The 57,671-nt window shown below is 66.7% G+C and carries 44 protein-coding genes (1 of these 44 running past the window's edge); 30 read left to right on the forward strand and 14 right to left on the reverse strand.

The window, feature by feature from the left end; translation table 11 throughout:
- Positions 1–511: 511 nt before the first annotated feature.
- Both ACVOME_RS08955 and ACVOME_RS08960 read right to left on the reverse strand, forming a co-directional pair.
- Complete coding sequence (locus tag ACVOME_RS08955; RefSeq protein WP_053519498.1) at positions 512–1,939, reverse strand: amino acid permease; 1,428 nt, start codon at positions 1,937–1,939, stop codon at positions 512–514.
- A gap of 91 nt (positions 1,940–2,030) precedes the next feature.
- On the reverse strand, positions 2,031–3,506 hold the full coding sequence (locus tag ACVOME_RS08960) for an amino acid permease (protein WP_053519499.1): 1,476 nt from the start codon (positions 3,504–3,506) through the stop codon (positions 2,031–2,033).
- 131 nt (positions 3,507–3,637) lie between these two features.
- On the opposite strand from ACVOME_RS08960, the gene ACVOME_RS08965 reads away from it, so the two are divergent.
- Positions 3,638–4,252: an NUDIX hydrolase gene (locus ACVOME_RS08965; protein ID WP_081279755.1), complete on the forward strand. Its 615-nt coding sequence runs from the start codon at positions 3,638–3,640 to the stop codon at positions 4,250–4,252.
- Positions 4,253–4,346: 94 nt separating this feature from the next.
- Here the strand turns inward: ACVOME_RS08965 and serA are convergent, their stop codons facing one another.
- Entirely contained in the window at positions 4,347–5,588 is a 1,242-nt protein-coding gene (gene serA / locus ACVOME_RS08970; RefSeq protein ID WP_111186471.1) for a phosphoglycerate dehydrogenase, read from the reverse strand.
- A 171-nt stretch (positions 5,589–5,759) separates the two neighbouring features.
- Here serA and ACVOME_RS08975 point away from each other — a divergent pair, with 171 nt between their 5' ends.
- The 3 genes from ACVOME_RS08975 (at position 5,760) to ACVOME_RS08985 (ending at position 9,410) form a co-directional block, all read left to right on the forward strand.
- Positions 5,760–7,148: an FAD-binding oxidoreductase gene (locus ACVOME_RS08975; RefSeq protein ID WP_193396330.1), complete on the forward strand. Its 1,389-nt coding sequence runs from the start codon at positions 5,760–5,762 to the stop codon at positions 7,146–7,148.
- 62 nt (positions 7,149–7,210) lie between these two features.
- A complete protein-coding gene (locus ACVOME_RS08980) occupies positions 7,211–7,510 on the forward strand; it encodes a DUF2388 domain-containing protein (RefSeq protein ID WP_481504996.1) in 300 nt (99 codons plus the stop codon).
- A gap of 10 nt (positions 7,511–7,520) precedes the next feature.
- A complete protein-coding gene (locus ACVOME_RS08985; protein ID WP_481504997.1) occupies positions 7,521–9,410 on the forward strand; it encodes a DUF7844 domain-containing protein in 1,890 nt (629 codons plus the stop codon).
- On the opposite strand, the gene ACVOME_RS08990 is transcribed toward ACVOME_RS08985, so the two are convergent.
- Positions 9,388–10,455 carry an ATP-binding protein gene (locus tag ACVOME_RS08990; RefSeq protein ID WP_053519504.1) on the reverse strand — a complete coding sequence of 356 codons (1,068 nt, stop codon included), beginning with the start codon at positions 10,453–10,455 and terminating at the stop codon, positions 9,388–9,390. The genes ACVOME_RS08985 and ACVOME_RS08990 overlap by 23 nt on opposite strands.
- Positions 10,455–11,171: a response regulator gene (locus ACVOME_RS08995; RefSeq protein ID WP_180876004.1), complete on the reverse strand. Its 717-nt coding sequence runs from the start codon at positions 11,169–11,171 to the stop codon at positions 10,455–10,457. Before ACVOME_RS08995 ends, ACVOME_RS08990 begins: the two co-directional genes overlap by 1 nt.
- Positions 11,172–11,300: 129 nt before the next feature.
- Here ACVOME_RS08995 and ACVOME_RS09000 point away from each other — a divergent pair, with 129 nt between their 5' ends.
- From ACVOME_RS09000 to ACVOME_RS09015, 4 genes are all read left to right on the forward strand, one after another.
- Complete coding sequence (locus ACVOME_RS09000; protein WP_111186469.1) at positions 11,301–12,449, forward strand: efflux RND transporter periplasmic adaptor subunit; 1,149 nt, start codon at positions 11,301–11,303, stop codon at positions 12,447–12,449.
- Positions 12,450–12,485: 36 nt separating this feature from the next.
- Positions 12,486–15,629, forward strand: a complete 3,144-nt coding sequence (locus ACVOME_RS09005) for a multidrug efflux RND transporter permease subunit (protein ID WP_481504998.1) — start codon at positions 12,486–12,488, stop codon at positions 15,627–15,629.
- The gene (locus ACVOME_RS09010; protein WP_414488048.1) at positions 15,616–16,008 is read left to right on the forward strand and encodes a nuclear transport factor 2 family protein; all 393 of its coding nucleotides are present in this window, start codon (positions 15,616–15,618) and stop codon (positions 16,006–16,008) included. Before ACVOME_RS09005 ends, ACVOME_RS09010 begins: the two co-directional genes overlap by 14 nt.
- Positions 16,009–16,091: 83 nt before the next feature.
- Complete coding sequence (locus tag ACVOME_RS09015) at positions 16,092–16,790, forward strand: MliC family protein (protein ID WP_193396335.1); 699 nt, start codon at positions 16,092–16,094, stop codon at positions 16,788–16,790.
- 53 nt (positions 16,791–16,843) lie between these two features.
- Here the strand turns inward: ACVOME_RS09015 and yeiP are convergent, their stop codons facing one another.
- The 5 genes from yeiP to ACVOME_RS09040 form a co-directional block, all read right to left on the reverse strand.
- Entirely contained in the window at positions 16,844–17,410 is a 567-nt protein-coding gene (gene yeiP, locus ACVOME_RS09020; RefSeq protein WP_005409468.1) for an elongation factor P-like protein YeiP, read from the reverse strand.
- Between the two features lie 48 nt (positions 17,411–17,458).
- On the reverse strand, positions 17,459–18,229 hold the full coding sequence (locus ACVOME_RS09025) for an SDR family oxidoreductase (protein WP_128988706.1): 771 nt from the start codon (positions 18,227–18,229) through the stop codon (positions 17,459–17,461).
- A 103-nt stretch (positions 18,230–18,332) separates the two neighbouring features.
- Positions 18,333–19,226, reverse strand: coding sequence for a hydroxymethylglutaryl-CoA lyase (locus ACVOME_RS09030; RefSeq protein WP_065175602.1), 894 nt, complete (start codon positions 19,224–19,226; stop codon positions 18,333–18,335).
- A complete protein-coding gene (locus tag ACVOME_RS09035; RefSeq protein WP_065175603.1) occupies positions 19,223–19,624 on the reverse strand; it encodes a VOC family protein in 402 nt (133 codons plus the stop codon). Before ACVOME_RS09035 ends, ACVOME_RS09030 begins: the two co-directional genes overlap by 4 nt.
- A gap of 2 nt (positions 19,625–19,626) precedes the next feature.
- Entirely contained in the window at positions 19,627–20,415 is a 789-nt protein-coding gene (locus ACVOME_RS09040; protein WP_053519513.1) for an enoyl-CoA hydratase/isomerase family protein, read from the reverse strand.
- 119 nt (positions 20,416–20,534) lie between these two features.
- Between ACVOME_RS09040 and ACVOME_RS09045 the strand changes: the two genes are divergently transcribed.
- From ACVOME_RS09045 to ACVOME_RS09055, 3 genes are read left to right on the forward strand one after another with little or no spacing between them, the layout of a single operon-like run.
- The gene (locus ACVOME_RS09045) at positions 20,535–20,789 is read left to right on the forward strand and encodes a FeoA family protein (protein ID WP_053519514.1); all 255 of its coding nucleotides are present in this window, start codon (positions 20,535–20,537) and stop codon (positions 20,787–20,789) included.
- On the forward strand, positions 20,786–22,648 hold the full coding sequence (gene feoB / locus ACVOME_RS09050) for a ferrous iron transport protein B (protein ID WP_053519515.1): 1,863 nt from the start codon (positions 20,786–20,788) through the stop codon (positions 22,646–22,648). The genes ACVOME_RS09045 and feoB overlap by 4 nt, the downstream gene beginning before the upstream one ends.
- Positions 22,648–22,902 carry a DUF6587 family protein gene (locus tag ACVOME_RS09055; protein WP_262218467.1) on the forward strand — a complete coding sequence of 85 codons (255 nt, stop codon included), beginning with the start codon at positions 22,648–22,650 and terminating at the stop codon, positions 22,900–22,902. Before feoB ends, ACVOME_RS09055 begins: the two co-directional genes overlap by 1 nt.
- Before the next feature lie 43 nt (positions 22,903–22,945).
- On the opposite strand, the gene ACVOME_RS09060 is transcribed toward ACVOME_RS09055, so the two are convergent.
- Entirely contained in the window at positions 22,946–23,728 is a 783-nt protein-coding gene (locus ACVOME_RS09060) for a 3-oxoacyl-ACP reductase (RefSeq protein WP_481504999.1), read from the reverse strand.
- 68 nt (positions 23,729–23,796) lie between these two features.
- Between ACVOME_RS09060 and dapB the strand changes: the two genes are divergently transcribed.
- The 11 genes from dapB to ACVOME_RS09115 all read left to right on the forward strand — a co-directional run bounded on the left by dapB (position 23,797) and on the right by ACVOME_RS09115 (position 42,074).
- Positions 23,797–24,525 (forward strand): 4-hydroxy-tetrahydrodipicolinate reductase, encoded by a 729-nt coding sequence (dapB, locus tag ACVOME_RS09065; RefSeq protein ID WP_080375328.1) that lies wholly within the window; start codon positions 23,797–23,799, stop codon positions 24,523–24,525.
- 418 nt (positions 24,526–24,943) lie between these two features.
- On the forward strand, positions 24,944–26,071 hold the full coding sequence (gene carA / locus ACVOME_RS09070; protein ID WP_053519346.1) for a glutamine-hydrolyzing carbamoyl-phosphate synthase small subunit: 1,128 nt from the start codon (positions 24,944–24,946) through the stop codon (positions 26,069–26,071).
- A gap of 150 nt (positions 26,072–26,221) precedes the next feature.
- Positions 26,222–29,464 (forward strand): carbamoyl-phosphate synthase large subunit, encoded by a 3,243-nt coding sequence (gene carB / locus ACVOME_RS09075; RefSeq protein ID WP_065182678.1) that lies wholly within the window; start codon positions 26,222–26,224, stop codon positions 29,462–29,464.
- Between the two features lie 8 nt (positions 29,465–29,472).
- The gene (gene greA / locus ACVOME_RS09080; RefSeq protein ID WP_026347191.1) at positions 29,473–29,937 is read left to right on the forward strand and encodes a transcription elongation factor GreA; all 465 of its coding nucleotides are present in this window, start codon (positions 29,473–29,475) and stop codon (positions 29,935–29,937) included.
- Positions 29,938–29,941: 4 nt separating this feature from the next.
- Positions 29,942–30,859 (forward strand): phosphoglycerate mutase, encoded by a 918-nt coding sequence (locus tag ACVOME_RS09085; RefSeq protein ID WP_053519342.1) that lies wholly within the window; start codon positions 29,942–29,944, stop codon positions 30,857–30,859.
- Positions 30,860–31,034: 175 nt separating this feature from the next.
- Entirely contained in the window at positions 31,035–32,792 is a 1,758-nt protein-coding gene (gene recJ / locus ACVOME_RS09090; protein ID WP_164152632.1) for a single-stranded-DNA-specific exonuclease RecJ, read from the forward strand.
- Positions 32,793–32,992: 200 nt separating this feature from the next.
- Positions 32,993–35,236 (forward strand): type VI secretion system Vgr family protein, encoded by a 2,244-nt coding sequence (locus tag ACVOME_RS09095; protein ID WP_065175609.1) that lies wholly within the window; start codon positions 32,993–32,995, stop codon positions 35,234–35,236.
- A 19-nt stretch (positions 35,237–35,255) separates the two neighbouring features.
- Positions 35,256–36,872 (forward strand): hypothetical protein, encoded by a 1,617-nt coding sequence (locus ACVOME_RS09100; RefSeq protein WP_460256524.1) that lies wholly within the window; start codon positions 35,256–35,258, stop codon positions 36,870–36,872.
- A complete protein-coding gene (locus ACVOME_RS09105; RefSeq protein WP_006441023.1) occupies positions 36,869–36,997 on the forward strand; it encodes a hypothetical protein in 129 nt (42 codons plus the stop codon). The genes ACVOME_RS09100 and ACVOME_RS09105 overlap by 4 nt, the downstream gene beginning before the upstream one ends.
- 19 nt (positions 36,998–37,016) lie before the next feature.
- Positions 37,017–41,474 (forward strand): RHS repeat-associated core domain-containing protein, encoded by a 4,458-nt coding sequence (locus ACVOME_RS09110; protein WP_481505000.1) that lies wholly within the window; start codon positions 37,017–37,019, stop codon positions 41,472–41,474.
- A 12-nt stretch (positions 41,475–41,486) separates the two neighbouring features.
- Positions 41,487–42,074 (forward strand): SUKH-4 family immunity protein, encoded by a 588-nt coding sequence (locus ACVOME_RS09115; protein WP_481505001.1) that lies wholly within the window; start codon positions 41,487–41,489, stop codon positions 42,072–42,074.
- A 98-nt stretch (positions 42,075–42,172) separates the two neighbouring features.
- Here the strand turns inward: ACVOME_RS09115 and ACVOME_RS09120 are convergent, their stop codons facing one another.
- Entirely contained in the window at positions 42,173–43,015 is an 843-nt protein-coding gene (locus ACVOME_RS09120) for a hypothetical protein (RefSeq protein ID WP_481505002.1), read from the reverse strand.
- A 254-nt stretch (positions 43,016–43,269) separates the two neighbouring features.
- Between ACVOME_RS09120 and ACVOME_RS09125 the strand changes: the two genes are divergently transcribed.
- Positions 43,270–46,176, forward strand: coding sequence for a VIT domain-containing protein (locus ACVOME_RS09125; RefSeq protein ID WP_481505003.1), 2,907 nt, complete (start codon positions 43,270–43,272; stop codon positions 46,174–46,176).
- A 64-nt stretch (positions 46,177–46,240) separates the two neighbouring features.
- Here ACVOME_RS09125 and ACVOME_RS09130 read toward each other — a convergent pair whose 3' ends face one another.
- Positions 46,241–47,449, reverse strand: coding sequence for an acyltransferase family protein (locus ACVOME_RS09130; RefSeq protein ID WP_481505004.1), 1,209 nt, complete (start codon positions 47,447–47,449; stop codon positions 46,241–46,243).
- Positions 47,450–47,624: 175 nt separating this feature from the next.
- Here ACVOME_RS09130 and ACVOME_RS09135 point away from each other — a divergent pair, with 175 nt between their 5' ends.
- Positions 47,625–48,485, forward strand: coding sequence for a LytTR family DNA-binding domain-containing protein (locus ACVOME_RS09135; protein ID WP_481505005.1), 861 nt, complete (start codon positions 47,625–47,627; stop codon positions 48,483–48,485).
- A gap of 38 nt (positions 48,486–48,523) precedes the next feature.
- Here ACVOME_RS09135 and ACVOME_RS09140 read toward each other — a convergent pair whose 3' ends face one another.
- A complete protein-coding gene (locus ACVOME_RS09140; protein WP_053519322.1) occupies positions 48,524–49,264 on the reverse strand; it encodes a M48 family metallopeptidase in 741 nt (246 codons plus the stop codon).
- Between the two features lie 183 nt (positions 49,265–49,447).
- Between ACVOME_RS09140 and prfB the strand changes: the two genes are divergently transcribed.
- The 6 genes from prfB to rpfG all read left to right on the forward strand — a co-directional run.
- A protein-coding gene (prfB, locus tag ACVOME_RS09145) for a peptide chain release factor 2 (RefSeq protein ID WP_111186457.1) occupies positions 49,448–50,573 on the forward strand; the annotation gives its coding sequence in 2 pieces (ribosomal slippage) (positions 49,448–49,522 and positions 49,524–50,573; 1,125 coding nt in all).
- A 45-nt stretch (positions 50,574–50,618) separates the two neighbouring features.
- Complete coding sequence (locus tag ACVOME_RS09150; RefSeq protein ID WP_053519318.1) at positions 50,619–51,401, forward strand: helix-turn-helix transcriptional regulator; 783 nt, start codon at positions 50,619–50,621, stop codon at positions 51,399–51,401.
- Between the two features lie 320 nt (positions 51,402–51,721).
- Complete coding sequence (locus ACVOME_RS09155) at positions 51,722–53,107, forward strand: NAD-dependent succinate-semialdehyde dehydrogenase (RefSeq protein WP_053520219.1); 1,386 nt, start codon at positions 51,722–51,724, stop codon at positions 53,105–53,107.
- Positions 53,108–53,171: 64 nt separating this feature from the next.
- Positions 53,172–54,812 carry an acetolactate synthase large subunit gene (locus ACVOME_RS09160; RefSeq protein WP_478053771.1) on the forward strand — a complete coding sequence of 547 codons (1,641 nt, stop codon included), beginning with the start codon at positions 53,172–53,174 and terminating at the stop codon, positions 54,810–54,812.
- 169 nt (positions 54,813–54,981) lie between these two features.
- Complete coding sequence (lysS, locus tag ACVOME_RS09165) at positions 54,982–56,493, forward strand: lysine--tRNA ligase (RefSeq protein ID WP_053520221.1); 1,512 nt, start codon at positions 54,982–54,984, stop codon at positions 56,491–56,493.
- 206 nt (positions 56,494–56,699) lie between these two features.
- Positions 56,700–57,671: the 5' portion of a cyclic di-GMP phosphodiesterase response regulator RpfG gene (gene rpfG / locus ACVOME_RS09170; protein ID WP_053520222.1), read on the forward strand. 168 nt of this gene lie beyond the right edge of the window; only the first 972 of its 1,140 coding nucleotides appear in the window; its start codon is at positions 56,700–56,702; its stop codon lies off the right edge, out of view.

Here is a 57,671-nt window from a genome sequence, read left to right on the forward strand (position 1 = left end):
GCTGGGTTTTGTTTATAACACACTGGGGCTGGGGCCCCCTAAAACCCATCGTTGGGGGCTGGGCCGCGCCACCCCGGCCGCGGACACCCCTGCACAACCCACCCGCCCGGCCACGGACAGGTTCCGTGCGCGTCAGCCACGGAGTGAAGAAGGAAAAGCGAAAAGCGGGTCGCTTCGCTGCGCTTGCTCGGAGCGGAGCATGGCTCCGCTCTACAGAGGATTCATCGACCTACGAAAATTCATCTCCTGGACGAATTCATCCACGCAAGACGTGGACCAACCAGACGCGCCAGGAGACTGTCGGAGGTGGGGCGGGGGGGGGGGGGGGGGGGGGGGGGGGGGGGGGGGGGGGGGGGGCCCCCCCCCCCCCCCGGGGTATGTGCGCGCCCCCCCCCCCCCCCCCCCCCCCCCCCCCCCGCCAAACCCTCGGCCCCGCTGTTGCTGTTGCCGTTGCCGTTGCTCCGGCTTCAACGGCGGGTGCAGGGCCGCAGGCCCTGCAATGCAGAACCCCTTACTTCACCCGCAGGCGGCTGTGCCGGAAGCCGTAGCAGAAATAGATCACGAACCCGAAGAACGTCCACACGCCCATCAGCATCCAGTTGTGCATGGTCATCGCCGACAGCAGCGCCAGGCAGCTGAGCACGCCCAGGCTGCAGATCAGCCACGCCATCGGCATGCGGAACGGGCGCGGCAGGTCCGGTTGGGTGCGGCGCAGGATCAGCACGCCCGCACACACCGCCGCGAAGGCGATCAGCGTGCCCATCGAGGTCAGTTCGCCGAGCACGTCCAGCGGGAACAGCGCAGCCAGCAGGGCGATGCCGATCCCGGTGATGACCGTATTGATATGCGGAGTGCGGTACTTCGGATGGATCCGGGTGAACACGGGCGGCAGCAGGCCATCGCGACCCATGATCATGAAGATGCGCGGCTGCGCGATCACCATCACCAGTACGACCGAAGAAAGGCCGACCAGTGCCCCGATTTCCACCACCACCCGCAGCCAGCCCAGCTGGGGATGCGCCGCGACGGCGGTGACCACCGGCTCATCGGTGCCGAGCAGGGTGTACGGCACCAGGCCGGTCATGACGGCCGCCATGGCGATGTACAGCACCGTGCAGACCACCAGCGAGAGCATCATGCCGATCGGCATGTCGCGCTGCGGACGGTGTGACTCCTGTGCCGCCACCGAGACCGCCTCGAAACCGATATAGGCGAAGAACACCATGGCAGCGCCACGCAGCACGCCCTCCATGCCGTACTTGCCGGGCCCCTGGTTCTCCGGAATGAACGGGGTCCAGTTGGCCGGATCGACGTACTTCCAGCCAACCACGATCACCAGCACGATCAGGCCGGTCTTGAGCACCACCATGGCCATGTTCATGGCCGAGGACTTGCTGATGCCCACGTAGCACAGCCAGGTCAGCAGCAGCACCAGGATGGCCGCGGGCAGGTTGGCGATCGCGCCGGTCGGGCGCAGCTGCCCGTCCAGCGGTGCGCTCACCAGCGCGGCCGGCAGGTGGATGTCGAAGTGACTGAGCAGGCTGAGGAAGTAGCCGGTCCAGCTGACCGCCACTGCCGAGGCGGACACGCCGTACTCCAGCACCAGCATCCAGCCGATGAACCAGGCCGAGAGCTCGCCGAAGGTGGCATAGGTGTAGGTATAGGCGCTGCCCGAGACCGGCACCATCGAGGCGAACTCGGCGTAGGCCATGGCGCAGAACGCGCAGCAGATGGCGGCCAGCACGAAGGACAGCATGATGGCCGGGCCGGCATGGTTGGCTGCGGCCTGCCCGGTGATGACGAAGATGCCGCCGCCGATCACTGCGCCGATGCCCAGGGCGGTCAACCCCCAGGGTCCGAGGTGGCGGCGCAGGCTCAGGCCATTGGCGTCTTCATGGGCGGCATGCGGGTGCTTGGTGGCCCAGAGTTGCTTGAACATGTGTGGGGATCTTGTCGATGCGCGCCGGGTGGGCGCGCGGGCGGAAACACTGGCAGGAGCAGACGGGCCGGCGCAGGGCCGGCCCGCAGGTTCAGGCGGACTTGGCCAGCTTGCTGTTGCGCATGCCGTAGCCGAAGTAGATCAGCAGGCCCAGCACCGTCCAGCCGACGAACAGATGCCAGTGCACCACGAAGGCCTGCCAGAACAGGAACAGGCAGGCCGCCGCGCCCAGCGGGCAGATGATCCACACCACCGGGACGCGGAACGGACGATGCAGCTCCGGACGGGTATAGCGCAGAACCAGCACGCCGATGCATACGGTCGCGAACGCCAGCAGGGTACCCATCGAGACCAGTTCGCCCAGCACGTTCAGCGGCATCAGGCCGGCCAGTGCCGCAGCGATCACACCGACCACGATCGTGGCCCAGTACGGGGTGCGGAAGCGGGCATGGACCTTGCCGAAGAACTTCGGCAGCAGGCCGTCGCGGGAGATCGTGTAGGCGATGCGGGTCTGGCCCATCATCATCACCAGCACCACCGAGGACAGGCCGGCGATGGCGCCGATCTCGACTGCGGTCTTCAGCCAGGACAGGCTGGCATAGGGCTCCAGCGCGGTGGCCACGGGCTTGTCGGTGCCCAGCAGGTGATACGGCATCATGCCGGTCAGCACGGCGCAGACGATGATGTAGACGAGGGTGCACACGGCCAGCGACCCGAGCAGGCCGATCGGCATGTTGCGCTGCGGGTCCTTGGTTTCGCCGGCTGCGGTGGAAACCGCGTCGAAGCCGATATAGGCGAAGAACACGATGGTGGCGGCACGGAACACGCCGCTCCAGCCGAACTCGCCGGATACGCCGGTGTTTTCCGGAATGAAGGGCTGCCAGTTGGCCGGATCGATGTGGGCGGCGCCGAAGCCGATGAACAGGCAGATCACGGTGACCTTGATGGCCACGATGATGGCGTTGACGAAGGCCGACTGGGTCACGCCGACGTACAGCAGGCCCGAGACCGCAGCGACGATCAGGACCGCCGGCAGGTTGAACAGCTTGCCGGAAGAGATGAACTCGCTGCCGGTCCATGCGATCGGTGCCGCACTGAGTGCGTCAGGGAACGGCATGTGCAGCGTGGTGGTGATGAAACTGATCAGGTAGGCCGACCAGCCCACCGCGACCGAGGCCGAGGCGAACAGGTACTCCAGTACCAGACACCAGCCGATGAACCAGGCCATGCCCTCGCCGAGCGTGGCGTAGGAGTAGGAGTAGGCGCTGCCCGATACCGGCATCATCGCGGCGAACTCGGCGTAGCACAGGCCGGCGAGTGCACATGCGATGCCGGCGAAGACGAACGAGAGCATCACTGCCGGGCCGGCGTGGTTGGCCGCGGCCTGACCGGTCAGTACGAAGATGCCTGCACCGATCACCGCCCCTACGCCAAGCAGGATCAGGTGTTTCGCCGTGAGGGTCCGTTTCAGCGTGGCTTCGCCGTCCAGGCTGCCTTCGATGGGTTCGCCGGCATCGACGTGCCCGGCCGGTTGCACCGGCTTGACCCTCAACAGAGCTTTCAGCATGCAGTACTTCCCTAATGATCGGTTTGGGGGCCGTCGATACGTTGCCGGCAGCCCTGAATGGTGAAGGCCGCGCGAACGGCCCGCTGTACCTTAGCCAAAGCTGAAGCCAACGCACAAGCGCAATCGCAACAATGAGCGGCGATAATGAACAGTATTTTTCCGAACCACCCCCATTCATGAGCCACACCGCCGAAACCCTTGCCGCGCTTGATGATCGCCTGCGCAGTCTGCTGCGGGACCATGCGCGCCTCGAGCCCGCCCACGACGCCCTGGCTGCCGAATTCGGCACATTGCTGGACGATCCGGAAGATCCGTTCCGGCGCGAGCGGTTGGCCGGCCACTTCACCGCCAGCTGCTGGCTGGTCAGCGCCGATGGCCAGCGCCTGCTGCTGACCCACCACCGCAAGCTGCAGCGCTGGCTGCAGCTGGGCGGCCACGCCGACGGCGACCGCGACCTGGCCCGGGTGGCGCTGAAGGAGGCAGAGGAGGAGTCGGGGCTGTCCGGGCTGGTGCTGGACGATCCGGCGATCTTCGACCTGGACAAGCACTGGATCCCCGAACGCGGGGACGTGCCGGGGCATTGGCACTACGACGTGCGCTTCGTGATCCGGGCGCTGGGTGGCGAGGACTTCGTGCTCAGCGAGGAATCGCTGGACCTGGCCTGGCGGCCGGTGACCGAAGTCGCGGCCGACCCGGAATCGGACGAATCGATGCAGCGCATGGCGCGCCGGTGGTTGGCGCGCTGACGGGGACGTCCACCTCATGCGCGGGCCGCCGGGCATGGCCCGGCGCTACCGTGATCGTGTGGACAGTGCCGGGCCGTGCCTGGCGAACCTTCAATCAATACAGGATGCGGGTGCGCAACGTGCCCGGAATGGCTGCCAGTTCTTCGCGCACCGCGGTGGCCTGCTCCTCGCTGGCGGTGATGTCGATCACCACGTAACCCACCTTCGGGTCCGTGCGCAGGAACTGGCCGTCGATGTTGACGTTGTGGCGCGAGAAGATCTCGTTGACCTTGGACAGCACGCCCGGCACGTTCTGGTGGATGTGCAGCAGGCGCAGGCTGTCTTCGTGTTCGGGCAGGGTCACTTCCGGGAAGTTGACCGCCGACAGGGTGCTGCCGTTGTCGCTGTAGCGCACTAGCTTGGCGGCGACTTCCACGCCGATGTTGTCCTGCGCTTCCAGCGTGCTGCCGCCGACATGCGGGGTCAGGATCACGTTGTCGTGGCGGGTCAGCGGTGATTCGAAGATGTCGCCGTTGCCCTTCGGCTCCACCGGGAACACATCCAGTGCAGCCCCACCGACATGGCCGCTGGCCAGCGCTGCGTCCAGCGCATCGATGTCGACCACGGTGCCGCGCGCCGCATTGATCAGGTGCGCGCCCTTGCGCATCTTCGCCAGCTCGGTGCTGCCGATCATCCACTGCGTGGCCGGGGTCTCCGGCACGTGCAGGGTAACGATGTCGGCACGTGCCAGCAGGTCGTCCAGGCTGGCCGCGGCACGCGCATTGCCCAGCGCCAGCTTGGTTTCCACGTCGTGGAAGATCACCTGCATGCCCAGCGATTCGGCCAGCACGCCGACCTGGGTGCCGATGTGGCCGTAGCCGATGATGCCCAGCGTCTTGCCCCGTACCTCATGGCTGCCGCTGGCGGACTTCGACCAGCCGCCGCGGTGGCATTCAGCGTTCTTCTGCGGGATGCCACGGGTCAGCATGATCGCCTCGGCGATCACCAGTTCGGCCACGCTGCGGGTGTTGGAATAGGGCGCGTTGAACACCGGGATGCCGGCCAGCTCGGCCGCGTCCAGATCGACCTGGTTGGTGCCGATGCAGAAGCAGCCCACCGCGATCAGGCGCTTGGCCTCGGCCAGCACCTCGGCGCTGAGCTGGGTGCGCGAACGGATGCCGACGATATGCGCCTCGGCGATGCGCGCCTTCAGTTCGTCCTCGGGCAGCGCCTTGGTGTGCGCCTCGATCTGGCTGTAGCCGGCGGCGCTGAATACCTCCACGGCGGTCTGGCTGACCCCCTCCAGCAACAGCACGCGGATATCCTGCTTCGGGAACGAGGTCTTCTTCGGCGACATGGGGCAACACGGCCAGTGGGACAGGGGCTGACCACTATGCCAGATCGGACCGCCCATGGTGCAGTGCGCAATTGGTTGCATCCGTAGCTATCTGTGCGGCACTGCGGGGCTGGACGCTGGCGCGTGCCACTGGCACGCTTGCCCGTTCGTCACGCACCGCGCTGGACCGACATGACCGATTCCCGCATTGCCTCGCTGCTGCAGGCCTGTCCCGGCCTGAAGCTGAAGACCGACCCATCCGACCTGGAGCATTACGGTCGCGACTGGACCCGGCGCTGGACGCCGGCGCCGCTGGCGATCGCGCTGCCGGCCACGGTCGAGGAGGTGCAGGCGGTGATGCGCTGGAGCGCGGCCGAAGCGGTTGCGGTCGTGCCCTCCGGCGGCCGTACCGGGCTGTCCGGCGGCGCGGTAGCCGCCCACGGCGAACTGGTGCTGAGCCTGGAACGGATGAACAAGGCCCTGGCCTACGACGCGGTCGACCGGACCCTGGTGGTACAGGCCGGCATGCCGCTCGAAGCGCTGCACAACGCCGCGCTGGAGCATGGATTGATCTATCCGGTCGACTTCGCCGCGCGCGGATCGTGTTCGATCGGCGGCAACATCGCCACCAATGCCGGCGGCATCCGCGTGATCCGGTACGGCAACACCCGTGAATGGATCGCCGGGTTGAAGGTGGTCACTGCCAGCGGCGAGCTGCTGGAATTGAACAAGGGCCTGATCAAGAACTCCAGCGGCTACGACTTCCGCCAGCTGCTGATCGGTTCAGAAGGCACGCTGGGCGTGATCGTCGAGGCAACGGTGAAGCTGACCGATCCCCCGCCGGCCAGCAACGTGATGCTGCTGGCGTTGCCCAGCTTCGAGGTGCTGATGCAGGTATTCGCCGCCTTCCGCGCGCGCCTGCAGCTGCAGGCGTTCGAGTTCTTCACCGACCGGGCGCTGGAACACGTGCTGGCACATGGTGCGCAGGCGCCGTTCGACGAAGTGCATCCGTACTATGTCGTGACCGAGTTCGCTGCCAATGATGAGGCACAGGAAGCCGCGGCCATGGCGGCCTTCGAGGACTGCATGGGCAACGGCTGGGTCAGCGACGGCGTGATCAGCGCCAGCGACGCACAGGCGGCCCAGCTGTGGCGCCTGCGGGAGGGCATCACCGAATCACTGGCGCGCTACAAGCCCTACAAGAATGACGTCTCGGTGCGTATCTCGGCGATGCCGGCATTCCTGGCCGAGACACAGGCGCTGATCGGCCAGGCTTATCCACACTTCGATGTGGTCTGGTTCGGCCATATCGGCGACGGCAACCTGCACATCAACGTGCTGAAGCCGGACGACACCAGCGACGCCGAGTTCCTTGCGCAGTGCGAGCAGGTGACCAAGCTGCTGGCGCAGGTGCTGGCGCGTTTCGATGGCAGCATTTCGGCCGAACACGGGATCGGCCTGGTCAAGAAGGGTTACCTGGACAGCACGCGCGGGTCGGCGGAAATCGCGTTGATGAAGGCGGTCAAGCGCGCGTTCGATCCCGAAGGGCGGCTGAACCCGGGCAAGCTGTTCGACGCCTGATCTGGGCAAACCCTTCACGCACCCGTTACGCTCCTCCCATTCCTTCAACCGGCCTTCGACCGATGATCCGACCGTTCCTGCTGATTGCCCTGCTGTCCCTGCCGCTGGCCGGCTTCGCTTCCAGCTTCGCCGGCACCTCGGCCGGTTCGGCAACCGGTGCATCGTCCGGCTCGTCGGGCAGCAGCTCGGGTGACGACAAGGTCGTGCGCGCAGCGCGCGATGATGCCGCGGCCTTTGTCGCCAGCGACGGCCATATCCGTGGCGCGCGCCTGCAGGCCGCGCTGGTCCATCTGCGCGAGCAGGACGCTGCCGCGCAGCAGCAGAGCGATCTGGAACTGGCGCGCGCCCTGCTGGCGCGTTGATCCGGGCCGCATGCCGCCCGCGGTTTCGTTTGCCGTGGCGCCGGCCGATGCACGGCTGAACGTCTTGCGTACGCGGGCAGCAGCAGATGCCGGCCGCGACCCGGCGCTGTCCAAGCGTGCCCTGCATGCAGGATGGGGTATCGCATTGGCGTGGCTGGCGATACCGGTGGCGCATGCGACCGACCGCCTGCAGCTGGACCCCGCAGGCCTGGACCCAACACAACAACGGCTGGCCCGGCAGACCCTGGCCGACGTGCAGTCGCTGCTGCCCGAGGGGCTGCTGCGCGCGTTGCCGCCGCAGGTGCAGGTGCGCTGGAGTGAGGCCCTGCCGGCCGATGTGCACGGTCGGGCCTTTGGCGGACGCGTGTCGCTGCGTCGCGACCTGCTGGATGAGGAGGTGCCCGGCGCCCGCCGCGCGCGACGCAGCGCGCTGGTGCACGAACTGGCCCACGTTGCCGACCGCAACGGTGCAGGCTGGTCGCGCAGCGCGCGCTGGCGCGATCTGTCCGGCTGGCAGCGCAGGCCGTGGCATCTGGGCCGCGGTGACAATGATTTCCGTGACCGCAGTCCGGATCCCTACGAGCTGACGGATGCGGCCGAGTACCTGGCAGTGAATGCCGAGCATTTCGTGCTCGATGGTGCGTTCGCCTGCCGCCGTCCAGCCCTGGCGCAGTGGTACCGGGCGCATTTCGGCACGCCGCCATCGCTGCCACGCCCGCACTGTGAGGCAACCCTCCCACTGCTGCAGGCCGAAGCGGAGGAGGGGGCAGCCTCGTTGCTGCAGCTGGATCCCGCGCGCGTCTATGCGGTGGACTACCTGTTCGCCGAAGGCAGCCGGCAGCCGATGAGCCGCTGGGGCCACAGCATGCTGCGGCTTGTCATCTGCCGGCCGGGCCGGACGCCGGGACCGGCGTGCCGGCTGGATCTCGAACATCACCGCGTGCTGTCCTTCCGCGCGTTCGTGGGCGATGTGCAGATTTCCAACTGGCGTGGCCTGACCGGCGACTATCCTTCGCGCCTGTTCGTGCTGCCGCTGCAACAGGTGGTGGATGAATACACCAAGGTCGAGCTGCGTGGCCTGCAGTCGCTGCCCCTGCGCCTGCAGCGCGAAGAAATCGCCAGCCTGCTGGAACGCACCGCGCAGGTGCATTGGACCTATGATGGACGCTACTACTTCGTCAGCAACAACTGCGCGGTGGAGACTGCGAAACTGCTGCAGGCCGGCGTGCCCCGGCTCGGCCAGGCCGGGCTCGCCCAGCTCACCCCGCGGGGACTGCGGCGTCGGCTGGCACGGCTGCATGTTCTGGACGACCAGGTCCTGGCGGATCGGGCGGGTGCGCAGGCGCAGGGGTATTACTTTGCTTCCGCGCGTGATCATTACCAGCAGCTTTTTTCCGTGGCTGCCACCCAGCTCGCCTTGCCGGCGCGCGACGTGCGCGCATGGCTGAATCTGCCCGCGCGCGAGCGCGGCCCCTGGCTGCTGCAGGGTGATCTGCGCGCAAGTGCTGGCCTGCTGCTGCTGGAACAGGCCGCGCAGCGACGCGCGGAGCTGCGCGCGCGTGATGTGCTGAAGCGTAGTCTGCTGGCGGCGCCGGAGAGCGCTGAGGCACGCAGTCTGCGTGAACTGCTGGACCTGAGCGGGCAGTGGCTGCGTCCTGGGGAGCTGCTGGCGGACGGCGGCTACGGCTTGCCGCTGCCCGAGGAACAGGTACTGCTGGCCGACCGCGTTGCGCTGGCCAGCGCCCAGGCGGTGCCGGCATGGCGGACCCTGCGCATGCAGCTGCGACAGCAGCTGCCGGCGTCGCAGCGGGGGGAACTCGATGACATCGACGCGAACCTGGCGGCGCTGGGTGAGCGTCTGCGACGGCAGGCGACGCCTACTGACGCGGCAGTTCGATGACGAAGCGGCTGCCGCCGCTGCCACCGGGCGCGCAGTAGACCTTTCCGCCATGTGCATCGGCAATGGCCTTGACCACGGCCAGGCCCAGGCCGCTGCCACCGCCCTGGCGCGAACGTGAACCGTCGGCGCGCATGAAGGGGCTGAAGATGTCCGCGTGCAGTGCCGGATCGATGCCGGGGCCCTCATCCTCGATGGCAACCTGCACGTGTCCCGGGGTGTCATGCACGGCGATCCGCACCCGGCCCGGGCTGGCGTAGCGGCGTGCGTTCTCCAGCAACGCAAGAAGCGCCTGCCGCAGGCGGGTCGGATCGCAGTGGGCGTTGTGCTCCTCGCGGCTGGTCTCCAGTTCCAGCACGAAGCCGGCCGCGCGGAACTGGGGATCGACCAGGGTCATCACCGAGTGCACTTCGGCCACCACATCGGTACGGGCGCGGCGCACGTCCAGCCGGGCGTTGTCCGCCAGGCTCAGCACGCGCAGATCCTCGATCAGCCGCGACAGCCCTTCCACCTGCGCCAGCAGGCTGCGGAACTGCGATTCGTCGGGGTGGAACACGCCTTCGGCCAGGCCCTGCAGGCGACCGCGCAGGATGGTGACCGGCGTGCGCAGTTCGTGGGCGATGGCGGCGTGCCACATCATCCGTTCGCTTTCCATGTGCTGCAGGCGGCGCGCCATCGCGTTGAAGTCGTCGACCAGCGCGGCGACCTCGCCGGGAGAGTTGCCGTCGGCGCTGGCACGTGCGCCCAGGTCGCCGCTGGCCAGCGCGCGCACGCTGTCGACCAGCGAATTCAACGGGGACAGGATACGGTGGGCGAGGCGGAACGATGCGGCGATCGCAAGGGCCAGCCCGGTCAGGATGACACCGACCATCCAGGCCAGTTCGGGACCGGTGGGCAGCCAGCTTTCCGGCTCGACCGTACTGGCCGGCGAAAACTCGACCAGCACCGCATACAGCAGCCAGGACGAGAGGATCATCATCACGATGACGCCGATCACCATCAGCGACATCGAGACGACGATGTGCCGGCTGAGCCCGGACCGGCGCATCAGCGGTCGGCCATCAGGCGGTAACCGACGCCGCGCACGCTGGCCGGGATGTTGACCATGCCCACGTCGTCCAGCTTGCGGCGCAGCTTGCTGACATGGCTGTCGACCGTGCGCTCCAGCGCTTCACTCTCAGGCAGGCATTCATGCATCAGTTCGCTGCGGCTGAAGATGCGGGTCGGTGCCAGGGCCATGCAGTGCAGCAGCTTGAACTCGGTCAGCGTCAGCAGGACTTCATGGCTGTAGCCATCGCCTTCCACATGCACGGCATGGGTTGCCGGATCGATCAGCAGCTGCCCGATGCGCAGTGCCGCCGGTGCATCCACGCGTGAGGATCTGAGCGTCCGCCGCAGCACCGCGCGCACGCGCGCAGCCACCTCGGCCGGGTTGAACGGCTTGACCACGTAGTCGTCGGCACCCATGCGCAGCGCGGTCAGCTTGTCCAGGTCCTGGTCGAGCGCGGTCAGCATGATCACCGGCGTTTCCCCGCGCTGGCGCAGCTGGCTCAGCACGCTCCATCCGTCCAGCCGCGGCAGTTGTACATCCAGCAGGACCAGGTCCGGACGCATGTTGCGGTGCAGGTCCAGTGCACTGTGGCCGTCGCCGGCGCGCAGGGTGCGCAGGCCCTCACGTTCAAGATAGGCAGTGAGGATGTCGGCGATCTCGGCCTCGTCCTCCACGATCAGGACCAGGGCGGCGAGGGCAGTGGAGGCGTGCATGCGTGGATCAGGCCATAAGGTGCTTGCCTCCATCGTATCTCCACACTTCCTCCATCGAAACCCCATCATCGCCGCGCAGACTGCGCGCTTCATGACCTATCCGCCGCGCCTGCGGCATTGTGCACAGCAATGAGAACCTTCAGGACCCCGGCCGCGTTGATCGCGGTCCTCGCCTTGGCCATGACGGCCTGTTCCTCGCCCGAAGCCAGCCCCGAACCCGCACCGCGCGTGAGTGTGGTCACCGTCGGCCCACAGGTCGTGCAGCGCGACGATGAGCTGCCGGGCCGCGTGACGGCCGTGCGTACCGCACAGATCCGTGCGCAGGTCGGCGGCATCGTGCAGCGTCGCCTGTTCGAGCAGGGGGCCGAAGTCACCGCCGGGCAGGCGTTGTTCCAGATCGATCCGGCGGCCTTCCGTGCGGACGTCGATTCAGCGCTGGCGGCCCTGCAGCGCAGCGAGGCGGCGCTTGCCCGCAGCCGTGTGCAGTCGCAGCGGCTGCACGCCCTGGCGGCGGCGCAGGCCGTCAGCCAGCAGCATCGCGACGACGCCAGCGCCGAGTACGAGCAGGCGCGCGCCGCGGTGAATGAAGCCCGGGCGATTCTTGCCCGCCGCCAGCTGGACCTGCGCTATGCGACGGTCAGCGCGCCGATCAGCGGACGCATCGATCAGGCATGGGTGACCGAGGGAGCGCTGGTCGGCGTGGCCGATGCCGAGCCGATGGCGGTGGTGCAGCAGATCGACCAGGTCTACGTGGATGTTCGCCAGCCTGCGTCCCAGCTGGAGTCGCTGCAGCGCAGCGCCGCGAGCGGTGGACAGTCGTCGGTGGCGATCATCGGCCCGGCGGGCCGGCCGTTGTCGGAACGTGGCGAGCTGCTGTTCTCCGGCATCAGCGTCGATGCGCGTACGGGCGACGTGATGCTGCGCATCCTGGTGAACAACCCGCAGCGCCAGCTGCTGCCCGGAATGTACGTACGGGCAAGAGTGCCGCGCGGTGCTCCGTCCAGTGCGCTGGTTCTGCCGCAGCAGGCCGTACTGCGCAGTGCCGGTGGTCAGGCCTACGCCTGGGTGGTCGGCAGTGACGGCAAGGCGGTGATCCGCACGCTGGAGATCGATGGCAGCGTGGATCGGCAGTGGCTGGTCCGGAATGGCCTGAAGGCGGGCGAGAAGGTGGTCGTCGAAGGCCAGGAGCGCCTGCAGGAGGGCGTGGTGGTCCAGATGCACGACTGGTCACGGCCCGTCGCCATTGCCGGGGCTGCACCGTCAGGTCGTCAGGGCTGAGTCCGCCAGGACCCGGCCGATCCAGGAAAATCCAACATGGCACGTTTCTTCATCGATCGCCCGGTGTTCGCCTGGGTGCTGGCGATCTTCATCATCCTTGCCGGTGTCCTGGCGATTCCGCGGTTGGCCGTGGAGCGCTACCCGGCAGTCGCTCCGCCCAGTGTCAGCATCTATGCGAGCTATCCAGGCGCAAGCCCGCAGACATTGAACGATGCGGTGGTCGCGCTGATCGAGCGCGAACTGTCCAGCGTCAAGCACCTGCTGTACTTCGAGTCGTCGGTGGATACCTCCGGGGAGGCGTCGATCACGGCGACCTTCCAGCCGGGAACCAACCCCGAACTGGCCCAGGTCGATGTGCAGAACCGGATCAAGGCGATCGAGCCGCGGTTGCCGCGCAGCGTGCGCCAGAACGGGCTGTACGTGGAGGCGGCCGATTCCGGTTTCCTGATGCTGGTCGGCCTGCGTTCGCCGGATGCCAGCGTCAGCGAGGCCGCGCTGGGTGACTTCATGGCGCGCAACATCATCGAGGAACTGCGCCGCATCGACGGTGTCGGTCGCGTGCAGCTGTTCGGCGCGGAGCAGGCGATGCGCGTCTGGCTCGATCCCACGCGGCTGACCGGGTACGGCCTGACCATCGGTGACGTTGCCAGCGCCATCGAGCAGCAGAACCTGGAGATCGCACCGGGTCGCATCGGCGACTCCCCCGGTCTGCCCGGCCAGCGCCTGACCGTGCCGCTGACCGCCGATGGCCAGCTGTCCACGCCCGCGCAGTTCGCTTCGATCGTGCTGCGTGCGCGGGCGGATGGCTCGCGGGTACTGCTGGGTGACGTCGCCCGGGTCGAACTGGGGGCGCAGAGCTACGCCTGGGGTACCCGAGAGGATGGTCAGCCTGCGACGGCGGCGGGCGTCCAGCTGCGGCCCGGAGCGAACGCCGTACGCACTGCGGCAGCGGTGCGCGAAAGGATGGCCGAGCTGGCGCCGCTGCTGCCGCGTGGTGTCGAGGCGAGCATTCCGTTTGATACCGCACCCTTCGTCAGCATCTCGATCCGCAAAGTAGTGCAGACACTGCTGGAGGCCATGCTGCTGGTGTTCGCGGTGATGTACCTGTTCCTGCAGAACTGGCGCTATACGCTGATACCTGCCATGGTCGCGCCGATTGCGCTGCTGGGTACGTTCGCGGCGATGCTGGCGCTGGGGTTCTCGATCAACGTCCTCACCATGTTCGGCATGGTGCTGGCGATCGGCATCATCGTCGATGATGCGATCGTGGTGGTCGAAGGCGTGGAACGGATCATGGCCGAGGAGGGGTTGCCACCCCGCGAGGCGACGATCAAGGCAATGCGCGAACTGACCGGCGCGGTGATCGGCATCACCCTGGTACTGACCGCGGTGTTCATTCCGATGGCGTTCGCCAGTGGTTCGGTAGGCGCGATCTACCGTCAGTTCACCGTCGCGATGTCGGTATCGATCCTGTTCTCCGCACTGCTGGCGCTCAGCCTCACGCCTGCACTGTGCGCCACGCTGCTGCGCGGAAGTACACGCGGGCATCATGGCCGCAGTGGCCTGTTCGGCGCCTTCAACCGCGGCTTCGAGCGGATGACCGGCCGCTACCAGCGTGGCGTGGCCGCTGTGCTGCAGCGAAGCGGGCGCGTGATGGGGGTGTTCGTCGCACTGGTGGCAGCGCTTCTGCTGGGCCTGAACGGGTTGCCCGGGGCATTCCTGCCGGAGGAGGACCAGGGGTACTTCATGACCTCGATCCAGCTGCCGGCCGAGGCGACCACCGAGCGCACGCTTGCCGTCGTTGAAGCGTACGAACGTCACGTGGCCTCGCGCCCCGGCGTTGCATCCAACCAGTCGATCCTCGGGTACAGCTTCTCCGGCTCGGGGCCGAGTGCTGCACTGGCCTACACGATGCTGAAGGATTGGGGGGAGCGTGCCGGTGCGACGGCTGCCGGCGAAGTGGAGGCGGTACGGAAGGCGATGTCGACGCTGGTCGAGGGCGAAGTCATGAGCGTGATGCCGCCGGCCATCGACAGCCTCGGCCGCTCGTCAGGCTTCTCGCTGGCGCTGCAGGCGCGGACCGGGCAGACCCAGGCCGAGCTGCGCGCTGCCCTCCAGCAGCTGCTGCAGCTGGCCCAGTCCAGCACACTGCTGTCCGATGTGCATGCCGATGGAATGCCCGCAGGTACCAGCGTCCGGCTTGACATCGATCGCGCCAAGGCCGAGGCGATGGGCGTGGCGTTCAGCGAGATCAGCGGAACGCTGTCGGCGGCAATGGGCTCGCAATACGTCAACGACTTTCCGAACAAGGGACGGCTGCAGCAGGTCATCGTCCAGGCGGATGCGCCGTACCGGATGGAGCTGGGCGACGTGCTCAAGCTGTATGTCCGCAACAGCGAAGGGGGCATGGTGGCGCTGTCGGAGCTGGTCGATCCGCAGTGGACGGAAGCGCCCCTGCAGCTGCAGCGCTATCTCGGCTTCCCGGCATTGAATCTGTCCGGCGCGCCCGCGTCGGGCGTTTCCACCGGGCAGGCGATGGACGAGATGGAGCGCCTGGCCCGGCAGCTGCCGGCGGGCTTCGCACTGCAGTGGACCAGTCAGTCGCTGCAGGAGCGCGAGTCCGGCGCGCAGGCCCCGTGGTTGCTGCTGCTGTCGATGCTGGTGGTGTTCCTGGTCCTGGCGGCGCTGTACGAGAGCTGGTCCATACCAATGGCGGTGATGCTGGTGGTGCCGCTGGGCCTGCTGGGAGCCGTAGCGGCGGTGCTGCTGCGGGGCATGCCCAACGACGTGTTCTTCAAGGTCGGCATGATCACGGTGATCGGCCTGTCGGCGAAGAACGCGATCCTGATCGTCGAGTTCGCGCGACAGCTGCAGCAGCAGGGACGCGGGCTGGTGGAAGCGGCCGTGGAGGCAGCGCGCCTGCGCCTGCGGCCCATCGTGATGACGTCGCTGGCGTTCGCGCTCGGCGTGGTGCCCCTGATGGTGGCGCAGGGTGCCTCGAAGGAAACACAGCAGGCAATCGGTACCGGTGTGTTCGGTGGCATGGTCAGCGCGACCGTGCTCGCGGTGTTCTTCGTGCCGGTGTTCTATGTGGTGGTGCAGGGGGTGCGGCAACGGATCGCGCGGCGCCTGCGCAGGCGCCGGCCACTGCCGGAAGGATCTGTGGATGGGAACGGATAACGGTCAAAGGCTGCACGACGTACAGCTGAAGGCGCTGGAACGGCGCCTCTGCCAGGCCCTGATCGAGGGTGATCGGCAGGCACTGTCGCTGCTGTTGTCGCCGGCGATGTTCATGATGGATGGCGATGGCGGGCGTCTGTTTGATCTGCCCTGGCTGGATGACTGGTTGGGCGGGCACCTGCAGGTGCGGGCGCTGCATCTGCAGGCGGTGGACACCCTGCTGTGCGGTCGGCTGGCGCTGCTGTCCAGCCCGGTGCAGATGGTGGTCGTCCGGCACGGGCAGGAGCAGGCATTGCGGATGCGTCTGTTGCGGGTCTGGGCCTGTAGTTCCGGCGGGGAGGGCGCGCAGCTGCTGTCGATGACGGTGCTCGCGGCGTGAACGCGATCACATCGGTTTCAGCGCCGGCTCATCGCCGGATGATAGGGTGGTTATCTTCAGTACGGTCGACAAGGAGTCGAGTCATGCGTGTAGTTTCCAGTCTGTCGACGGCTTCGCTGGCCCTGGTGCTGGCGGCCTGCCAGCCATCGACGCCGCCTGCCGCAGCAGGTGGCACGGCTGACCCGGCGCCGCCGGAGCCGCAGCCGCTGTCCACGAACTCGACCGCCAGCCAGACGGCCTATCAGTGTGGCGATCTGGCCGTGCGTGCGACGTTCAACGGCGAGGACGCAGCCACCGTGGTGATCGGGGATCGCACGTTCGCCATGACCTCCGAGCGTGCTGCTTCGGGGGCGAAGTACGGCGACGGGCAGGGCAACAGTTTCTGGACGAAGGGCCACGACGACGGGCTGCTCAGCCTGAAAGGCGAAGTGGACCGCGAGTGCCGCGCGGTGGAGGCCACGGAAGGAGACGGCCGTGCCGGTGCTGCCGCGTTCAGGGCGACCGGCAACGAACCGGGCTGGCTGGCGGTGGTCGACGGTGACACGCCCGGCCTGCAGGTGCAGGTCGATTATGGCCAGCGGCACTTCGACGTGGGCGCGCCCAACCAGGGGGCGGACGGGTGGAGTGGCAAGGCTGCGGACGGTACCGACATCAAGCTCACCTTCCAGCGCACGACGTGCACGGACGACATGAGCGGCGAGCCGTTCGAGGCGAAGGCGATGCTGACCGTCGGCACGCGCCAGTACCATGGGTGTGGCAATTTCGGCGCCAGGCAGCCGTAAGTTGGTCGGCAGAGCCGAGCGGGGCTCGGCTCTGCCAGGCGCGTGCGGTCAGCTCAGTCCGCGCGGCCTGCGAACTCGCCGGTGGCAGTGTTCACCAGCACGCGTTCGCCATTGACGATGTACTCCGGCACCATGATCTCGATACCGGTATTGAGCTTGGCCGGCTTGGGACGCTTGGTGGCGGTGCCGCCCTTCAGTTCCGGCGGGGTCTCGATCACTTCCAGCACCACCGAGGCCGGCAACTGGATGGCCACCGGCTGCTCGTCGATCACCTGCACGTAGATGCCGGTCAGGCCATCGGTGATGTAGCCGGCATCGTCGCCGATGACGTCCGCATCCAGGGTGTAGGGGGTGTAGTCCTCGTCATCGAGGAAGACGAACGCATCGCCATCCTTGTACGAATAGGTGGACTGGCGGCGCAGCAGTTCGACCTCGACCAGATTGTCGTCGGCATCGAAGCTGGCATCGAGCTTGTTGCCGCCCGGCACGCTGTACATGATGAAGCGGAAGCGGACGTTGCCACCCCGGCCCTGCGGGGAGCTGCGCTCGATGTCGCGGATCTGGTAGACGCCGTTGTTGTACTCGACGACGTTGCCCTTCTTGATGTCGTTGGCTTTCATGGTGATCTGGGTCGTTGGGGGTGGACGCCGTCCCGGCGCCCGGGGGAATCACTTCGGAGCGAGGCGGGTAGCGCCGTCCAGGCGGATGGTCTCGCCATTGAGGTAGGTGTTGCCGAGGATGAAGCCGACCAGGCTGGCGAAATCCTCCGGCTTGCCCAGCCGCGACGGGAACGGGATCGAGGCGGCAAGCGACTGCTGTACGGCTTCAGGCATGCCATCGACCATCGGTGTCCAGAACACGCCCGGGGCGATGGTGTTGACGCGGATGCCGAAGCGCGAGAGCTCGCGGGCCATCGGCAGCGTCATCGACACCACACCGCCCTTGCTGGCGGCGTACGCGGCCTGGCCGATCTGGCCCTCATAGGCGGCGATGCTGGCGGTGTTGATGATGACACCCCGTTCGCCATCGGCGCCGGCCTCGTTGTGCTGCATGCGGTTGGCGGCGGCCTTGGCCACGTTGAAGCTGCCGACCAAGTTGACCATCACCGTGCCCTGGAAGCCGGCCAGCGGCATCGGGCCTTCCTTGCCGAGCACACGGCCAGCGCCGAGGATGCCGGCGCAGTTCATCGCCACGTTGAGCCCGCCGAGGAAATCGTGGGCCTGGTCGATGGCCGCCGCCACGGCAGCTTCATCACTGACGTTGACGTTGAAATAGCGGGCGTTGTCGGCACCCAGCGCGGCGACGGCGGCGCTGCCTTTGTCGTCGTTGAGGTCGAACAGGGCCACCTTGCCGCCTTGGGCGACGAGGTGCTCGGCCACGGCCAGGCCAAGGCCGGAAACGCCGCCGGTGATCACGGCACGTACGGAAGACAGCTGCATTGCACGGTCCTGCAGGTTCGAGAACCGCCGATTCTAACGGAAGCCACGACCGCTGCCGTTGTGCACCGCGCCGCCCGGAGCCCGGGCGACGCGCCCTGATGGATCAGACGGCCGCGAGGGCCTGGCCGGTGCGGCTGGCGGTCGCACGCCCGAGCAGGCCGGCCAGCCAACGACCGGTTTCCGCCAGCGCCGGCAGGTCCACCCCGCTGTCCAGGCCAAGGCCCTGCAGCAGATAGACCACGTCCTCGCTGGCGACGTTGCCGCTGGCGCCTTTCGCGTAAGGGCAGCCGCCCGCGCCGGAGACGGCGCTGTCGACCACGCGCACGCCTTCTTCCAGGCAGGTGGCGATGTTGGCAATGGCCTGCCCGTAGGTGTCATGGAAGTGCACGGCCAGCGCGCTCATCGGGATCTCCGTGGCGACTGCCTGCAGCATCGCCCGCGCCTTGCGCGGCGTGCCGACGCCGATCGTGTCGCCCAGCGAGATCTCATAGCAGCCCATCTGGTGCAGGGCGCGCGCCACCCGCACCACATCGGCCAGGGGGACCTCGCCCTGGTAGGGACACCCCAGCACGGTGGAGACATAGCCGCGTACCCGTACGCCATCGGCGGCGGCGCGGCGCAGGATCGGCTCGAAGCGGGCCAGCGACTCGTCGATGCCGGCGTTGGTGTTGGTGCGGTTGAACGCCTCGGAGGCGGCCGTGAACACCGCCACTTCCTCCACGCCGACCGCGAGCGCCCGCTCGTAGCCCTGTTCATTCGGTACCAGCACTGGATAGTGGATGCCGGGCCGGCGCTGGATGCCGGCATAGACCTCAGCGGCATCCGCCAGCTGCGGCACCCACTTCGGGCTGACGAAACTGGTCGCTTCGATGCTGCGCAGGCCGGTGGCCGACAGGCGGTTGATCAGCTCGATCTTGTCGGCCGTAGAGACCGGTTGCTTTTCGTTCTGCAGGCCGTCCCGCGGGCCGACCTCGACGATGCGGACGTAGTCGCTCATGCCTCCGTCTCCGCAGCGGGGCGCTGGCAGACCGCCTCGATGTTGTTGCCGTCCGGGTCGAGCACGAAGGCGGCGTAGTAGTTCGGGTGATACCAGGGACGTACGCCGGGACCACCATTGTCGCGTCCTCCGGCGGCCAGGGCGGCGGCATGGAACGCGTCCACCTGCGCGCGGCCGGTACAGGCGAAGGCGACGTGCACGCCATGGCTGACGCTGCCGCCATTGCCGATCCAGAAGAACGGCTTGCCATCGCGGCCGAAGCCGACCTGGTCATGGGTGCCGGTCTGCTCCGCGGTGACCTCCATCACCACGCCGATCTGCAGTGGGGCCAGTGCCTGGCTGAAGAACGCCCTGCTGCGCGCCAGGTCGGCGCTGGTCAAACCAAGATGATCGAGCATGTTCAGGCCTCCGTGACCCAATGGGGGGCGCGCTTGTCGAGGAAGGCGCCCAGGCCTTCCTGACCCTCGGCCGAGACCCGCAGGCGCGCGATCAGGGCGGCATTGTCGCGGTCGAGCGCATCGCGGTCATGGCTGTCACGGACCTGCCGGACCAGGCGCTTGGCCGACGCTGAGGCGATCGGGCCGGCCTTGTCGAGCAGGGCCAGCTGGCGCTGCACCGCCTCGTCCAGCCGCTCCGGTTCCACCAGCTGGTGCACCAGGCCGATGCGCAGCGCGGTGTCGGCGTCGAAGTGCTCGCCGGTCGCGAACCAGCGGCGGGCCTGACGCGGCCCGATCGCCTCGATCACGTACGGTGAGATCACGGCCGGCAGCAGGCCAAGGCGGCTTTCGGTCAGGCCGAACCGGGCGCTGGTGCTGGCGATGGCGATGTCGCAGCAGGCGACCAGGCCGACACCCCCGCCGAAGGCGGCACCGTGGACCCGGGCCAGGGTCGGCTTGGGCAGTTCGTCCAGGGTGCGCATCAGGCGCGCCAGGGCCAGAGAATCCTCGCGGTTGTCAGCCTCGCTGGCGGCGGCCATGCCCCGCATCCACTGCAGGTCGGCACCGGCCGAGAAGGATGCGCCGTGGCCGGCCACCACCACCGCGCGCACCGCGTCTTCCCGCCCGGCCGCCTCCAGCGCGGCGGTCAGCCGGGCGATCAGGCCGGCATCGAAGGCGTTGTGCAGCTCCGGCCGGTTCAGCCAGAGGGTGAGGACGGCGCCACTGCGCTCGATCTGCAAAGCATCGTTCATGGGATTCCAGGGTCACTCCATACCTGTATGGATCATAGCGGGCCATTGGTCATGGGCCATGACGCGACGCGGGAATGTTAGAATCGAGAACCATTTACATCCAGCAGAGAACAGGCTAGATGACGCTGTCCGAACTGCCCCTGCATACCTCGGCCGTGGTCGACTCCGTGCAGGACCTGCATGCCAACGATGCCATTGCCCGCCGCCTGCGCGAGCTGGGCTTCGTCAAGGGCGAGGAGGTCCGCCTGGTGGCCAAGGGCCCACTGGGGGGAGAGCCGTTGCTGGTGCAGGTCGGGTTCACCCGTTTCGCACTGCGTATCAGTGAAGCCAAGCGCGTCGTGATCGACGCTGCCAGCCAGGAAAGACGTGCATGACCGCATCCGCCACTGCCGCCCCCCTGCGCATCGCGCTGGTCGGTAACCCGAACAGCGGCAAGACCGCCCTGTTCAACCAGCTGACCGGCAGCCGGCAGAAGGTCGCCAATTACACCGGCGTGACCGTCGAGCGCAAGGAAGGACGCCTGCGCGCACCCTCCGGCCGCGAGTTCGCCGTGCTTGACCTGCCGGGTGCGTACAGCCTGCACCCGGCGAGCCTGGACGAGGCGATCACCCGCGACCTGTGCCGCGGCTTCTATCCGGGCGAGGCCGCGCCGGACGTACTGTTGTGCGTGATCGATGCCACCAACCTGCGCCTGCACCTGCGCTTCGCACTGGAACTGCGCGAGTTGGGCAAACCGATGGTGGTGGCGCTGAACATGGTGGATGCGGCCGAGCGCCGTGGCATCCAGCTGGACGTGGCAGCGCTGGAGCGCGAGCTGGGCGTGCCGGTGGTCGAGACCGTGGCGGTACGCAAGCAGGGCGCGCGTGCGCTGGTCGAGCGCCTGGACCGCATGGTGCCGCACCTGGATGCGCCGGTGCCGCCGGCCGAGGACGGCATCGACTACCACGCCCGGGTACGCGACATCCTGGCGGTGGCCGTGCGCATGCCGGCACGCACCGCGAAGATCGACGACACGCTTGACCGCTGGCTGCTGCACCCGGTGTTCGGACTGGTGACGCTGGTCGTGGTGATGTTCCTGATCTTCCAGGCGGTGTTCGCCTGGGCGACCCCCCTGATGGATGGCATCGAGGCCGGCTTCGGCTGGCTGGGCGAGGTGGTCGGTGGCGCGCTGCCGGAGGGGCCGCTGACCAGCCTGCTGACCGACGGCATCATCGCCGGCCTGGGAGGCGTGGTGGTGTTCCTGCCGCAGATCCTGATCCTGTTCGCGTTCATCCTCGCGCTGGAAGAGTCCGGCTACCTGCCACGTGCAGCGTTCCTGCTCGATCGGCTGATGGCCGCGGCCGGCCTGTCGGGGCGTTCGTTCATCCCGCTGCTGTCCAGCTTCGCCTGCGCGGTGCCGGGCATCATGGCCACCCGCAGCATCCAGGATCCACGCGACCGGCTGGCGACGATCCTGGTGGCGCCGCTGATGACCTGTTCGGCCCGCCTGCCGGTGTATGCCCTGCTGATCGCCGCCTTCATTCCCGATGGCAAGGTCGGCATCTTCAACCAGCAGGGCCTGGTGCTGTTCGGACTGTACGTGGCCGGCATCCTCAGCGCGCTGGCGATGTCGTGGGTCATGAAGAAGTGGCGCCGCGACAAGAGCGAGCATCCGCTGATGCTGGAGCTGCCCTCGTACCGTATTCCGCATCCGCGTGATCTGGCAGTCGGCCTGTATGAGCGCGGCATGATCTTCCTGCGGCGCGTGGGCGGCATCATCCTGGCGCTGACCGTGCTGCTGTGGTTCCTGCTGTCGTTCCCCGGTGCGCCTGCCGACGCCACGCTGCCGGCCATCGATTACAGCTACGCCGGCCGCATCGGCCATGCGATGACCGCGGTTTTCGCCCCGCTGGGTTTCAACTGGCAGATCTGCATCGCACTGATTCCGGGCCTGGCCGCGCGTGAAGTGGCGGTTTCCTCGCTGGCGACGGTGTACGCGCTGTCCGCGGCCGACGACGATGCGGCGATCTCGGCGCTCACGCCGGTGGTGGCCGATGGCTGGTCGCTGGCCACGGGCCTGTCGCTGCTGGTGTGGTTCATCTATGCGCCGATGTGCATTTCCACGTTGGCCACCATCAAGCGTGAGACCAACTCGTGGAAGAAGATGGGTTTCGCGGCGTTCTACCTGTTCGCAGCGGCCTACGTTGCAGCGCTGATCACCTACCAGGTGACCGTGGCGCTGGGAGGCGGCTGATGGACGCAGGACTGCTGCTCCAGTACCTGCTCGTTGCGCTGGCCGTGCTGGTCAGCGCATGGGTCGTACTGAAAAAGCAGTTCCCCGGCAGCGTGCGCAGGATGCGCGGCGCCTTGGCGCTGGCGCTGCTCAAGCCCGGCCGCGCCGACTGGCTGCAGGCGCTGGGCCGCAGGATCGCGCCGCCTGTCAGTGGCGGCGGCAGTGCCTGTGGTGGCTGCGACAGCTGCGGGCCGACGCCGCCGAAGCAGCACTGACGATGCCGGGAGAGAGCGGGGGGCTGCTGCGCTCGCCGAAGCGTCAATCCCGCACCAGCCCACCGTCCACCACCAGATTCTGGCCGGTGACCGCGCGCGCCCAGGGGCTGGCGAAGAACAGCGCGGCGTCGGCGAACTCGGCCGGCGTGGTCACGCTGCGCAGTGGCGTGTTGGCGGCGATGTAATCGAACACCGCCTGCGGTGTCGCCGCGCTGGCATCGGTGCTGCGCAGCAGGCCGCCGGACAGCATGTTGACGGTGATGCCCTGCGGCCCCAGGTCGCCGGCCAGGGTGCGGGTCAGCGAAAGCAGGGCGGCTTTGGCGGCCGTGTAGTCGTGATAGGGCACCACCGGGTTCTGGAACAGATTGGTGCCGATGTTGATGATGCGGCCGAAACCGCGCGCCTGCATGCCGGGCAGGGCGGCCTGCACGGTGTTGAGCGCGCCGCGCACGCTGCCTTCGAACTGCGCCTGGAACGCCGGCCAGCCAATGTCGGCGGCGCCGTCGCGCGCATCACCATTGAAGGAGAAATCGGCCAATGCGTTGTTGACCACGGTGGTCACGCCCTGGCCGAAATGCGCCAGCGCCTGCTGCAGCAGTGCCTCGATCTGGCTCCGGTCGGTGACGTCGGCGCGGAGCGCGAGTGCCTGCCCGCCCAGCTCCACCGCCAGCGCACGTGCGGCCGCCTCGCTGCGGTGGTAGTTGATGATGATCCGGGCACCCTGCGCGGCGAATGCGCGGGCGATATGCTGGCCGAGGCCGCGGCCAGCGCCGGTGACCAGTACCAGCTGTTCGCTGATCTGCATGGGAAATGCGGTCCATTGCATGAAGAGTCCTGCAGCGTAGCAGCGATGATGCTTGCCGGACCGGGCATGCTGCCGCTAGCCTGCGGGGCATGAACCAGACTCCCCTGCGATTGCTCATTCACGGCGCTTCCGGGCGCATGGGCCAGGCCCTGCTGCGGCTGGCCGCCGATCATCCCGAAACCCTGCAGATCGTGGCGGCGGTGACCGGCCGCGCGCCGGCCCAGCGGGTGGTCGACGGAGTGCCGTTCTTTGCCGCCAGCGAGCTGGCAGGGGCGCCGGCATTCGATGTGGCCATCGACTTCAGCCTGCCGGAAGGCTTCGATGCGATGCTGGCCCTGTGCGTTGAACGCGGCGCAGGCCTGGTATCGGGTACCACCGGCATCTCCAGTGCGCAGCGCCAAGCGCTGGACGCCGCCGCGGCGCGCATTCCGCTGGTGTGGGCTTCGAACTTCAGCCTCGGTGTCGCGGTGCTGGACGAGCTGGTCGAGCGCGCTGCGCAGGCCCTGTCGGGCTGGGACTGCGACATCGTGGAATCGCACCATACGCAGAAGAAGGATGCGCCCTCGGGAACGGCACTGACCCTGGGCGCAGCCGCGCAGCGGGGTGGGGCGGATCCGCAGTACGCCAGCCTGCGGGCCGGCGATATCGTGGGTGAGCATCTGGTGCAGTTCACCGGCCTGGGCGAGCGCATCGAACTGGTCCACCGGGCGACCAACCGCGACATCTTCGCCCGCGGTGCGCTGTTTGCCGCCCGCCAGCTGCAGGGGCGGGCGCCCGGGAGCTACCGGGTGCGCGACCTGCTGGACGGACCCCGTTAACCGGTAGCGGGGGGGGGGGGGGGGGGGGGGGGGGGGGGGGGGGGGGGGGGGGGGGGGGGGGGGGGGGGGGGGGGGGGGGGGGGGGGGGGGGGGGGGGCGGCGGGGGGGGGCGCGCGCCCGGGCGGGCGGGGGGGGGGGCGGCGGGGGGGGGGGCGTGCCCCCCGGCCGGCCCCCCCCCCCCCCCCCGCTACCGTAGATGGACCGCATACGCTGCCGGATTGAAATGAATACGCAGTCGCCTGTTCATGAAACGATTCAACCGCTGGCGCGAGCGCTCCGGCAGCGCTACAATTCGCACTCGCCGAATCACCAAAGCCGGACCGGTCCTGAACCGTACGTCCGCGCTTTTTTGCAACCGGATTTCCGTGAAGCACAGGCGTGACTTCGGCACCCCCTCGGTAGCCAAAGTGAGATTTCCGTGACCCAAGCCGCAATCCTCGTCCTCGAAGACGGCACCGTATTCGAGGGCGAATCCGTAGGCGCGCCCGGCCTGTCCGTCGGTGAAGTGGTGTTCAACACCGCCATGACCGGTTACCAGGAAGTGCTGACCGATCCGTCCTACGCCCGGCAGATGGTCACGCTGACCTATCCGCATATTGGCAACACCGGCATGACCGACCAGGACGACGAAGCCTCCAAGGTGTGGTCGGCCGGCCTGATCGTGCGCGATGTGCCGCGCCGCCCCAGCAACTGGCGCAGCCAGGTGTCGCTGCAGGACTGGCTGATCCAGCGTGGCGTGGTGGCCATCGCTGGCATCGATACCCGCAAGCTCACCCGCATCCTGCGCGAGAACGGCGCCCAGAACGGTGCGCTGATGGCAGGTGACATCGATGTTGAGAAGGCGCTGGAAGCCGCCCGCAAGTTCCCGGGCCTGAAGGGCATGGATCTGGCCAAGGTCGTCACTACCGAGAAGACCTATGTCTGGACCGAGGGCCAGCTGGACCTGGATGCCAACGCCTTCGTCAGCGTGCCGGCCCGCTTCAAGGTCGTGGCCTACGATTTCGGCGTGAAGACCAACATCCTGCGCATGCTGGCCGAACGCGGCTGCGAAGTGACCGTGGTGCCGGCGCAGACCCCGGCGGCTGAAGTGCTGGCGCTGAAGCCCGACGGTGTCTTCCTGTCCAATGGCCCGGGTGACCCGGAGCCGTGCGATTACGCGATCGCCGCGATCAAGACCTTCATCGACGTGAAGATTCCGACCTTCGGCATCTGCCTGGGCCACCAGCTGCTGGGCCTGGCCTCGGGCGCGCAGACCGTCAAGATGGGCCATGGCCACCATGGTGCGAACCATCCGGTGCAGGACCTGGATAGTGGCCGGGTGATGATCACCTCGCAGAACCATGGTTTCGCGGTCGATGAAGCCACCCTGCCGGCGACGTTGCGCGTGACCCACCGGTCGCTGTTCGATGGCACCAACCAGGGCATCGCACGCACCGATGTGCCGGCGTTCTCCTTCCAGGGCCATCCGGAAGCGTCGCCGGGCCCGCACGACGTCGGTCCGCTGTTCGACCGTTTCGTGACCCTGATGGAACAGGCCAAGGCGTGATCCGCAGGCCACCGGCGACCGGTGGCACCGCGATGGACCGTAAGCCCCCGCATTGCTGCTGCCTCCCGGCGCGGCGCTGCGGATCGAGATTCCTGATCGACAGCGTGCGATCACTCCCCCTTGTCACGCTGTACTGACTTAGAGAAGAAAATGCCCAAGCGCACTGACCTAAAGACCATCCTCATCATCGGTGCCGGCCCGATCGTCATCGGCCAGGCCTGCGAGTTCGACTACTCCGGTGCCCAGGCTTGCAAGGCCCTGCGCGACGAGGGTTACCGCGTGGTGCTGGTCAACAGCAACCCGGCCACGATCATGACCGACCCGGAGATGGCCGACGCCGTCTACATCGAGCCGATCAACTGGCAGACGGTCGAAAAGATCATCGCCAAGGAGAAGCCCGACGCGCTGCTGCCGACCATGGGGGGACAGACCGCGCTGAACTGCGCGCTGGACCTGGCCGACAACGGCGTGCTGGAGAAGTACAACGTCGAGCTGATCGGTGCCAAGCGCGAAGCGATCCGCATGGCCGAAGACCGCGAGCTGTTCCGCGTGGCGATGGGCGAGATCGGCCTGGAGTGCCCGACCGCCGCCGTCGCTCACACGCTGGACGAAGCGCTGGAGATCCAGACCCGCGTCGGCTACCCGACCATCATCCGTCCGAGCTTCACCCTGGGCGGCAGCGGCGGTGGTATCGCCTACAACCGCGAAGAGCTGGTGGAAATCGTCAGCCGCGGCCTGGAACTGTCGCCGACCACCGAAGTGCTGGTGGAAGAGTCGGTGCTGGGCTGGAAGGAATTCGAGATGGAGGTGGTGCGTGACACCGCCGACAACTGCATCATCGTGTGCTCGATCGAGAATCTCGATCCGATGGGCGTGCACACCGGTGACTCGATCACTGTGGCCCCGGCGCAGACCCTGACCGACAAGGAATACCAGCGCCTGCGCGATGCCTCCATCGCCGTGCTGCGCAAGATCGGCGTCGATACCGGCGGCTCCAACGTGCAGTTCGGCATCAACCCGAAGACCGGCCGCGTGGTCGTCATCGAGATGAATCCGCGCGTGTCGCGCTCCTCGGCGCTGGCCTCCAAGGCCACCGGCTTCCCGATCGCGAAGGTGGCCGCCAAGCTGGCCGTGGGCTACACCCTGGACGAACTGAAGAACGAGATCACCGGTGGCCTGACCCCGGCGTCGTTCGAGCCGTCCATCGACTACGTGGTCACCAAGATCCCGCGCTTCGCCTTCGAGAAGTTCCCGGCCGCCGATGCACGCCTGACCACCCAGATGAAGTCGGTGGGCGAAGTCATGGCGATGGGCCGCACCTTCCAGGAATCGGTACAGAAGGCGCTGCGCGGCCTGGAAACCGGCAAGGTCGGCTTCGACCCGACCGGCCTGGACCTGGCCAACGAGGAAGACCTGCAGACCCTGCGCCGCGAGCTGAAGGCACCGGGTCCGGAGCGCCTGTTCTACGTGGCCGACGCGTTCCGCGCCGGCATGAGCGTGGAAGAGATCCATGCGCTGTCGTTCATCGACCACTGGTTCCTGGACCAGATCGAGGAAATCATCGCTGCCGAAGGCGAAGTGGCTGCCGACGGCATCGACGCGCTCGACGCTGCGCGTCTGCGCAAGCTCAAGCGTGCCGGTTTCTCCGACGCCCGCCTGGCCCAGCTGACCGGCACCAACGAAGCGGCCATCCGCGCACTGCGTCGTGCCCACAAGGTGCGCCCGGTCTACAAGCGCGTGGACTCCTGTGCTGCCGAGTTCGCCACCGGCACCGCCTACCTGTACTCGACCTACGAGGACGAGTGCGAGGCCGCGCCGAGCAACCGCGACAAGATCATGATCCTGGGCGGCGGTCCGAACCGCATCGGCCAGGGCATCGAGTTCGACTACTGCTGCGTGCATGCGGCGCTGGCGCTGCGCGAGGATGGCTATGAAACCATCATGGTCAACTGCAACCCGGAAACCGTTTCGACCGACTACGACACCTCCGACCGCCTGTACTTCGAGCCGCTGACGCTGGAAGACGTGCTGGAGATCGTCGAGCTGGAACAGCCGAAGGGCGTGATCGTGCAGTACGGCGGGCAGACGCCGCTGAAGCTGGCGCGCGCGCTGGAAGCCAATGGCGTGCCGGTGATCGGCACCAGCCCGGACTCCATCGACCTGGCCGAGGACCGCGAGCGTTTCCAGCAGCTGGTGGACAAGCTAGGCCTGAAGCAGCCGCCGAACCGTATCGCCCGCAACGACCAGGAAGCCCTGCTGCTGGCCCGCGAGATCGGCTACCCGCTGGTGGTGCGTCCGAGCTACGTGCTCGGTGGCCGTGCGATGGAGATCGTGTACGGCGAAGCCGATCTGGCCCGCTACGTGCGTGATGCGGTGAAGGTGTCCAACGATTCGCCGGTGCTGCTGGACCGCTTCCTCGACAACGCTGTCGAGTGCGATGTCGACATCATCGCCGACAAGGATGGCAACGTGCTGATCGGTGGCGTGATGGAGCACATCGAAGAAGCCGGCGTGCACTCGGGCGACTCCTCGTGCTCGCTGCCACCGTACTCGCTGTCGGCCGAGACCCAGGCCGAGCTGCGTCGCCAGGTGGTGGAGCTGGCCAAGGCGCTGAACGTGGTTGGCCTGATGAACACCCAGTTCGCGATCCAGACCAGCGACGAGGGCGACGACACCGTCTACCTGCTTGAAGTGAACCCGCGTGCCTCGCGCACGGTGCCGTTCGTGTCCAAGGCCACCGGCATGCCGCTGGCCAAGATCGCCGCACGCTGCATGGCCGGCAAGACCCTGGCCGAGCAGGGCGCGACCGAAGAGATCGTGCCGGACTACTACTCGGTGAAGGAAGCGATCTTCCCGTTCGCCAAGTTCCAGGGCGTCGACCCGATCCTCGGGCCGGAAATGCGGTCCACCGGCGAGGTGATGGGCGTCGGTCGCAGCTTCAACGCCGCCTTCGCACGCGCGCAGGAAGCCGGCGGCATCAAGGCCCCGCCGATCGGCAAGGCCTTCGTGTCGGTGCGCGACCCGGACAAGAAGCGCGTGCTGCCGGTCGCCAAGGCGCTGTTGGCGCGCGGCTACAGCCTGGTGGCCACCCGTGGCACCGCCGCCTGGCTGCAGCAGCATGGCATGCAGTGCGAGATCATCAACAAGGTGGTCGAGGGTCGTCCGCACATCGTCGATTCGATCAAGAACGGCGAGATCGTCTACATCGTCAACACGACCGAAGGTCGCTCGGCGATCAACGACTCGTTCTCGATCCGTCGCGAGGCGCTGCAGCACCGCGTCACCTACTCGACCACCATTGCCGGCGCCAAGGCGCTGGTGGATTCACTGGAATTCCGCGGCACCGGCCCCGTCTGGTCGCTGCAGGAGCTGCACAAGGAGTTGAATGCATGAGAGCCCCCATCACGATGAAGGGCGCGCAGAAGCTGCGCGACGAACTGGATCACCTGAAGTCGGTCAAGCGGCCGAAGGTGATCGCCGCGATCGCTGAAGCGCGTGAGCATGGCGACCTGAAGGAGAATGCCGAGTACCACGCCGCGCGCGAGGAACAGGGCTTCATCGAAGGCCGCATCAAGCAGCTGGAAGGCGAGCTGTCACACGCCGAGATCATCGACGTGAGCAAGCTCAATGCCGGCTCCAAGGTGGTGTTCGGCGCCAGCGTGACCCTGGCCGACGTGGAAACCGACGAAGAGAAGAAGTACCAGATCGTGGGTGACCTCGAAGCGGACATCAAGCTGGGCCTGATCGCCATTTCCTCGCCGGTGGCGCGCGCGATGATCGGCAAGCTGGAAGGCGATTCGATCGTGATCGACGCCCCGGCAGGCCAGCGCGAGTACGAGATCGTCAGCGTCAGCTACGTGGACTGAGCACGTGGCGACGGCGACCCTGCTGTTGCCCGCACGCAGCCGCTTTGCCGCGGCTGCGCTGCCGGACGATGTGGCACGTGCGCTTGGCCGTGCCACAGCGGTGCAGGTCGAGCCGGGTGAACGGGCGCAGCTGACGCGCCATTTCACGGTTGCCGCGCCGCACTGGCCGGTGGCCGCGCTGACGCGCCAGCGTGACGTGGGCGATGCGGCCGGTGCCAGCTGGCTGCGCGCCGATCCGGCCTGCATGGTGCCGGACATGCATGGCGCGCGGATGATGGCCTACGGCGAAACCCTGCGACCAACCCTGGCAGACAGCCTCGCCCTGCTGCCGGTGCTGCAGCCGTTGTTCGCCGAGGCCGGCTTCGTGCTCGACGCGCCTGATCCGTCGCGCTGGTATCTGCGGCTGCCGATCGATACCGCACTGCCGGCGTTCGACGGTCCCGACGAGGTGCTCGGCGATGACCTGTTCTCGCACCTGCCGGAAGGCGAGGGCGGCCGCCGCTGGCGGGCGCTGATGACCGAGGCGCAGGTGCTGCTGCACAACCACTCCTGGAACCAGCAGCGTGCCGCGCAGGGCCAGCAGCCGATCAATTCGCTGTGGTTCTGGGGCGGTGGCGTGATGCCGGTGTCGGTCAGCACGGTGCATGCGCAGGTGCGCAGCCGCGATGCGCTGCTGCAGAGCCTGGCGCAGGCCGCTGGCGTGGCGGTGGATGGTGAGCAGGCTGTCGATGCGCTGGTTGACCTGCGCCAGCTGCGTTCGCTGCAGCAGTTGGGCAACGAGGCGATCCGCCCGCTGCTGGCCGCGTTGAAGCGTGGCGAACTGCAGCGGCTGGTGCTCGATTTCGAGGACGGCCTGCAGTTCCAGCTGGATCGCGGACAGCGCTGGCAGTTCTGGAAGAAGCCGCGCCAGCTGCACGACTGACCGGGGACTCGGTCGAGCGGGGGTCGGATCCGTTTTCCATCGGAGAACGGCTCTGACCCCGATGTTTGCCGGGGTTGCCGCCAGCGGCCGGCACTACCGCAGGTGCCGGGCGCAATCCCGCCAGCCTCTCCCACGCGCGGTATCATCCCTCTGTCTTTCGTAACCGGCGATGCCGATGTCCCTTGCCGCCGATCCAGCGCTGCCGTCTTCCGATACGCCGACAATCCGACGCCGTGAGGCAGCGACGCCGGCTGCATGGCCGGAGGGAACGCTGCCACTGCTCGCACGTCTCTATGCCAGCCGTGGCGCGGGGACGCCGGAACTGGCGCTGCCGAAGCTGGGCAATCTGCATGCCCCCGAACTGCTGACCGGCATCGACGCTGCGGTCGACCTGCTGGTCGAGGCCATCGCCAATGACAAGCGCATCCTGGTGGTCGGCGATTTCGACTGTGATGGCGCTACCGCCTGTGCGGTCGGCGTGCGCGGCCTGCGCATGCTCGGCGCACAGCATGTCTTCCATGCGGTGCCCAACCGGATGGTGCACGGCTATGGACTGTCGCCCTCGCTGGTGGAGGAACTGGCCGCGCTGAAGCCGGACCTGCTGGTCACCGTCGACCACGGCATTGCATGCCATGCCGGAGTCGCGGCCGCAAAGGCGCGTGGCTGGCAGGTGCTGGTCACCGACCATCATCTGCCGGGCCCGCAGTTGCCTGCGGCCGACGTGATCGTCGATCCGAACCTGGATGGCGACGCATTTCCCAGCAAGTCGCTGGCCGGTGTCGGCGTGATCTTCTACGTGCTGATGGCGCTGCGCCGGCGGATGCGCGAGGCCGGCGTGTTCGCCGATGGCAAGGGCCCGGACCTGACCACGCTGCTGGACCTGGTGGCGGTCGGCACCGTCGCCGACCTGGTGGCGCTGGATCCGAACAACCGCGCACTGGTCAGTGCGGGCCTGCGCAGATTGCGTTCGGGGCAGGGCTGTGTCGGCCTGAAGGCGCTGATCGAAGCCAGTGGGCGCGACGCGGCGCGGCTGACCGCGACCGACATCGGCTTCGCCCTGGGCCCACGCCTGAATGCCGCCGGTCGGCTGGAAGACATGGCGCTGGGCATCGCGCTGCTGCTGACCGAGGACCCGCGGCAGGCGCGGGAGATCGCGCAGACGCTGGAGCAGATCAATGCGGAACGCCGCGCCGTGCAGCAGTCGATGACCGACGATGCCGAGCAGGCGCTGACCCGAGTTGTGCTGGACATGGCCGGGCAGCGGCCGGTGGCGGCATGCCTGTTCGATGCCGAGTGGCATCCGGGCGTGGTCGGTCTGGTGGCCTCGAAGATGAAGGATCGCCTGCACCGGCCGGTGATCGCCTTCGCGCCGGCCGAGCCCGGTGCCGACACCCTGCGCGGCTCCGCGCGTTCGATTCCGGGCCTGCATATCCGTGACGCGCTGGCATTGGTCGATTCACGACATCCCGGCCTGATCGAGCGCTTCGGCGGTCACGCCATGGCGGCCGGCCTCAGCCTGCGGCTCGATCATGTCGACGCCTTCAAGGCGGCCTTCGTTGCCGTCGTGCTGGAGATGCTCGACCCAGCGGCACTTCAACAGCAGGTGCTCAGCGACGGCGAACTGGCAGCGGACGAGCTCGACCATCGCCATGCCGATGCGCTGCGCCTGGCCGGTCCTTGGGGGCAGGGCTTCCCGGAGCCGCTGTTCGATGGCCATTTCGAGGTGGCCAACTGGCGCGTGCTGAAGGAACGCCACCTCAAGCTGGAACTGCGCCTGCCTGGCGTGCCTGGCACGATCAACGCGATCCATTTTGGCGGCTGGCACGGCAATGCGCCGAGCCGCCATGTGCATCTGGCCTACCGGCTGGCCTGCGACGACTATCGCGGTGGTAGCGCCATCCAGCTGATTGTCGAGCATTGCCTGCCGGCGTGAGGCAGCGTTCGCGCACTCCCGCCGGGGCCAGCGTTGGCGACGGGGTCGCGGGGAAGGAAATGTGAGGAAATTCGCAGTTCCCTGAATTTCCTTAATGAATTCATCTCTTTATCCAGAGGCAAAAGCGTCAAAAAGCTGGCGCATGTCACCTGCCGGTGGCAAAGTCGGGCCACGACCAACATGGGACGACGGAACGCCCGATGTACGCCGAATCACTGCTTCCCGGCGCCGCACTGCAGCGCCTGCACCAGGACCGACGCCTGATCCGCGTCGAAACCGCTCTGGATCCGGACACTTTCCTGGTCAAGCGTTTCGAGGGCAGCGAGGCGGTGTCCAGCCCGTTCGCCTACCGTATCGAACTGTTGTCGGTCCAGCCGCGGCTGGAACTGAAACAGCTGGTCGGGCAGCCGCTGCGCCTGCAGTTGGGTGATGAATTCGGCAACCGCAGCGTGCACGGCTACGTTCGCGAGTTCGCCAGTACCGGCCAACAGGCCCAGTTCAGTGCCTACCGGGCCGAGCTCGCGCCCTGGTTCGCCTTCCTCGATTACACCTGCAACTGCCGGATCTTCCAGGACCGCAACGTGCTGCAGATCATCGAGGAGGTGTTCCAGGGTTACGCACAGCTGGCGAAGTTCCGCTACGACCTCAATGCCGGCAAGCTGCCGCCGCTGCCGTACTGCGTGCAGTACAACGAGTCCGATTTCGCCTTCGTCAGTCGCCTGCTGGAAGATGCCGGCCTGTACTACAGCTTCGTCCATGACGAAGAGGGCCATACGATGGTGATCAGCGACGATTCAACGCTGAGCACCGCGCACGGCGAACCGCAGCCCATCGCGTTCGTGTCCGACCAGGGCACGCTGGCCAGCACCGGCCTGCACCGCTGGGGTGCACGCCGACGCGTCGGGCCCAGCGTGCAGACCCTGCGCAGTTTCGACTTCAAGCAGCCGGGCCAGACGCTGGATGGCAACCAGGGCAATCAGGTGCCGCTGGGCCTGCTGCCGCCGCTCGAGCAGTACCGCTACGACGGTGCGGCGCGTTTCACCAACAGCCGCATTGGCCAGGCGCTGGCGGCGGTGCGCAACGAGGAAGTGGCGTGGCCGACCAAGCTGTTCGAGTGCGCGGGCAATGCCGGTGAACTCGATGCCGGCGCCTGCTTCGAACTAGAGCGGCACCCGGATTTCATCGGACGTGACGATACCGACCGCAGCTTCTTCGTGGTGAGTGTGCAGCGGGAAGGCCACAACAATTTCGCTGCCGATTTCGGCAGCGCTGAAGCCCCGAGTGTTGAAGTGCAGGCCGAGGTGCTGCGCCGTCGTATCCCCTACAGGCCGCTGCGGCGGACGCCGTGGCCGCGCATGCCGGGTCCGCAGACCGCCACCGTGGTCGGTCCGCCGGGGGAGGAGCTGCATGCCGACCGCTATGGCCGGGTGAAAGTGCAGTTCCATTGGGACCGCCAGCTCGATCGCCGCGAGAATGCCTCGTGCTGGATCCGCAGTGCGAGTCCGTGGGCAGGCGCCGACATGGGTGGCGTGTCGCCGCCGCGCGTGGGCCAGGAGGTGATCGTCGATTTCCTCGATGGCGACCCGGACCGCCCCATCATCACCGGTCGTGTCTACAACGAGGACAACATGCCGCCGTTCGGCATGGAGGTGAGCGGCCTCAAGTCGAAGACGGTCAAGGGCGCGGGCTGGAATGAGATCACCATGCATGATGGCGCCGGTGGCGAGCTGCTGAACATGCGGGCGCAGCGTGACATGGTCACCACCGTGCTCAACGACCAGAACGCCAGCGTCAAGAACAACAAGTCCACATCGGTGTCGGTCAACCATCGAATGGACGTCGGCGCCAACCAGGACATCAGCGTCGGCGGCAACCGTGGCATCACGGTCACCGGCACCGACACGCTCGGCGTTACCGGCACCCGCACCACCAATGTGACCGGCGCGGTGACCGAGAAGTACGAAGCAGGCGAAACCAAGACGATCTCCGCAGCCGGCTATACCGAAACCATCACCGGCGACTTCAAGACCACCCTGACCGGCAACTTCACCAGCCAGCGCACCGGCACGTGGACAGAGACCGTCACCTCGACCTCCAGTCGCACGGTTGGCGGACTGGTGACGGAGACGCTGAACGCCGCGCGGGAGGTGACCATTACCGGTCATGACAAGCGCAGCGTGCAGGGCAAGGTCGACGACAGCAATGTCGGCGAGCGGGTGATCGACGTCACCGGCAATTTCAGCCAGGACGTGACCGGTACGCACAGCCAGGGCTCGGATGGCGCGATGAGCCTGGAGTCGGCGGTCAAGCTGTCCACCAAGGTGGGTGGCTCGGTCATCGAGATCACCGACAGCGCCATCAAGATCACCGCCGGTGGCTCGGAAGTGGTCATCGACGCAGGCGGTGTGTCAGTCAACGGCAGCGAGATCAAGCTCAACTGCTGAACAGCACGGGAGATACACCATGCAGGACACCCCCATGCTGCGCGGCCTGAACGCATTGCGCGATGCCTGGCTGGAGGCCAGCGCCGACAGCAGCAGGCGCCTGTTGGTATGGCGTCTGCCGGCTGCCGCCAGCCGCCTGCTGGCCGCGTTCTTCGAGATGCAGCGCAACGACGCAGGGCGTGATACGCCGGATTGCTTCCTGCGCATCGATACCGCCTATGAGCTGGGCTTCCGTTACAGCCGGCAGGTCAAGCAGGATCTGCTCGACCGTTATCTGGCCAGCCAGGACGAGCTGCGCGCGCAGCAGGTGCCACTGGGCTGGCGTGGCCCGAGCGAGGCGCATCCGGACAGCGCGCAGGGTGTGGTCGATGTGCTGGAGAGTTTCATCGACCATCACGGCGAGCATCTGCGCCTGCTGGCTGCCGTGCTGGAACCGGAGCGTTGCGTGCCCGGTGAAGGCTTCGAGCGCTGGCTGGATGCGGCGCTGGCCGCTGCGCCGGGAGAGCGCCTGCGACTGGTGCTGGTGGATACCGAAGAGGACCCGCGCTGGCAGCCGCTGCTGGAGCGTCATGCCAGGACCGCACGGGTGGTCACCGCACCGGTCGACATGTTTGCGATTGCCCGGGATACCGCCGCGCAATCCGGTGGTCGCGGTCCGGAAGTGCTGTACCGGCAGCTGCTGGCGGACCTGATGCTGCTGCTGGAGCGAGGCAGTCCGTCGCAGGTGGTGGCCCGCGCCGGACGCGCGCAGGGCCTGGCGCAGCGGCATGGCTGGCAGGACCAGCAGTCGGTGGTGCAGATGATGGTGGCTGGTGCCTGGCTGAAACATGGCGATCACAGCCAGGCGATCAACAGCTACCGGCAGGCACGCAGCGCCGCAGAAGGTGCACGTGCCAGCGGCAATCCTGCCGCGCCGGAACTGGTGATGCAGAGCTGGTTCGGTGAAGCGGGCTGCTGGTTGGCGGCCAAGCAACCCGAGCGTGCGGCACACACCTACCTGCAGGCATCCGCGTCCGCAGCCAGCATTCCGCATCCCATGTTCGCACTGGAGGGCCAGCGCATGGCGGGCTGGTGTCACGTGCAGGCGGGCCAGCGCGAGGCGGCGCGCACGCAGCTGCTGGAGGCGATCCGCATCGCCAAGCCGCTGGCGCCGGCCGACCGCAAGGCAACGACGCTGCCGCAGGCATTGTGGGATCTGCTGCAGCTTCAGGACGCACGACGCTGCGAACAACTGCAGCAGGTCGCCACTGACTACCTGCAGGCCAGCACCGGCCTGCTGGAGAAGGCGGACGCGCAGGGGCGCGCACTCGGCCCGCGTCCTCCGCGTCCGGCGCTGGATGCCATCGACGCCGAGCTCGATGCCGCGCTGGAGCGCGGCTTTCATCGTGCGCAGCAGGAACGCGAGCGGCTGATCCAGGGCGGTGACGAATTCTTCCGCAAGATCGTGGCCGTCGGCCGTGATTTCCTCGACCCGGGCTGGAACGGCCTGCCGGCGATCGAACACCCGCTCGACCACGAGATTCCGGTGTGGAGCGAGCCCCCGGCGATGCAGCCGCTGCCCGATCCCAGTGGCCTGCTGCAGTCGCCCGTGGCGGCGGCTGCAGGGCCCGCCGTTACAGGAGTGGCTGTTGCATGAAGTCGAACAAGACCGTGGTGATGCTGGTGGCCATCGTGCTTGGCATCATCGTCGTGACCTGGATCAGCGCCGAGTACCGTGACGAAGTAAAGGCGTTCCTGCGCGCGTTGTTCCGCGCCTTGTAACGCAACAGGGAGTGTTGCCGTGAGCATCGCCGCCAAGCATTTCGATCCGCAGCTGGGTATCGACATCCACATGTATGCGGTGCCGCCGTGCCCGCTGCCGACGCCGCACATCGGCCTGGTGCTCGATCCGTTCGACTACATCCCGTTCATCGGTTCGACCATCAAGGTCAACGGCGTGCATCGCGGCACCGCCGGTACCGGCGGCCTGGATATCCACATCCCGCTCGGTGTGTGGGGGCCGCCGTTGGCGGCACCGATGGGCCCTCAGTTCGACGGCGAAGAGATCTTCATGGGCAGTCGTACCGTGTCGGCCGATGGCGAGCCGTTCTCGCGGCTGGCGATGCCGGTGCTGGACTGCAATCTGGCCGGCATGATCAACCCGTTCCGGGTGAAGAAGCCGAAGAAGCCACTTCGGGCGATGTCACTGCCGACCGGCCTGAACGTGGCCATTCCTACCAGCGTCAAGGTGGGAGGACCACCGACGGTGTCGTGGACCGCGCTCGCGTTCCGCGCGGCGTTCGCAGGCCTGGGCAAGCTGCGCAAGAGTGCGTTCTTCCGCAAGAAGATGGATGCCTTTGCCAATTGGCGGCGGGGCAAGTGGGGAAACCTGCCCTCGGGTTTCCTGAAGTGCAAGGTGCTTCGCGCCGAGCCGGTGGACATCCGTGATGGCAGCGTGGTGGTCAACCACCAGGATTTCGATGTTCCGGGCCGCTTGCCACTCACCTGGCAACGCAGCTACGGCTCGCGCCACGCGGGCGCGACGGGTCTGTGCGGCGCGGGTTGGCAGACGCCGGCAGACATCCGCCTGGAGCTGCTGGCCGACGGCAGCGTCTGGCTGTCCGGCCCCGACCAGGTCGCGTTCTTCCCCGAGCTGCCGCCCGCCGAGGGAGAGGCCGGGGCGATTCTCGATTTCGTCGATGGCGCGCGCCTGCTGAGGCGGCGCGGGCAGTGGCGGGTGCGCTTCAAGAACGGCCTGCAGTACGTGTTCGGTGGCGAGCTGCCTGCAGGTGTCAGCGCGTTGCCGGGCCCGCAGTCCTGGCCGATCGAGCGCATCGAGGATGCGCATGGCAACCACTGGCGCTTCGAGCGTCGCGACGGCCATCTGGTGCGCATCGTCGAGAGCGGTATCGGTGACCTGCAGGGCCGCTTCATCGAAGTGGAGGCGCGCCACGGCCACATTGATCGCATGGCCCTGCACGATCCCGCCACCGGCCTGGCCCATCCGCTGGTGAGCTACCGGTACAGTGCCGAAGGTGACCTGCTGGCGGCAGTCGACGCACTGGGGGCACCACGCACGTTTGCCTATGAACGTCACCGCATGGTGCGGCATACCGACCGCGTGGGCCTGTCCTTCCACTATGCGTTCGATGCGCAGGGCAGGGTGGTGCATTCGTGGGGCGATGGCGGTCTCTACGATTATCACTTCGAGTACGACGAGCTGCTGCGCGAAACCCGGGTGACCGACTCGCTGGGGCACCTGAGCGTGGTCAAGTTCGACGAGAACCAGCTGCCGCTGTGCGAGATCGATCCGCTCGATGGCGTGACGCTGTTCGAGTACGACGATTTCGGGCGCACCGTGGCGGTGACCGATCCGGAAGGACTGAGAACGGCGTTTGCCTATGATGCGCATGGCAATGTTGTCCAGCTGCTACGGGCTGACGGCAGCCGCATACTTCACGAGTACGGCGATCTGGATCTTCTGACTGCAGTGCATGTTCCAGATTCTGGAACATGGACCCAGAGCTACAATGAATTCGGAGATATCGTCGCGCAGACGGATCCTCTGGGCGCAGTGACTGAATTCGCCTATGACGCCGCGGGGCAACTGCTGCAGCAGACAAGCGCAAGAGGAGGTGCGACGAGGCTTACCTATGACAGGCATGGTGCCGTCGCGAGCGTCATCTCTGCCACGGGTCGGGAAGTCAAGTTCGAGCACGATGGCAGGGGCCTGCTCATGCGGCAGGTGGATGCTGGAGGGAATCAGACCCAGTTCCGATATGACGTGAAAGGTCGATTGACGGAGTGCATCGAGCCGGATGGTCGGAGTGTCGCCTATTCGTTCGATGCAGAAGATCGGATCTCGGTTTATGTCGATGCGCTGGGAAACCGCACTCTCCTGGAGTACGCAGGCCTGGGGCAGGTTTCGCGGAGGCGGTCGCCGGATGGGTCGCGGGTCGAGTATTTCTACGATACCGAAGAGTGTCTGGTTGGGCTCATCAATTCCGATGGGCAGCGCTACGAGATCGTGAGAGATGCTCTCGGCCGGATTGTCAAGGAAATCGATTACTGGGGGCAGGCCCGGAGCTATCGATACGACGGTGCGGGGCGGCTCGAAGAGTGCGTCGATTCTGAAGGCAGGGTTGTTCGATACACATCCGACAAGCTCGGCCGTGTGTCGCGGCGCTCCGTGGTGTGCGCTGGATATATCGAAGAGGATTACTTCACCTACGACGCCTGCGGAAATCTAATCGAGTGCGGCAATGCAAGTCGGGTCGTCAAGCGCGTGTTCGACGCTGTGGGAAATCTGGTGGAAGAGTCCCAGGACGGCTTCCGCGTGCTCAGCAGTTTCGACAGGTCAGGCAACCGCGTGCGCAGGAGCACATCGACCGGAAACACGATTGAATATGCTTACGATCTTGACGATGAGCTTGTAACGCTTGCCATCAATGGAGAACGTTGTCTGAGTGTTGCCCGGGATGAATCCGGGCGTGTGGTCGAAGAGAAGATCGGGCGGTTCAGCCGATATCTGCAGTACGACCCGTCCTCGAACGTGAGCTCGCAAGCGGTCAGATGCGGGGATGCGCCGCTGTTCGATGTTGCCTACGAATATGATCGCGCCGGAAATCTGATCCGACGCATGGACAGCGTGCAGGGGACTGACCAGTATCGCTACAACGCCTTGGGCAAGCTCAAACAGCGGATTGATCCCCAGGGCCGACTGCACAATCTGCTCGACGGATCTTCCGTCTCACGACTGAAGACGGACATCCGAAGACATGCGCCGGCAAAGCGTGTGGGTGGGGCCGAGGAGGATGAGCTGTGGACTCGTGAAGGCGTGCTCGATGGCGTGAGTTACGTTTTCGATCGAAACGGCGCATTGGTCTGCAAGCGTAGCCTCGACGGCGGTCGGCACCTCGAGCTGACCTGGGATGGCCATCAGCGTCTGGTAGCGGCGACGGTCGATGGCTCCCGATGGGTCTATGGCTATGACTCTTTGGGGCGCCGTGCATTCAAGTCGAACGGGAAGAGAACGGTCTGGTTCTTCTGGGACGCGAATGTATTGCTGAGTGAGGTCGAGGAGGTGAGGGCTGATGTCGGGCGGATTGTGGCGGAGCCCGGGAGTCGAACAAGCCTGGTGGAATCGAGACGGCGCCAGCGTCGTCTAGCCGCGCTATCTGGCAGGGCGAGGGAGTACGTTCATTACCCCGACGGGTTTATCCCGTTCGCTATGGTTGATCCCAAGACAGAGCCTGATGCGGCAGATGGATCAAGGGGCCTCGAAGGTGAAGGGCAGGCTGCTCGGCGTCCGCGGCTGGAACTGCTGCAAAGTGCTGCGCCGGTTCAAGTCGAGGACCATGGTGCGCTCGGTATGTTGGGAGGGGCAATTCTGGGCGGAGCAAAGCCAAAGGATGCTTCAACCGCAATGATCCTTGGCAGTGCGGGTTCGCAGCTTGGTGCAGCACGTGCCGGACCTCCCCGCGATGTCGGCGCACCCGTAAGCGCTCCGGATGCGGAAGTCGCAGCAGCAAAGGTCTATTACTTCTTCAACGATCTCAACGGCCGACCGGTCAGGCTGCTGGATGCTGACGGAACTGTGCTGTGGGAGAGAGCTGCAGGCGCGTCGTTGAGTGATCGGCCTTCCGTCCGGCAGATTGCTGTCAATCTTGGCTACCAGGGGCAGTACGTCGATGAGGAGACGGGCCTGTGTTACAACCGGCATCGGTACTTCGACCCTGCAATCGATGAGTTCGTGTCGCAGGATCCGATGCGGCTTGCCGCGGGAGAGAACTTGTATGCGTACGCGCTGAACCCGTTCGGCTGGGCTGACCCGCTTGGGCTACACTCCACCCAGGTGGACTACGGCAGTACCGACCTCAGCCAGATGGCTCAGATGCATCGCTTGGAGAACGGCATCAAGGGAGGGCGGAACATCGCGGTTTTCGAGTATGTCGATGGTGCGGGGAATCCAAGTTACATCGTGGATGCCAGTGGGGGTGGTCTACACTCTGAGAGGAGGATCGCGGCCAAGTTGACCCAGATGAACATTCCTCCTGAAAATGTCAAACGTGTCTATACTGAACTCGCTCCCTGTCCGCCGGTCAGAGGAATGCAGTACTGCGGAAGAATGCTGTCCAGTGTTTTCCCCGGTGCAGCGGTCACGCACAGCTTTGATTACGGTGTGACGCGGGCATCCAGACGATCAGGTGTCAAGGCGCTGAAGGCGGCGGTCAGGAAGCTATTCAATGGTTGTGGCTGATGAGGTTCATGCGTGACTGAAACTGCATTCTCCCGCGTTTATGGCTCGGGTTCGTTGGAGGTGAGTGCCCAGGTCCTTCGGGATTTCGGACTGGAGCCGTCGACGAGTGAGCTGATGTTGCGGCTGGGGCTTCCTTCAAGGCTGCCCGGCGATGTGCCTATTGTTCAGTTCGAAGTGCCCCGCGTGGTCGAGATCGATGGCACCAGACTTCTGGCTATCGCGCGAGAGCCATGGGGTGAGGATCTGCTGCTGTGCCTGTCGGTGAGTGGCGAGGTGCTTGCCGTGGGTGATGGTGGACGTCAGATCGTGAATGGACGCCTGTCGAGCTTCCTCGGCTTTCTCGAAGCGTATGAGGCATTCCAGGCTCAGGCAAAGGCGGGCGATTCCGGTCCCGTGGTCTACTCCCAGGCGGAGATGCAGGCCCGGCTGGAGGCATTCAAGCGGGGTGAGATTCCCAAGCGCTCTGCAAAGCCGCGATTCGATCGCGGTGAGGCGATCAAGGCCATGGTGTCGGAGTGGAGGAGCCTTGATGCCGCTGCACTGACGGAAGGGTCATGGTGGTCAATCGTTCTGGAGCAGATCCAGGATGGCCTTATTTGAGGTGTCGGCCCCGTGAGGCGGCATCTGGTTGTCGCGGCACAATCGGGACGGCACGGATCCGCTTGGCCCAGCAGACCGACATCGGGCATGGAATGTGGCTAGGTCGTCGCGCCAATGGTGTGCTTCTGAAGCGACTCGATCGTTGCCTGTATTTTCTCCAGACCCACCTTTCCGCAACCCACGAGCGTCAAGTCACGAAGCGCGGGAAGATCATTGATGACCTCGACGTTGGCAATCTTCTTGCAGTACTGGATATCCAGCTTCTGAAGCTGCTCAAGACCGACCAGTGCACGGATGTCTGTCAGCGAACTCGGATTCTTCAGCCATACCGACGTCAACGCGGCAAGTGTCTCGATGCCACCGAGGCTTTTCAGCTTCATGCCAACCAACAGTCCCAGGCGTTGAAGGCCACCAACCGATGCAGACAGGATGTTGAAGATCTCACCATCGACGGGGACATTCAGAATGTTCAGTTCTTCCAGAGGCAGGGCCAGGGCGTGCCTGACATTCTTCAGTGACTTGTCTGGATAGAGCGAAAGGACCTTCAGTGCGGGGAAGCGTGATGCGTCGAAGCGCACCGGTACATCGACATACAGCGTCCTGAGATTGGGGAGCACGACGCCCGGCCAGGCCAACGTCCCCGTGCCAAGATGGATGCTCAATGCCTCAATGCTCTCGGGCAGAAGTCCTTCCTCGAGTCCATCCGTGATCGACGGTGCGATTGATCCCGGCCCGATGCTGAGCGTCTTGAGACCTCGCATTTCCCTGAGGATCTCCGGAAGCGCTTCGAGCTTGTCGCCGGGAGGTGACCAGAGGTGAACCTGCTCGATCCGGGCAAGCCTCTCAGTGTTGAAGGGGACATTGAAGAACACCAGCTCAGCACCCGGGGTCGGGAATCCTGCTTCGTGTCTGCCATGCATCAGGACAACTTTTTTGTTCATATTCTTTTCACTACCACTGGCTGGCGTCCGGCAGCAAGATCTCCCAGTCACGTCGAGTAACGAACAGCCGCTGTGACCGCTCTTCCTGCTCCGGCCTGCCTCTTTGAGAGGGCATCTTCTGCGGAGCTTGGCGCGGGTCATGACAAGCCTGCATCCGGTCTGCACACGCAGCAGCCATCGCGGACGATCACCCGATCAACCCCGATCCGGCCTGCCATGCGTTGAACAGTTCGTCCTCGCTCTGGAGACGTACCATGTCGCCCGTCCTTCGTCGTGTGCTGTGCCTGCTGGCGCTGCTGCTCTGTGCCTTCACCACGGCCGCCCAGACCCACGGCCGTCCGGCCGTCCGCCCGGTTCGTGCGGTCCCGTTGCTGCAGGTCGCGGGCGCCGAGCAGCCCATCGTGCTGCGTCGGGCCTCGATCGAAGGGGAGGTCCAGGCGGGTATCGCCCAGACCCGCGTCACGTTGGAGTTCCATAACCCCAACCGCCGGGTCATGGAGGGCGAGCTGCAGTTCCCGCTGGCTGATGGCCAGCAGATCACCGGCTTCGCCCTGGATATCGATGGCCAGTTGCGCGAGGCGGTGCCCGTGCCCAAGGACCGGGGGCGTCAGGTGTTCGAGGACATCGCGCGTCGCGGCGTCGATCCGGGCCTGCTGGAGCAGACCGCCGGCAATCAGTTCCGCCTGCGTGTCTACCCGTTGCCCGCCGGCGGCAGCCGCCGTGTGCAGCTGGTGCTGCGCGAACCGCTGGCGTTTGCCGCCCACGGCTGGCAATGGACTTTGCCGTTGCAGTTCGCCGCCAGCGCGGCCTCGGTCGAGCTGACGCTGCAGGCGCCGGATGCGGCGACCACGGGCGCAGGGCCGTTCCGCTTCACTGAGGGGCAACTGCATTGGCAGGGCCGAGGCGCCCTGTTGCCGGCGCAGCTGCAGTGGACGCTCCCGGCATCACGTCAGGCACGGGTACAGGTCGCACCGTGGCAGGACGGTCACTATCTGCTGGCACAGCTGCCGGTGCCGGTCGATAACGCGCCGCGTACGCTGCCGACCGATATCGGCCTGCTGTGGGATGGCTCCGGCTCATCAGACCGGCGTGACCGTTCGCGGGAGTTTGCACTGCTGGACCGTTACTTTGCTGTGCTGGGAAACGGCACGGTCGCGTTGACGGTCCTGCGTGACCGGGCCGAGCCGGTGCGTCGCTTCCGTATCCGCGGCGGTGACTGGTCGGCATTGCGGCAGGCGTTGCAGGCCGTCCGCCCGGATGGCGCCAGCGCGCTGGCGCAGTGGCAGCCGCAGGCAGCCGTGAAGGAGTACCTGCTGGTCAGCGACGGTCTGTTGACCTACGGCCCGCAGGTGTTGCCGACGCTCGCCGCCGACCAGCGCCTGTTCGCGGTCAGCAGTGCGGGCGCACATACCGATGTCGTTCGGCTGCGCGGTTGGAGCGAATCACATGGCGGTCGCTTCGTCGCCCTGGGAACGGATGTCGATGCCGCTGCACGCGAACTGCTGTCTTCGCCGCTGGACGTGCAGGTCGATGCGGGCCGCGGTGTACAGGACGTGGTGATCGATCGTCGCAGTGAAGCGCAGGGCTGGCTGTGGCTGCACTCGCGGCTGGCGGCGGACGGCGTGCCGATGCGGGTCCGCGTCGGCGGCCAATGGCTGGCGCTGCCCGCGACACAGACGAGCGGCAATGGAGAACTGCTGGCCGGCCTGTGGGCGCAGGCGCGGCTGCAGCAGCTGGCCGCCGACCGTCGCGGCAACCGTGAGGCGATGCAGCGCCTGTCGCAGCAGTTCGGCCTGGTCGGTCCGGATACCTCGTTGATCGTGCTGGAGACGCTGGACGATTACCTGCGCTACGCGATCCGGCCTGCCGGCGCGCTGCGGGCCGAGTACGATGCCCGCTTTGCACGCGTGGTCGCTGACCGCAGCGCCGCCGAGCGCCGTCGCCTGGACGACATCGCCGCACAGTGGCAGGAGCGCCGGGAGTGGTGGCGCCGCAGCTGGCCGAAAGACACGCCGCCGCAGTTGCAGGGAAAGGCGTTGGACAGGGTTGCCGTCTCTGCTTCGGCCGCCGCGCCGGCAGCGATGCTCGCGGCCGCACCTCCCGCGCCCGCACCGATGCTTGCGGCCGCGGAACGCGACGTCCAGGTGTCGCGTGCACGCGCCCGTCGCTCGGCACCTGCACAGGAAGCCGCACGCGATGCGAGCACGGGGAGCGGCGCTGCCGCAGCGCCAGAGGCCGCAGCGAACAGCGGTGCGCTCGGCATCCAACTGGCCGCATGGCAGCCAGATTCGGCCATTGCCCGGCGCCTGCGCCAGGGGCCGTCCTCGCAGCTGTACGACCGCTACCTGGCCGAGCGCGCCGCGCATGCCGACAGCAGTGCGTTCTTTCTCGACGTGGCCGATCTGTTGCTGGAGCAGGGGCAGCGGGATCTGGCCCTGCGCGTGCTGTCCAACCTGGCCGAGATGGACCTGGACAACCGCCATCTGCTGCGCGTGCTCGGCTACCGCCTGATGCAGGCCGACGCACCGATGCTGGCGGTGCCGGTGTTCGAGCAGGTGTTGGCGATGGGCGAGGAGGAGCCGCAGAGCTTCCGTGATCTCGGCCTGGCCCTGGCGGCGGCGGGCCGGCCACAGCAGGCGCTGGCGCCGCTGTACCAGGTGGTGACGCGGCCCTGGGACAGCCGGTTCAACGGCATTGCACTGATCGCGCTGGACGAGCTGACCCAACTGGTTGCACGCAGCACGCCAGGGCTTGATACCTCGGCCATCGACCCGCGCCTGCTGCAGCCGATGCCGCTGGACCTGCGGGTAGTGCTGTCGTGGGATGCGGACAACAGCGACATGGACCTGTGGGTGACCGATCCGAACGGCGAGCGCGCGTACTACGGCAATCGTCTGACCTACCAGGGAGGACAGATGTCACAGGACTTCACCGGAGGCTATGGACCCGAGCAGTTCTCACTGCGTGATGCCAAGCCGGGCAGGTACAAGGTGGAGGCCAATTATTTCGGCAGTCGCCAGCAGCTGGTGACCGGTGCCACGACCCTGATGCTGCGCCTGACCACCCATTGGGGCACGCCGAAGCAGAAGGACCAGAGGGTGACGATGCGGTTGAAGGATCGTGCCGAAACAGTGCTGGTGGGCGAGTTCGAGGTCAGATAGCGCCGAGCTCAGTTCGGGCAGGCTTGAGTCGGAGCCGGGCATGACCCGGCTCCACGCGATGGTGTCACGGTGCCGTCGCTGCGCCTGCCACCGAAGGCGATGGCGGATGGACGCGCAGGCCGAACAGGGGACGCAGCCAGCGGACACGACGGATCAGCAGCTCGTGGATCAGCAGGCAGCCGGCGACGGTGCCGGCAACCAGCAGAGCCGGTTCCAGCCAGGGGCCGAGCTGAAGGGGCCGCAGCCAGTAGAGCAGGACGATCAGCACGGTCTGGTGCAGGATGTACCAGCTGAAGACCGCCTCTCGGCAGTAGTCGAGGCCACGCCACGGCCGGTCGAGCAGCACGCGGGCCCAGCCGAACATCGCCAGCAGTGCGCACCAGGTGTACAGGGCCCGGCCGACGCGCTCGGTCTGCGCCCATGGCAGCGACAGCACCCATGGATCGAGCTGGCCAAGGTCCGGCATCCGGCCCAGGGCGCGGATGCCGAGTTCGACCAGCAGCCCGCTCAAGGCCAGCGCCAACGTCAGGCGCCGGCCGCGCACGAGCAGGTCCCAGCCGCGTTGCCAGCGTGCGGCCCAGAAACCGGCCAGGAACAGGGGCAGGGATTCGGCATGCACGTAGAGGTCGTTCAGCAGCGCATGGGTGGGCGGCCACGCAGGCATCACCACCAGCAGGGCCCAGGCCAGCCAGAGCACCGGCAGCAGCAGGCCGACGATCGCGATCAGGCGGTCATCGGGCCGCCATGACGGCAGCCGCGCCCACAGGGCCTGCATCGGACCGGCCAGCGCGATGGCCAGCAGGGTGTAGGGCACCAGGTACGCCAGATACCACAGGTGATTCCAGGTGAACCCGTAGGCTGCGCCGTCGAAATGCGCGCCCGGCCACGGCCGGAACTGCCAGTAACGCCACAGGAAGGCGCCGAGTCCTGGCGTCACATCGCCCTTGTCCACCGCTTCGCAGTAAGCCTGCAGCGAGACGACAGCGACGATGCCGAACAACAGCGGCAGCAGCAGGCGTCCGCTGCGTTTCAGTGCGAACCGGTGCCGCCCGTGCCGCGGCAATGAGAGACCCAGAGCGATACCCGAGATCACGAACAGCAGTGGCATGCGCCAGCGGTTCAGAGCGATCATCGGCCACTGCAGCCACTCGGCCGTGTAGGCGCTCTTGAGATGGAAGCCCCAGCCATCCACGTAGGCCATGGCCGCGTGGTAAAGGATGAGCAGGGCGAAGGCGAGCACGCGGAGCGTGTCGATGTCATGGCGTCGGGTCATGGCCGCAACCGGCAGGAAGGTGACGCCAGACTGCGTCCGCAAAGGTGGCGGCGTAAGCGGCAGGGGGCCACCGGTGACGCGGTAGTGACCAATGGCGGGCGTGCCGGGATCAACGGGGAGGCTACGCTCGCTCCCTTGATGCACGCTGAGGGACCGCGACGAGATGGATGCAGCAATGGCTCAGGGCAGACTGCCGCGCTGGCGAACGTCAAGTCGCCTGCTGGTGTGGGCCGCGATCCTGTCGGCGACCGCAGTGACGAACGCGCTGGTGGAAGTGATGGATTCCGGGCGCCACGGCACCGCCCTGGCCCTGTGGGAGCCCCTGGTCTGGGAGTTCAGCAGCGCCGGAGCGGTGCTGCTGACCCTGCCGCTGCTGTGGTGGGGGTGCCAGCGCTGGCCGTTGCATGCCGACACCTGGAGGCGCCTGCTGCCGCTGTACCTGCTGGCCAGCGTGGGGTGGTCGCTGCTGCACGTGGTGGGGATGATGGTGATCCGCCACCTCGCGTACGCCGCACTGGGCCATCACTACCAGGACGATGACGGCTGGTTGCAGCGCTTTGCCTACGAGTACCTGAAGGATGTCCGCACGTTCGCGTTGTTCGTGGCGCTGGAGCACCTTGCCGGCTGGTTCGGCCGCCGCCGCCAGGGTGAGGCATCCCTGCTGGCCGCGCCGGATGTCGGTCCGCCGGTCGAGCCGGTCGAGCGCCCGCAGCACTTCCTGGTGCGCAAGCTGGGCAAGGAATTCCTGGTCGCCACCGAGGACGTCGAGTACGCCCAGGCCGCTGGCAACTACGTGAATCTGAGGGTCCGCGGCCATGACTATCCGCTGCGGATCACCATGGCGGTGCTGGAACTGCGGCTGGATCCGCTGGTGTTCCTGCGGCCGCATCGCAGCTGGCTGATCAACCGCGGGCAGCTGCGCTCCATCGAGCCGCTGGATGGCGGCGAGGCCCTGCTGCACATGGCCGATGGGGCCAAGACTCCCTGCAGCAGGCGCCAGCTGCCGCTGCTGCGGCAGGCGCTGGCGGGAGGATAGGGGCGGGCGGACCTGCGGAGCGCCCGCCCCCTTCGTGCTTACTTCCTGTCCTTCTTGATCATCGCGTCGATGCGCGCGGCGCGGGCTTCCGAGCCGGGGTGCGACGACATCAGGCCGCCTTCGCTGGACAGCTTGCGGAACATGCTGGCCAGGGCTGCCGGATCATAGTTGTGGCGCTTCATGAACTGATAGCCGTACTCGTCCGCCGCGCTCTCTTCCTTCTGCGAGAACTGGGCGTTGACGAAACCCTCGGCGAGGTCGCCGAGCTGGCCCTGGCTGAGCTGGGTCAGGTTGCCGTTGCCCGACGCTGCCAGGCCTTCGCGGCCGGCCGATGCGAGCAGCGCGGTGCGCATCTTGGTCTTGCTGTGGCCCAGCTTCACGTGGCCGATTTCGTGGCCGATCACGCCACGCACCTCGTCATCGCTGGCCATGTCCATCAGGCCGGTGTAGACGCGGACGCAGCCGTTGGCCATCGCCCAGGCGTTGACATCGGCGGTCCGGTAGACCTTGAAGTTCAGGTTCAGGCCGTCCTCGTTGGCGAGCCCCTGGGTGATCTTGGCCAGGCGCTGGGCATAGGGATCGTTGGCGGGTGCCAGCTGGTTCTCCTTGTCCATGTAGGCGCAGGCCTGGTCGGCGGCCGCCGAGACCTCTGCGTCGGACAGGGTCAGCGCCTTGCCGGCCTTCAGGCCGGTGCTGGTCAGGCCCTTCAGGTCGATGGCCGAGGCATTGGCGGCCAGCAGGCAGGCGGCCAGGCACAGGGTGGAACGCATGATCTTCATTGAAATGGTGCTCCTTGGATTGGGATGGGCCGCGCGTCCCCCTGTTGCCGCGGCGGCCGGGAAGTCTACCGGCTTCAGCCCGGCCCGTGTCCAGCCGCCGGCCGGGCCACTGGGGGTGCCTCGCCGCCTGCCGGGCGCCTGCGTTATCATTGGCAGTCATTTTTTGAACGCACGACCGCCGACATGATCGAACTGAATCCTGTCCGCCAGCGCATCACCGATCTGACCGATCGCGTGCTGTCGCTTCGGGGGTATCTTTGACTACGACGCCAAGAAAGAGCGTCTTGAAGAAGTAACGCGGGAGCTTGAAAACCCCGACGTCTGGAACAACGCCGAGTACGCCCAGAACCTGGGGCGCGAGCGATCCAGCCTGGAAAAGACCGTGGGCGGCATCGCCTCGGTGCTCGATGGCCTGAAGGATGCGACCGAGCTGCTGGAGCTGGCCGAGTCCGAGCAGGACGAGGACACCGCGCTGGCCGTGGTTGCCGATCTGGACAAGCACCAGTCGCACGTCGAGAAGCTGGAGTTCCAGCGCATGTTCTCCGGCGAGATGGACAATGCCGCTGCGTTCGTCGACATCCAGGCCGGTGCCGGTGGTACCGAAGCCCAGGACTGGGCCGAGATCCTGCTGCGCATGTACCTGCGCTGGTGCGAATCGCGTGGCTGGAAGACCGAGCTGATGGAAGTTTCCGGCGGTGATGTGGCGGGCATCAAGTCGGCCACCCTGCGCGTGGAAGGTGACTATGCCTATGGCTGGCTGAAGACCGAGACCGGCGTGCACCGCCTGGTGCGCAAGTCGCCGTTCGACTCGGACAACCGTCGCCACACCAGCTTCACCTCGGTGTTCGTTTCGCCGGAGATCGACGACAACATCGACATCACCATCAACCCGGCCGATCTGCGCACCGACGTCTACCGTTCGTCCGGCGCCGGTGGTCAGCACGTCAACAAGACCGAGTCGGCGGTGCGTATCACCCACATTCCGACCAACATCGTGGTGGCGTGCCAGACCGGCCGCAGCCAGCACCAGAACCGCGACAACGCGATGAAGATGCTGGCCGCAAAGCTCTACGAGCTCGAGATCCAGAAGCGCAACGCGGAGAAGGATGCCGTGGAAGCGACCAAGTCCGACATCGGCTGGGGCAGCCAGATCCGCAATTACGTGCTCGATCAGAGCCGCATCAAGGACCTGCGCACGGGCATCGAGCGTTCCGATACGCAGAAGGTGCTCGATGGTGACCTCGATGAGTTCGTCGAGGCCAGCCTGAAGGCCGGCCTGGCGGTGGGGTCCAAGCGCGTCGATGCCTGATGCGCACGCCTGCGCCGATATCATCGCCTTCCGCAACGGAGGGCGATGATGCGCAGCGAGAGTGAACGCAGGGAGCTCGGCGGTTTCCTCAAGGCCTGCCGCGCCCGTGTCGACCCGGCCACGCTGGGCCTGCCGGCCGGGCGTAGGCGTACCCCCGGCCTGAAGCGCGAGGAAGTGGCGCTGGCGGTGGGGGTCAGTGTCAGCTGGTACACCTGGATCGAGCAGGGACGTGAAGTGCGTGCGTCGCCGGAAGTGCTCGAGCGCCTGGCCCGGGTGTTGCGCATGAGCGATGACGAGCGCGCATATGCGTTCGCGCTGTCCGGCTATGGCGTTCCGCTGGAGTCGCCAGATGAAAGCGTGACTGATGGCCTGCGCCAGCTGGTGGACGCGATGCAGCCGATCCCGGCCTACGTACGCAACACCCGTTTCGACATCCTGGCGTGGAATCCGGCCATTGCCGAACTGTTCGTCGACTACAGCCAGCTGGCGCCGCATGAGCGCAACACGCTGCGGCTGATGTTCCTGTATCCGCCCTATCGCACGTTGATCCTCAACTGGGAGGAGATGGCCCGGGGCCTGCTGGCCGGCTTCCGCGCGGCGATGGCGCAGGCGCAGGACAAGGCGCCTTTCCTGGCGCTGGCCGAGGACATCGCTGCCCACAGCGATACGTTCCGGCAGTGGTGGCCGGAGCATGATGTGCGCCGCTTCGACGAGGGGGCGAAGAAGCTGAACCACCCCACGCGCGGGTTGCTGGACCTGCAGTACGTGGCGCTGGTGCCGGAGAGCCGGCACGACCTGTCGTTGGTCACCTACCTGCCGCGAAAGTAGGTGGGTCGGGGGGGGGGGGGGGGGCGGCGCCGGCCGGCCCCCCCCCCGCCGCCCGCGCCCCGCGCCCCCGCCCCCCCCCCCCCCCCCCCCCCCCCCCCCCCCCCCCCCCCGCCATCCCGCAGGAAACCAGCTTCTGCTGTGGCTTGGCTGTGGCTTGGCGTGGCTTGGGGGGGCAGGGCGCAGCCCTGCCGACAACCCCATTCAGGCAGGTAAGTGCAGGTCACAGGATAAGCAGACGCCTTGTTGCGCGGCAGCTTCGGGTCCACATTCCTGACAGGAGACGGGCAATCGGCCCGTTGCCGAGACAACAGGAGCCCTGCATGTCCGCTGCCCCCGCCATTGCGATTTCCCTCGATCCGGCCACCGGCCAGGAAATCGCCCGCCATCCTTTCGTTACCGACGCCGAGCTGGAGGTGATCCTCGATCGAGGCCAGGCCGGCTTTGCCGCCTGGAGTGCGCAGTCGCTGGAGCAGCGCGCCGATGCCCTGCGTGCGATGGCCGCGGTCCTGCGCCGCGACCGCGAATCGCTTGCGGCGCTGGCCACCGCCGAGATGGGCAAGGTCCATGCCGAATCGTTGGCCGAAATCGAGAAGTGCGCGGTGCTCTGCGAGTGGTATGCGGATAACGGCGCACAGTACCTGCGCGACGAGCCGACGCTGGTTCCCGATGACAAGGCCTACGTGTCCTACCTGCCACTGGGCGTGGTGCTGGGCATCATGCCGTGGAATTTCCCGTACTGGCAGGTGATGCGCGCAGCGGTGCCGATCCTGATGGGAGGCAATGGTTTCCTGCTCAAGCCGGCCGAGAACATCGTCGGTACCGCCCATCTGCTCGACGCCGCCTGGCGCGACGCGGGCCTGCCGGAAGGCACCTTCATCGCCGCCAACATCAGCCGTGAGGGCACCAGCCGTGCCATCGCCGATGACCGCATCGCAGCCGTCACCCTGACCGGCAGCGTCGGCGCAGGCCGCAGCATTGCCGCGCAGGCCGGGCAGGCATTGAAGAAGGTCGTGCTGGAACTGGGGGGCTCGGACCCCTTCATCGTGCTGGACGATGCCGACCTCGACGCGGCGGTGGATGCGGCACTCGCCTCGCGCTTCCAGAACACCGGACAGGTCTGCATCGCCGGCAAGCGCATCATCGTCGAGGACGGCGTGTACGACCGTTTCGTGGCGCAGTTCTGCGCGAAGGTGCAGGCGCTGACCGTCGGTGATGGCCGTGAACCGGGCAACCGCATCGGTCCCATGGCCCGGCAGGACCTGCTCGAGCAGCTCGATGCGCAGGTGCGTGCATCGGTAGAGGCCGGTGCGCAGCTGCTGGTCGGCGGTCATCAGCTGGATCGTCCGGGCAGCTTCTATGCCCCCACGGTGTTGGCCGGTGTCGAGCCGGGCATGCAGGCGTTCGATACCGAGACCTTCGGCCCGGTGGCTTCGATCAGCCGCGCACGCGATGCCGATCATGCGGTGGAGCTGGCCAACCAGAGCGAATTCGGCCTCAGCGGCAACCTGTGGAGCGGCGATCGCGAGCGCGCGATGCGGCTGGCACGCAGGCTGCAGACCGGCGGCGTGTTCGTCAACGGCTTCTCCGCGTCCGACCCGCGCGTGCCGATCGGTGGCGTGAAGAAGAGTGGCTTCGGCCGCGAGCTGTCGCATTTCGGCATCCGCGAGTTCGTGAACGCGCAGACCGTGTGGTTCGACCGTCGTTGACGCACGGCTTGCATCCTTCCTGTAACGATCCACCACCAGTCCAGTGAAGAGGGACGGCATTCCCATGTCCAAGGGTTCAGATCTGCTTGTCGCGGCGCTCGAGAACGAGGGCGTCGAACGTATTTTCGGTATTCCCGGCGAAGAAAACCTCGATGTCGTCGAGTCGCTGCGCCATTCCAGCATCGAGCTGGTCATCACCCGCCATGAGCAGGCGGCGGTGTTCATGGCGGCCACCTATGGACGCCTGACCGGCAAGCCGGGCGTGTGCCTGGCCACGCTCGGCCCGGGTGCCCTCAACTTCACCACCGGTGCGGCCTACGCGCTGCTGGGCGCATGGCCGGTGATCATGATCACCGGGCAGAAGGGCATCGTCGCCAGCAAGCAGGCGCGCTTCCAGATCGTCGACATCGTCAGCACGATGAAGCCGCTGACCAAGCAGGCGCGGCAGATCGTATCGGCGCGCACCATCCCGACCATCGTCCGCGAGGCATTCCGTGTCGCGCAGGAAGAACGTCCGGGCCCGGTCCTGCTGGAACTGCCGGAGGACATCGCGGCCACTGAAGTCGAGGATGTGGCATTGATCCCGACGCATGCGGTGGATCGACCGATCGCCAGTCCCGAGGCGCTCGATCGCGCCGCGCAGATCATCCGCAATGCGAAGCGTCCGCTGCTGATGATCGCCTCCGCGGCGTCACGGCCGCAGTCCAGCGACGCGCTGTCAGCCTTCGTACTGCGTGCCGGCATTCCCTTCTTCACCACGCAGATGGGCAAGGGTGCGGTGGCGGGCGGATCAGGCCTGTACATGGGGACCGCCGCGCTGACCGAACGCGACTATGTGCACATGGCCATCGACCAGGCCGACGTGATCGTCACCATCGGCCATGAAGTGACCGAGAAGCCGCCTTTCGTGATGCGGCCCGGCGGACCGACCGTCATCCACATCGGCTATTCGCAGGCGGCGGTCGAGCAGGTCTACTTCCCGCAGGTGGAGGTGATCGGCGATATCGGCCGTTCGCTGACCCAGCTGGCCGACCGCATCGAAGGCCAGGTGGCCCATGCCGATGCGCTGCTGCCGCTGCGGGCCACCATCCTCGACCATCTCGCCGACCGTGCCGAAGAGGCCCGGTTCACCCCGCAGCGGCTGGTCCACGACGTGCGCCGGGTGATGCCGCCCGACGGCATCGTGGCGCTGGACAATGGCATGTACAAGATATGGTTCGCGCGCAATTACCGCACCCAGGTAGCCAATACGCTGCTTCTGGACAATGCGCTTGCCACGATGGGCGCGGGCCTGCCTTCGGCGATCATGGCCTCGATCCTGTACCCGCAGCGCCGGGTGCTGGCGGTGTGTGGCGACGGCGGCTTCATGATGAACAGCCAGGAGCTGGAAACCGCGCGGCGGCTGGGGCTGAACCTGGTGGTGCTGATCCTCAACGATGGTGCCTACGGCATGATCCGCTGGAAGCAGGCGGTGGATGGCTTCACCGACTATGGGATGACCTTCGGCAATCCGGACTTCGTCAGGTATGCCGAGGCCTATGGTTGCAAGGGCCACGAAGTGACGGCCATCGAGCAGCTCATCCCGACGCTGGAGGCGGCGTTCAACGAAGGCGGGGTGCACCTGGTGTCGGTGCCGATCGACTATGCGGAGAACGAGCGGGTGCTGGTGGATGAATTGCGGCAGGCGTTCCCCGGGAATGCCTGAGGTAGCGCCGGGCCACGCCCGGGGATTCCTGCCGACTGACCGCCGGGCATGGCCCGGCGCTACCTGGCCGTGGGCGCCGGCCAGGGCCGGGGCAGGGTGGTTTTGCTATGCTGTGCAGCCGGCCGTGCCGGGCGCAAGACTCCCCCAACTACACGATTCCCGCAGATCCATGAGCGAAGCTACCGAAACCCCTTCCGTCGACGAAAACAAGTTGATCGCCGAGCGCCGCGAGAAACTCAAAGCGCTGCGCGGGCAGGGGATCGCGTACCCGAACGACTTCCGTCGCGAGGACTTCGCCGGCCAGCTGCAGGACGAGTACAGCGACGCCGAAACCTGGACCGCCGAGGCCCTGGAAGCCAATGGCCGCCAGGTGCGCATGGCCGGACGCCTGATGGCCAAGCGCATCATGGGCAAGGCCAGCTTCGCCCAGATCCAGGACGAGTCCGGCCGCATCCAGCTGTTCCTGCAGGGCGCGGCCCTGGGCGATGACTACGCTGCTTTCAAGGGCTGGGACGTGGGTGACATCATCGCCGTCGAGGGCGGCCTGACCCGTACCCGCACCGGTGAACTGTCGGTCAAGGCCGCAACGATCCGACTGCTGACCAAGTCGCTGCGTCCGCTTCCGGACAAGTGGCATGGCCTGGCCGACGTCGAGCAGCGCTACCGCCAGCGTTACGTCGATCTGATCGTGACCCCGGAGTCGCGCGCGGTGTTCATCAAGCGCTCGAAGATCATCCGTGCCATGCGCGCGTGGCTGGACAACCGCGACTTCCTCGAAGTCGAGACGCCGATGATGCATTACATCCCCGGCGGTGCGGCGGCCAAGCCGTTCACCACCCATCACAACGCGCTGGACCTGGACCTGTACCTGCGCGTAGCGCCGGAGTTGTACCTGAAGCGCCTGACCGTCGGTGGCCTGGAGCGGGTGTACGAAATCAACCGCAATTTCCGCAATGAAGGCGTCAGCACCCGGCACAACCCGGAGTTCACCATGATGGAGCTGTACGAGGCCTACGCCACGTACAACGAGATCATGGACCTGACCGAAGGCGTGATCCGGGACGTGGCCAGGACGGTGAACGGCACTACCGAAGTGGAGTGGGACGGCGCGAAGATCGATCTCGGCCCGGCGTTCCGCCGCTGGCGGATGGACGAGGCCGTGCGGCACCACAATCCGGAGATCTCCGCTGCCGACTGCACCGACCGCGAAGCGCTGCTGCGGCACTGCGAGCGCCTGAAGATCAAGGTCAAGCCGTCCTACGGCTGGGGCAAACTGCTGCTGGAGATCTTCGAAGCCACCGTCGAGCACACCCTGATCCAGCCCACCTTCATCACCGATCATCCGGTGGAGGTCTCGCCGCTGGCGCGTGCCAACGACAACGACCCCGGCTACACCGATCGCTTCGAGCTGTTCGTGAACGGCAAGGAGCTTGCCAACGGCTTCTCCGAGCTGAACGACCCGGAGGATCAGGCCCAGCGTTTCCAGGCCCAGGTGGCCGCCAAGGAGGGGGGCGATGACGAGGCCATGCACTACGATGCCGACTACATCCGCGCGCTGGAGTACGGCATGGCGCCGACCGGCGGCCTCGGCATCGGCGTCGACCGCCTGGTGATGCTGCTGACCGGCAGCAGCTCCATCCGCGACGTGCTGCTGTTCCCGTACATGCGTCCGGAGCACTGAGCCGGGGTTTTGTGACTCCCGTTTGTGCGCGCCGTCCCGAAACGGGACGGCGCAATTGACGTCTCTGGCACTCGGCGTATCGTAATTGCACTACCTTGACGCCGGCTATGGCTTGATCGGTGACGGGGAAGAGCGCAATGTGGAGAGCCCGCTTCACAATGTGACCACGATCATGAACCGGGACGCATGACACGGGAGTCAGTCCGATGCAGGGTGCCAGCGTGCGCAGCGGCAGCGTTTCCACGCCTGCTGATGACCAAGCGTGGTCGAGAAACCAGGCGGAGTACACGTTGAACATCGTCATCGTCGATGACCAGACCTCCGCGCGGACGATGCTGCGGCACGTCATCGAGGACATTGCGCCGGAACTGAGCGTGCATGACTTCGGCGATCCCCTGACCGCGCTGGCCTGGTGCGAATCGCACCCGGTCGACCTGCTGCTGCTCGACTACCGCATGCCGGAAATGGACGGGCTGGAATTCGCCCGCCGCTTCCGGCGCCTGCCCAAACATCGCGACATCCCCGTGATCCTGATCACCGTGGTGGGCGACGAGCCGATCCGGCAGGCCGCGCTGGAGGCAGGCGTGATCGACTTCCTGGTCAAGCCGATCCGCCCGCGCGAACTGCGGGCGCGCTGCTACAACCTGCTGCAGCTGCGCCAGCAGACCGAGAACGTGAAACAGCGCGCGCTGTCACTGGAACAGCGCCTGCTCGCCAGCATGCACGAGGTCGAGGAGCGGGAGCGCGAGACCTTGTCGCGATTGGCTCGTGCGATCGAGTTTCGTGACGCCGGCACCAGTGCCTACCTGGAGCGGATGGCCCGCGTGGCCGGGCTTATCGCCGAGCAGCTGGGCCTGCCGGAAGACGAGGTACGGCTGATCGAGATGGCGGCGCCCCTGCACGACATGGGCAAGATCGCCATACCGGATGCGGTGCTGCTCAAGCAGGGCAAGCTCAATGAAGAGGAGCTGGCGATCATGCGCCGTCACCCGCGCATCGGCCATGAACTGCTCAGCGGCAGCCAGAACCGCTTCATCCAGGTCGGTGCGCTGATCGCGCTGCGCCACCATGAACGCTACGACGGCAGTGGTTACCCCGATGGGCTGGTAGGCGAAGCGATTCCACTGGAAGCGCGCATCGTTGCCGTCGCCGATGTCTTCGACGCCCTGATTTCCCCG

It is taken from the genome of Stenotrophomonas sp. STEN008 (genome assembly GCF_056760435.1).

Coding starts and splice junctions, on each gene's coding strand:
- ACVOME_RS08955 (WP_053519498.1), bottom strand. CDS start 1,939: ATGTTCAAGCAACTCTGGGCCACCAAGCACCCGCATGCCGCCCATGAA.
- ACVOME_RS08960 (WP_053519499.1), bottom strand. CDS start 3,506: ATGCTGAAAGCTCTGTTGAGGGTCAAGCCGGTGCAACCGGCCGGGCAC.
- ACVOME_RS08965 (WP_081279755.1), top strand. CDS start 3,638: ATGAGCGGCGATAATGAACAGTATTTTTCCGAACCACCCCCATTCATG.
- serA (WP_111186471.1), bottom strand. CDS start 5,588: ATGTCGCCGAAGAAGACCTCGTTCCCGAAGCAGGATATCCGCGTGCTG.
- ACVOME_RS08975 (WP_193396330.1), top strand. CDS start 5,760: ATGACCGATTCCCGCATTGCCTCGCTGCTGCAGGCCTGTCCCGGCCTG.
- ACVOME_RS08980 (WP_481504996.1), top strand. CDS start 7,211: ATGATCCGACCGTTCCTGCTGATTGCCCTGCTGTCCCTGCCGCTGGCC.
- ACVOME_RS08985 (WP_481504997.1), top strand. CDS start 7,521: ATGCCGCCCGCGGTTTCGTTTGCCGTGGCGCCGGCCGATGCACGGCTG.
- ACVOME_RS08990 (WP_053519504.1), bottom strand. CDS start 10,455: ATGCGCCGGTCCGGGCTCAGCCGGCACATCGTCGTCTCGATGTCGCTG.
- ACVOME_RS08995 (WP_180876004.1), bottom strand. CDS start 11,171: ATGCACGCCTCCACTGCCCTCGCCGCCCTGGTCCTGATCGTGGAGGAC.
- ACVOME_RS09000 (WP_111186469.1), top strand. CDS start 11,301: ATGAGAACCTTCAGGACCCCGGCCGCGTTGATCGCGGTCCTCGCCTTG.
- ACVOME_RS09005 (WP_481504998.1), top strand. CDS start 12,486: ATGGCACGTTTCTTCATCGATCGCCCGGTGTTCGCCTGGGTGCTGGCG.
- ACVOME_RS09010 (WP_414488048.1), top strand. CDS start 15,616: ATGGGAACGGATAACGGTCAAAGGCTGCACGACGTACAGCTGAAGGCG.
- ACVOME_RS09015 (WP_193396335.1), top strand. CDS start 16,092: ATGCGTGTAGTTTCCAGTCTGTCGACGGCTTCGCTGGCCCTGGTGCTG.
- yeiP (WP_005409468.1), bottom strand. CDS start 17,410: ATGAAAGCCAACGACATCAAGAAGGGCAACGTCGTCGAGTACAACAAC.
- ACVOME_RS09025 (WP_128988706.1), bottom strand. CDS start 18,229: ATGCAGCTGTCTTCCGTACGTGCCGTGATCACCGGCGGCGTTTCCGGC.
- ACVOME_RS09030 (WP_065175602.1), bottom strand. CDS start 19,226: ATGAGCGACTACGTCCGCATCGTCGAGGTCGGCCCGCGGGACGGCCTG.
- ACVOME_RS09035 (WP_065175603.1), bottom strand. CDS start 19,624: ATGCTCGATCATCTTGGTTTGACCAGCGCCGACCTGGCGCGCAGCAGG.
- ACVOME_RS09040 (WP_053519513.1), bottom strand. CDS start 20,415: ATGAACGATGCTTTGCAGATCGAGCGCAGTGGCGCCGTCCTCACCCTC.
- ACVOME_RS09045 (WP_053519514.1), top strand. CDS start 20,535: ATGACGCTGTCCGAACTGCCCCTGCATACCTCGGCCGTGGTCGACTCC.
- feoB (WP_053519515.1), top strand. CDS start 20,786: ATGACCGCATCCGCCACTGCCGCCCCCCTGCGCATCGCGCTGGTCGGT.
- ACVOME_RS09055 (WP_262218467.1), top strand. CDS start 22,648: ATGGACGCAGGACTGCTGCTCCAGTACCTGCTCGTTGCGCTGGCCGTG.
- ACVOME_RS09060 (WP_481504999.1), bottom strand. CDS start 23,728: ATGCAATGGACCGCATTTCCCATGCAGATCAGCGAACAGCTGGTACTG.
- dapB (WP_080375328.1), top strand. CDS start 23,797: ATGAACCAGACTCCCCTGCGATTGCTCATTCACGGCGCTTCCGGGCGC.
- carB (WP_065182678.1), top strand. CDS start 26,222: ATGCCCAAGCGCACTGACCTAAAGACCATCCTCATCATCGGTGCCGGC.
- recJ (WP_164152632.1), top strand. CDS start 31,035: ATGTCCCTTGCCGCCGATCCAGCGCTGCCGTCTTCCGATACGCCGACA.
- ACVOME_RS09095 (WP_065175609.1), top strand. CDS start 32,993: ATGTACGCCGAATCACTGCTTCCCGGCGCCGCACTGCAGCGCCTGCAC.
- ACVOME_RS09100 (WP_460256524.1), top strand. CDS start 35,256: ATGCAGGACACCCCCATGCTGCGCGGCCTGAACGCATTGCGCGATGCC.
- ACVOME_RS09105 (WP_006441023.1), top strand. CDS start 36,869: ATGAAGTCGAACAAGACCGTGGTGATGCTGGTGGCCATCGTGCTTGGC.
- ACVOME_RS09120 (WP_481505002.1), bottom strand. CDS start 43,015: ATGAACAAAAAAGTTGTCCTGATGCATGGCAGACACGAAGCAGGATTC.
- ACVOME_RS09125 (WP_481505003.1), top strand. CDS start 43,270: ATGTCGCCCGTCCTTCGTCGTGTGCTGTGCCTGCTGGCGCTGCTGCTC.
- ACVOME_RS09130 (WP_481505004.1), bottom strand. CDS start 47,449: ATGACCCGACGCCATGACATCGACACGCTCCGCGTGCTCGCCTTCGCC.
- ACVOME_RS09135 (WP_481505005.1), top strand. CDS start 47,625: ATGGCTCAGGGCAGACTGCCGCGCTGGCGAACGTCAAGTCGCCTGCTG.
- ACVOME_RS09140 (WP_053519322.1), bottom strand. CDS start 49,264: ATGAAGATCATGCGTTCCACCCTGTGCCTGGCCGCCTGCCTGCTGGCC.
- ACVOME_RS09150 (WP_053519318.1), top strand. CDS start 50,619: ATGATGCGCAGCGAGAGTGAACGCAGGGAGCTCGGCGGTTTCCTCAAG.
- ACVOME_RS09155 (WP_053520219.1), top strand. CDS start 51,722: ATGTCCGCTGCCCCCGCCATTGCGATTTCCCTCGATCCGGCCACCGGC.
- ACVOME_RS09160 (WP_478053771.1), top strand. CDS start 53,172: ATGTCCAAGGGTTCAGATCTGCTTGTCGCGGCGCTCGAGAACGAGGGC.
- lysS (WP_053520221.1), top strand. CDS start 54,982: ATGAGCGAAGCTACCGAAACCCCTTCCGTCGACGAAAACAAGTTGATC.